We start from the raw sequence: 57671 nt of genomic DNA on the forward strand, positions 1-57671 counted from the left end.
GATAGAGTGCCCGTAATGTGTAGGCTTCTCCTTTAAACTGGTCTTTGTCGGCCTGCAGGCCCGTTGAATTATCCATATACTGAAGCGCAACATTTATGCCCAGCAACAACTTATAGTAAGTGCTCCAGGTATTGAAATTGATGGCATTGCCGGTAGCGGCAGTGGCGGGCTCCATATCTGGTTGCCACTGAAAGATGGGAGCGGCCTGGAATACCACATTTGAGTTGGCCAGGAGCGGTCCTGTATAGCACTGGGTATCATCATCCAGGAATACCATCCAGGGTTGCAGCAGTGTGGAATTGGTAGGGTATCCTTCATAATATAATATTTCTCCGAAATCATGGGTAGATTTAGGTATTACATCTGTTGGAGAATATTCCTGCAGGAACTTCTTACAGGACACTAAACACAAGGCGCCTATGATTACAAGCAACGATTTCTTCATGCTGTATTATTGAAATGAGTTACATTAAAAAGTAGCATTCAGGCTGAAAGCATACTGCCGGGTAAGCGGCAATGCACTGGTGCCAATTCCGTCAATTTCAGGGTCCTGCCCTTTTAGTTTCCTGTTGGCAACCGTAAAAACATTATTTATGGCCGCGCCAACGCTTAAATTCTTAATCCCGCTTCCCCTCAGCTTAGCAGCAGGAATGGTGTAGGTAAGATTCAGGTTGCTGCATCGCAGGTAGTTGTTACTGACTGTTCTCAAATCAGACATATTATAAGCTTGAAACGGATCCAGGGATATCTCTCCGGAGTTTGCAGCAGCACTGTTACTGATCACTTTATAGGGTATCACAAGCCGGTCCTGGTTGGCTAAAAGATCCATCATTACAGGAATATCTGTATGTAATTCGTCACCCGGTTTACGCCAGCGGTTCAAATAATCTTTGCTGAGATTGGTGAATGGCGCCGGCACCCCATTCAGTCCGTTTGTACGCGGGAAAGGATTATTGAGCCGTTTGCTGCTGCCAATACTAACGTAAAACAACATCACCGCTGAAAAGGATTTGTACCGGAACACCGGTTGAATACTTCCGGTGAAAGAAGGTTGAAGTTGCCCGGAATACACCAGGAAATCATCCGGATTGGACGTTTTTTCCTTGAGATCTAAATTCCTGAACGTTGGCAATCCATTATTGTGATTCAGCCCATTGTAGATATAAGAGTAAAAACCACTCACGGGTTTTCCGCGTAAGTGTCCAGTGCCATTAAAAAAGGAATTGTAGTCGTTGGGAATAATTTCATCAGATACCCGGTTACTGTTCCTGCTGGTAGTAAACGTAAAGGAGAGCGATGTGTTCCGCGATCTGATGGCATCTACATTGATCATGGCTTCCCATCCTTTGTTATATAACTCGCTTCCGTTCCTGTACATCATATCCATACCGTATTCGAAAGGGATCTCTATCATGTCCAGTACGTCTGTTGTTTTCTTCGAGTAATAATCAACATTCACCCGCAGGCGGCCATTGAACATGGCTACCTGGGTACCAAAATTCCACTGGTATGTTTTTTCCCAGCGCAACTCCGGGTAAGGCATGGTTTTTATGTGCAGGTAGGGTTTGCCGGTAATGGGATTTGTCTCTCCCACAACCGGGGAGTAAGTGGCCACCAGGTTAGGCCCCACTGCACTCACCACATTTCCCTGTGTGCCATAGGAACCTCTCACCTGCCAGTCGCTGATCAGGGCACTTACGGGAAACCAGCTTTCTGAAGAAGCATTCCAGCGGGCAGCAATACTGTAATTGGGTAAGAACCTGGAGTTGGAATACTGTCCAAACCTGTTGGAGCCATCTGTCCGGATGGTACCGCTTAGAACATAGCGGTTCATCATGCTGTAAGCTGCCGTACTGTAATAAGAAACGGAATTGTCGATGGCTTCGTTGATCGTTTCTGAACTAAATAATTTTCTGCCCATTACCGTTGGAAAGAATGTCTTTCCCCGGTCCGGAAAGTATCCCGGTTCCCTGGATGTAAGGCCATTGGCGGTTTCACTTCTCACTTCATTACCCAACGTAAAATTAAACTGGTCGCGGTCCTTTCTCACACCGGCATTGTAATCTAAACTGTTCCTCATGCCGAGCGACATGCTCTTCTGATTCATCATATAGGCCATGCCACCTGTGGGCAAACCCGTCAACATCATTTCCTGCGTTGGCGTCACTTCCGAACTCCAACCGCGTAACGCAGCAATTTCATAGGTTTGCTCATCAGCCGCGGTTAACCCGTCGGCGCCGCCAATAATCACATTGGAAGAATGGCGAAAGAATAATCCTTTCCTGATCTTATAATCCAACGATAAATTTAAACTGGAAGAATGGGTGCTGCTGTTGTTTTCAGAGTGACTGATTTCATTCTGTATATTATAAACATACGGCCGCCACTTTAACTGCACTGGCTGCCCGGCTATCATGTTACTGGGGGACTTCACCGGGTAAAAATCGTCCGGACTGTAGATGCGGCTTGTTTGCAGCGCATAGGTCAGCGGATTCACCGACTGGTAATACCCCGTGGATTTTATATAATTGCTTTGCATAGACAGGTCGAGGTTCAACCGTTTGCCGATTTGCGTGCGTACGCTTACATTCGCTGAATATGTTTTTTTGCCATCCTGTTTTGCAGCGCCGTTAAAGCCGCCGTAGCTCAGGGAAGCGTAATAGGTGGTTTTGCCGGCGCCGCCACTCATGCTGAGGGCATGCTGCATGCTCATCTGGTTCCTGAACAACTCCTTAAACCAATCGGTGTTCCGCGTTTGAATAGCGCCTACCTGTTCCTGGAATTCCGCTTCGGTGATTTGCCTGGCGTACAACTGCCTTAATAATCCTTCATATGAAAACCGTTCTTCGAACCCACTTGCATTTCCATTAAAAACTACGCCATCTTCTATCAATGATTTTGAGAAAGCTACCCGTTCTTTGGAATTCATCAGGTTTAACTGGTTGTAGGAAGGACGCGCCTGAAAAGATATATTTGAATTGTAGGTTACTTCCACCGGGCCGGCTTTCCCTCTTTTAGTAGTTACCACGATCACACCGTTGGCCGCGCGGGTACCATAAATAGAAGTCGCCGCGGCATCTCTCAAAAAAGTGATGCTTTCAATATCATAGGGGTTCAAACCACTGATGGCGTTTCCCATCAGTTCATAGTTGGATTGGGAAGGGCCAGTGAGCACATTATTCAACAGTGCTGAGGAGATATTAACCGGGTCGGGGCGTATCATACCATCGATCACCCAAAGCGGGGCGGCGTTACCGATTAAGGTGGAAGTGCCCCTGATGCGCATGGTAGGCTTTGCATTCACGCCACCGGAGGTATTGATCACCATGAGCCCCGGTACTTTTCCCTGCAGCATCCTGTCTACCGAAGGCTGACCGGGCTGCAATATATCGGCTGCATTTAGTTTTAATACTGAACCCGTAGCCAGGCGGGGATCAATTTTCTGATACCCGTTCACCACTACCTCCTGGATTTCCCGGGCAATGGTATCCATTCTAAAAGAAATCATTTGTTCATCCGACGGTTTCACTTTGTACAGCAGCGTTTTCATGCCTACCAGGGAAAGACTTACCTGTTCCTGCTCCCGGGCTACCAGCATAAACATGCCATCGGGCTGGGTAATGGTCATTTCTTTGGAGGTAAGTCCTTTAACGCTTACCCCTGCCAGGGGCGATCCCTGCGGATCTGTTACCCTCCCCCTGATGATCACTGCCATACTATTACCCTTATCTGCGGACACTGTTTGTTCGTAGATAATGATCCCTCCCATTTCCACCATAAACTCCAAACCCGTATTCAGCAATACCTGTTTGAGCAGGGATTCCAGGGTAACCCCATTTACTTTAACCGTAACAGGTGGCTGTCGTTTTATCAGCTCGCTGTTATAGGTAAAGCGGATATGCATCTGCGTACGCAGATCTTTCAGTACTTTACTCAGAGAGGATTTATTGGCTTCGTAAGAAATCTTTCTCGATAATATTCCCTGATCCGTATTCTCCTGCGCCAGTGCCCCGGTGCCGGTAAGGACCAGTAAAAGCAGTAACTGGTACGGTAACCGCATGACATAGCGCCGCGCTTCCTTCCAGCGGAAGGACAAGCCCAATAAATTTCTCATTCTGGTTTGGTATTATGGTTTAAGCAGCAACCCGTGGCTGCCTGCAATCTGATTGACTCCGGTTGATATTATTCCCTATTGACGTTTCATGATGTGCACTGTTTTGCCTTCCACCCGGAACCTTAAATTATTCATGCTATGGCTGATCTGGTTTAATACATCCTGTAAAACGGCCGGGCGGCGCATATCTAAAGTAAAACTTATTTTCTCAAGCGTTGGATCTTCAAAAACAAAAACATAATCATAATTACGGGCCAGGTAGCTGGTAATATCCAGCAGCGTGGCATCTTCAAAAAACAGGTCGCCTTCTTTCCAGGCGGTGAATACCCTGGCTTCCACAGTTCTTTTGTTCAGCGATCCGTTCTTATCATTATAAACGGCCTGCTCATCGGGTGCCAGCACGGTACTTTCCTGGCCGGCGGTTACCAGCAGCTTTCCACTGCTTAAGGTGGTTTGTATTTCCGGTCCGTAGGTATTTACGTTGAAGGCTGTGCCCAATACTTTCATGGCTACTTTGCCTGAGTATACCGTGAATGGCCGTTCTATATCGGCAGCCACGTCGAAATAGGCTTCTCCCTGCACATACACGTCCCGTGATGCGCCATTAAAAGCGGCGGGGTAGATCAGCCTGGAACCCGCATTGAGCCATACTTTTGTGCCATCTGCCAGCTGTAGCGTGAACTGTAATCCACGGGGTACTTCCAGTGTATCCATGGCCGTTACCAGGGTACGGCTAGCGCCCGCGCCATAAACAAGTGACGACTGATCTGCTTTGATAGAGGCGATACCGTTGTTTTGAATAACCTGTGTGCTGCCACCGAGCGTTACCTCATGGCCGTCCGATAACTTCAAACGTACTTTCCCTGCGGGCGTTTCATTGGCCAGCTGCGGAGGGTGCTGCCTGTTGAGGAATGTCCACAATCCCGCTCCGATGGCCAATACCAGTACTGCTGCAACGGCCAGCTTCACCAGCGTGAAATGGCGCGCCTGCCTGCGGTTCCTGGCCTGTACAAAATTTTGCCAGCCTTCTTCTTCCGGGAATTTCGCCGCTCCTATCCGCGACTGCATCTCTTTTGCTGCAGCCAGCATTGCCAGTTCCTCCTCATTCAGGGCTTCCCCGGCGCTGTCCCCATCCATCCGGTTCAGCAGCTTCTCCCAGTCTATTTCTTTATCATTTTCATTCATAACTTCGATAATAAAGGCAAACAAGTATGAAAAAAGGGTGAATGCCCGTCAATTATTTTTTAAGAAAAACAGGAAGGCGATGATTATATTCATCCACCGGCATTCTTTCCGTAAAAACTGCAGGGCCAGTTTTATCTGTGTTTTCACCGTATTAACAGAGATCCCCAGCGTTGCTGCGATATCCTTATATTTCAATCCATCCCGGTTACTCAGCAGGAAGATCCGGCGGCGTTGTTCCGGCAGCCGGGCTACAGCGGCCCATAGCGCTGCATTGCGGTCTGCTTCCGCTTCATTATCTTCCAGTGGAAAGTGCTGCGTCATATTTTCAATAACGGCTATTTCCTCCAGCGATGTTTTGCCCGATTTCTTTAAATAATTCAGCGAAGCGTTGCGGATGGCTCGAACGGCATAACTTTTAAAATCGTGGGTAATGCGGATAATATGCCGCTTACTCCAGCAATAAAGAAAGAAATCCTGTACGATATCCCTGGCCGCATCCTCATCTTCAACCACATAGTACGCGGCGGTGCACAGGAAGGTGTAATGAAGTTTAAACTGTTCTTCAAAAGAAACTACTTCACCTGATTTTGGTTGGTACATAAACCACTTTGTAACTTCATTGTTATCCGCACAAAGTATAATAAAATCCGGATTTATTTCCATCATCTGTTGTCCTGCGTTATGCTGTTGCTGTTTTTTGCAGATAACCAAAGGCCGGCTGCCTTATTTAATCACCCCTGTTATCATAGGCAACTGAAAAGCGGAAAAGGGTGAAGGAGGAAGAAAATTTTTTTTATGGAGATGCAATCCCGGCTGCCCTGGTCAGCATGCACCAGGCGGAGCCGCCTGGTGAAGAAGTTTAACTTAACGGGTGCGTCCGCGTCTTGCAGCAAGCAGGCGAACATACCCCATCATGCCGGCAGATAACACCAGGCAGAAAAACGTACACACTACTACTGCCCATACCGGCATATCCGGCCGGAGTCCCATGAAATACTGCACTACTGCGTATCCCATGCCTCCTAACATAAACAGCATGGCTAAAGGTAAAATGAAATACAGCAGTATGATCATCCCGAAATTGAAGTAGGTGGCCATTTGCCAGCCCATTGCATATATGATACCAGCTATCGAAAAATACCCTATCACCAGTAACATTACCGCCGCCCCACTCATTAACAGGTACTTAGTGCCGGAAAATTCCCCGGCCGCCGACATACCCGGTTTGTAGCCCACGGTAACGGTCTCCCCGATCTCCGGCCTGCCGGAGGAGGATATATCTGTTTCCATTTCCACCGGCGTGCCGTCTTCCGTTGTGAACGCAACGGTGGAGCGATACATGATGGTGTTTCTATTTTTGCTGTCTTTCGATACGTAAGAGGAAACGCTGACTACCTTCGCTTTGTACCGCGGCAGCGTAAAAGCATTCACCACAAAGCCACCCAATGCCCCTGCAAGCATGGATGAGAAACTAAGCAGGCAAAACACTATCAGTGAAATATAGCCGATGCCTATGCAACCGGGCTTCCTGCCAGGGTTACTCCGTTTTAATATTTTAACTGCTACCAGTACAGATAATACTACAAATGCAATGGCTGTCCAGCCGTAGCCTGTTATACGCAATAAGATGATCAACATAGATTCCAGGTTCCCGTAAACACCCATTTTTGGGGTATGTAATAATTTTTCAGCTTGTAATATAAGGATTTAAGACAAGCTATTGCAGGTGTTCCAATGCAAATTTGAAAATAGCATCTCTCCCGTTACTCTCATCATCCAGGCTATTGGATATAAAATAATCCGGGGCAACCCCGTCTTCTATGTTCACCCCGGCAACAGAAACAGCCATAGAAGCAGAGTATTTCAGCACCCAGCCATTGGGCAGCTCATAATCAAACGGAGTGCCGCCTCCACCACCTGTCTGATCTCCTGTTACCACTACGTTTGGCAGCTCCGACATATACAGCACAAAGTCATTACAGGAACTGAAACATCGTTTGTTTGTTAGTACCACGATAGGTTTGCCCGCCAAAATATTATTTTTGGGAGAAAGATATTTCGCCTCCGGCGGATAGAAATCATCATGCCCGGGCCCACGCTTATAGATATCATACTTCAGTAACATCTTTTCTGCGATAAGCTTTTCAACGATCCTGTCGACCTTCAAAGAGCCGCCACCACTGTTATCCCTTACATCAATGATCAGCCCCTGAACATTCACCAGCTTCTCAAACACCCTGTCGATATCCGGCAATGTTAATTCTTCACCAAAAGAAGGAATGTGTAAATAGCCCAACTTATCAATAAAAGTATATGCCATTATGCCCTGATAGCTCACATCCGGCAGGTATTTTTCTTTCAACAGGCCGAAACTAAAATTATGAGGATATGAATTGTAGTAACCATTGTAGGTATACTTTTGCTCACCGTTAATAAGGGCCACATGGCCATCCGTCAACTGATCAAGCATATCGCTGCAGATATCAAACAGTTCCTGGGTACTGGTTTTGTCAGATACCATTGGCCGGTATTTCCGGTATACTTCTCTCCAATCTATTTTCTTATAACTGAACAGCGCATACTTTATATCCATCGTACTCCAAAGGCTTTCAAAAACGGCAACGGGGCTTTGCTGCGCTGCTTTTATGACCGCCTTCTCACAGGAAACGATGAAAATCACCGTAATCATTAATATACTAACAACAACGTTTCTCATAGTAAAAAAAAGTAGTTGACGGTTAAACTATGGATAGCTGATTGTACCTCATTGGTTTCTTTGATCCGGTAGTATTCCCATTGATAGTGCAAAGACATCCCGCTGTTTTCGCGCAGCTTTACCTTTACCCCGGTATTCCATTGAAACCTGTTCAGTTCATTCCAGCCCGCCCCTTTCATGCTTTCAGTAGCCGTTTGGAAAGAGGACGAATGTAAACCACCCTGCTGGCCTGACATAGAAAGCGCAGCTGCAACAGGATAAAAAACGCCGGTGTTTACTTCCCAGTTCTTCTCCGTTTGTTGGCCTCGCCACGTAAACGCATACTTAAATTTAAATGCGGGACCAATAGCACTGATAAACTCATAATAATCGGGGTTGTTCACATACTGTAAATGTTCCCTCAGGTTAAGATAATTATCCAGTGCAACGCCCAATTCACAACGCATCCTGTCTGTTTTCTTTACCGCAAACAGCACGCTGTAATCCAACCCGAAAACTTTTGATCGCATAGCGCCGGTGCCATGCTTTCCATGTAACGTCCCAAACGCCCCACGGGCGCCCACTTCATGTGTTACAACAGCGCCGGTACTCATAAAACTGGCGGTAATACCAGGATAGGTTCCCTCGTAAACAAGGGCGGACATTCCCGCGTCTTTTACCGTGTGCCTGGACAAAAACACGCCCATGGCTACCATTTGCTGCGCCGCGCTGCGATGATAGCATACTATCATAAAAAGGAAAAAGCAAAACCTGCTTTTACGATTCAATATGTTTAAATATCTTTTAATTGGCTTAGTATTTAATACTTACAGGATAAAAATTTGTCCAGCTCTGCATCCAGTTTTCTGTTCCGAAAGCCCCTACATATGTTACCTTCTTAAAAAATCCCTGGAAGGGCTCCCCGCTGAAATCCGCGCCAGACAAAGCAGGCGCACCAGTTGCCGGCAATAGTCCAGGAAGCGAAAAATTGAAAGGGCTGGTAAGGTTTATTTCTTCCGGCTTAGCATACATCTTGTTGTGATGATTTACTGCATAGTCAGTAACACCAGCTGCATCTATGGAATAAACGGCGCCGGGATCTACTGTAAAAGCATCTGTTGAAATATTACTGTGTACCAGGTTAGTGGAAAATTCTGTGGTGCCGTCAATCAAACGTTGTGCAGCAATGTCGTCGCTGAGTTTAATCCCGCCTTTTGGCATGCCCATCAGAATAGAATTTCTCAGCACAAAAGCACCGCCATAACTTACATTTAAAGCTGCGTTCCAGGGTAAAGCGCTATTATAGCCAGGGTTGTTATAAGGGCCAACAGCGGTAACATTTGACAACACGGGACGTGTGTCCGGCGCTACCGGGTATCCTTTAATATCATTCAGTACCAGTAACGCATCGCAGGTACTTATAAAAGCGCCCGGGGCAGCAAAGTAAGGGTGTTTGTAACTAACGATAAACTGCTGCATACCGGTATAGCCATTTGAATAAACCAGTCCGGCCACCCTGTTATTAAAGGCCACCAGGTTCTTTGCATTCACCGTTCCGCCAAAGAAGCCAAACCCTGAAGTTTGCGTATAGCTTGCCTGTACATTTTCAATAGTGGTACCGGCCCCAACGCCAATACAGGCCAGTCCGTAGGATTCAGCTGATCCTACTCCGGCAAATTCGATGCGGACATATTTGAGCACACCGGAATTATCCCTGGGGTCAGTTCCGCCACCGGCAGGTAAAAGCGCTCCCAAACCGGTCAGGGTCATTTCTGTTGCTGCGCCGCCGGTATTTTCATCATAGGCGCTAACAGGGGCCTTACCAAAAATATATAGTCCTCCCCAGTCGCCATGCTGCTGGAACCCTGCGGGTGTGCCTGATGTAAATACAATAGGCTTTTCTGCAGTGCCTTCGGCCATAATTTTGGCGCCTCTTTCTATCGCAATGTAACCGGATCTGCCGGTGCCATCTGCTGTACTCTTGCTCTTGATAACTGTGCCCGGCTCAATAGTGAGCACGGCATTGTCCGTTACGTTTACGGATACGCCAAAGGTATAAACGGTATCGCTTTTAAGTGTGCGGTTCGCACTTATTTTCTCTGGTAAGGCCACTACCGGTTTGGTGTTTTCTAACTTCTTATCATCCTTTTTACATGACAACAAACAAATGGATAGAAAGGCGTTGAGCATCGGCAGGCAATAGTTTCTGTTCATCTGGCTTATATTATTTTGACTATAGTATATTACAAAGGTGAGATCGGCAATATATGCCAATCTCACCATCATTAAATGTTATGAAAACTGCTTAGAACCTTGTCCATCCGGTAGTACCTGATCTTACAATCGCCCAGTTTGCACCACCTGCAACAGGGAATGCACCACGGTAAGCAACTGAACTGAATCCGGTAGAGAATTTGCCACCAGTGAAATCAGCACCTGTAGCAGGAGCAGCACCAGAAGTAATAAAGAACTGAGTGGAGTTAACGCTGCTCAGGTTAAACGGATTAACCAGGCCGGCGCCGCTTGCAGCAGCCAGTTCAACATTCGCATTGGTAGCGTTGGTCAGGAAAGTCTTCAAAGTTGCATCTGTGTAGGAAGTAGTTCCTGAAGCAACAGCAAATGCTTTTCCTGCAGTGTTTGAATGAACGAAGTTCTTTCTGAATTCTGATGCACCATTGGTCAGGGAATCAGCAGTAACATTTCCATCAACCAGCAAACCTGCAGCAGGGAAGCCCAGGAAAATGGAGTTACGTACTGACAGACCAGTGTTTCTGCGGAAATGTGCTCCAGCCTGGAATGAGCCGTCAACACCACTTGCAGAAGTTACAGGAAGATCAGGATTAGAATCAGCCACACCGTTATTACCCAGTACTGTTAAGTTGGAGATGATCGGATGCGTACGTGGTACGTTAGTAGCTACACCGGTATTGTCGTTATCACATTCGATACCGTTTGACTTAGACTGGTCATTAATTTCCGGATCGCGTAAAGCAACCAGGAATTGTAATTTACCCTGGTAACCGAAATCAAAGTCAAAATCATCATCAATAGCACGATAAGAGATCAGGTGAGTAGGGTTTACTCTACCACCAAAGAACTCAAATGAATCATCGCCGCTGTAGCTTACCTGTACGTGGTTTACCACGGTACCGGAACCAACGCCGCCAAATGTCAGACCGTTTACTTCGTTGTTATTTCCGAGTGCACCCTGGAAAACACCACCAGCGTACTCAATACGGGTATAAGTGATGCTACCGCTGTTATCAGCAGGAAGTGTACCACCGTACTGAGAGTCTGTAGTATTAGGAATACCTTCTATGAAAGTAGTAACCGGTTTGTTGGTGGGCGCCTGGCCAAGAATAATGATACCACCCCAATCGCCATGCGCAGGTGTAGCTTTAATAGAGGTAAAGATAACCGGGTTATTCAATGTACCGTTGGAATTTAATTTACCGCCTTTAGCTACTAACAGTACGCCTTTCTGACCTGCCACATCAAAACCTTTGATGGTAGTTCCTGCAGGAATATTCAGTATAGCGCCGCTTTTTACAGTTACCAGACCTTTTAAGATATAAGTTTTCGTTGCGACTAAGTTAACAGTACCAACAACATTTCCTTTAATGGTGTCAACACTTGGGTTAGGTCCGGGTACAATGTCACGTTCAATGTTCCCTTCCTTTTTGCACGCTGCAAAAGTTGCTGTCAGGGCTGCGATAGTTAACAGTTTACTGATCGTTTTCATTTTTGTTAAAATTTTTTAATGATAAAGATGGGTTTCATAAAATGGACAGCGTCTTCGCTACGGGTTAAGACAAGACATGCCCATCGGCAACTGTACTATGTAATTGCCGTTGTCAGCAGTACAAAAATCAATTACGGTTTTACCAGGTTGTGCGCGCACCCATCAAAAAACCATTCTCTTTCTTCGTCCTACTTTTTAAAATTGTAAGAAATTGTGAATGTGTAATTACTGAATGATTTCCTTGAAAAAGTTGTTCCGTCAAAAGTGTTTCCTGAATATTTGCCGTTTAAATCGAAATCCTGGTATTGTATGTACCTGTCGTTAAGCAAGTTTGCTGCGTTCAACCTAAGTTCCAGTCGTTGTTTCAATAGCTTTTGCGAAAGTTGTAAATCCAGCTGGTTACGAGGGTTTTCATATATATCAGGATAGGCCCCGATTTCAGACCTGTCTTCAGCGGTGGTTCCAACAACAACAATGCGCCGGCCGGTACGATTAATTGCTGCTGAAAAGCTGAAAGTATTTTTAAATGCGTTCACAAGAAGACCTGCATTGATCAGGTAGGGCGATTGCCCCATTAATGGCCTCTCCCGCAATTTCTGTGTAACCTCTAATCCCGATCCCGCTGTTTCACCCATTATTTTGGAATGTATCCGGGAATAGTTGCCAAAAATGATAATATTGCGGAGCCATTCAGGGCCTGTTCCGAAATACAGGCTTTTACGCAACTCAAACTCCAGTCCCCATACCAATGCCTCATCCACATTCCTATAAGTGCGTACAAACCTGGTGGTGGAGGTTGTTGCTTGTGTGGTTAGCTCAACGGGATCATGCAAATTCTTTTTAAAGATAGACGCCGAAATAATTTCAGCGGCCGAAGGAAACCACTCTACCCTGAAGTCGAGGTTCTGGATGGTTCCCCTGTTAAGTTCCGGGTTCCCGATGGTCATATATCCACTTACAAAATCAAAGTAGTTGTAGGGGCTTATTTCCCTGAACTCTGGCCTGGTCAATGTTTTTGAATAGGCAGCCCGTATGTTCATGGATGTAACCGGGCTGTAAATAATCGTTGCCGAGGGCAATACATCTGTATTATAACGGATATAATCTATCGGCGCCTGATCATCTCCTGTTCCGCCGCTTCCGGGCAACTTACGGTTTAACTCCTTGCTGGTGCTCAGGCTCATGGCATAAAATTCCACCCTTGCCCCATAAATCAGTTTAAGATTATCCAGTAGCTGGCTCTCCACATTCACAAAGGCCGATGCCAGGTTAGCCCCGCCGGTGTACTGGTTTGCAGGCAGCTCATAATTCACCGCCACCAAACCGCCGGGCCTGAAGTTTTCAGGGCTGAGTATTTTATCAATTGGCTGTCCGAAATTAACCGGGGAGTCGCTTGGAAACCCCTGTGAGTCATTGCCGGTGGTTAAGCCTCGCGCTGCATCAAAATACCCGATATTATAAGTGACATACTCTCTTTTCCGGAATTGTGTAAAGGCGCCTGCTTTGATAATCTGCGGCTGTCCTGCCACCTTAAATGGGGTGGAAATGGCAAAATTAATATTGTAAGCATCTTCCTTTAAATCAGAATACAGTTTACTGGAATTTTCAACTGAACCGAATTCGGGTACGAAGTAATTCTGATCTTTATATCTCACGGTATCCGCCCTGTACATATTCACATAACCTAAACGCACCTGGTTAGGCTCATACTTCCTGATTTTGTTGTAAGAAACATTCCAGGTAAAAGTAACAGGCGCTTCTACCCCCAAACGATGCTCCCCCTGGAGCTGTGCGCCCAGTAAGGTTTTCTGGGTAGGGTGCATATCCACCACCCTGCTGTTTACAATATCACCAATCCCCTCGCCCATCGTCTTTTCCCCATTCTTGATGGTGGTTACCGTTTCAAAGTCCTGGTTGAACATGCTCTTAATACCTATTTTGTTCTTTCCAAACTGGTAGGTGATGTTCAGCAAAGCTCCTGTATTCACCAGGTAACGATAGGCTTGTTCATTAAAATAAGACCGCATAAACTGTAGCGTATCTCCGGGGCCGGCAGTGCCCTGGTATTTCTTATACCGTGCAAGATCGTACCGTTCAACCTGATCAATGGTTTGGTCCTTACGGTAGTTTGCCAGCGCCACGATGCCGAACTTCGTATCGTTTTTGAAATTAATGGTCTTGCCATAGCCAATCTGTACCTGCTGTATGGGTTCTGCCTTTCCGCTGCTTACCGGCTCCCAGCCTTTGCTGAGTGCATTGCTGATCCTGAATCTTTCTTCCGGATAAAGCTGCCCCAACTCACTGGCTTTCATTTTAAATTCATCCGGAACTGCACGTTTGCCATCATCAAAGCCTATCCAATCATGCTTTCCATCACGGTCCTTAAAAAATGCTTTCCCTGTTTGCCCGTCATAGAACCCGGTGCCGAGCGACAGTGTAAGAAAATCCTTGTCCGGAAAGTCTTTCGTGTTCACCTGTACCACGCCGCCGGCAAACTCTCCCGGCAGATCTGCCGTGGCTGTTTTTGTTACCACAATGCTTTCCACAGCCAGTGCTGGAATCAGGTCCAGGCTAAAAGTACGCCTGTCCGGTTCCGTACTGGGAAGCAGGCCTCCGTTTAACAGTGTATAATTATAACGATCTGCCAATCCTCTTACCACGGCGTATTTCCCATCAAGAACACTTACCCCGGTCACGCGCTTAATGGCGTCTCCTGCGTTCCTGTCGGGCGTCCGGCGGATCAGCTCCGCAGAGATCCCATCCGTGATAGCCGTGCTTCTTTTCTGCAGGGCATACAACGCGGATTGCGATTCCCGGCGATATGAACTGGTGATCACCACATCTTTCAAACGTTGCGACGCCTGTTGCAAGAGAATATCTAACGAAGTAGTTTCATTTTCCTTCACCAAAACATCTGTGATCACTTTTGTCTGGTACCCCATGTACCTGAACTCCAGCTTATATTGACCAGGTTGAAGTTTCAGCACATAATTCCCCTGAATATCCGTACTGCCGTATGAGGAACCCCCGGAAGCTATAATGGTTACTCCGGGAATTGCTTCACCCGTTTTTCCATCCCTCACCTTACCGGTTACACGGCCCGGGTCTGCCCGCTGATTGCGTTTATTGTTATCTAAGTTGATAAGAATATTATGATTAACAACCTGGTAAGAAAAATCTGTTTTCTCCAGCATCCTGTTCAATATGATATCCAGCGGCGTATCCTTGAATGACATGTCGGGAATACGGGTTTCTTTGAAAAGGTCTTTATTATAAGCAAAATATAAACCTGTTAATGCTTTCAGTTTCTCAATGCCAGTCACTAGTTTTTGGTTCTCAAAATGAACCGTTAGTTTGGTGTCGGAAAGTTTCTGTGCCCTCACATCTGCCGCGCCGACGAGGAAGCCGGCATTAAGGATGTAAAGGAGGCACAGTACCGAAATACGTAAAAATCGCTCTAAAGATGCTACAGTTATTCTCATTCGTTTTAACAGGATTACACCGGGTTTATTAATACATTACGATTGTCTTGTCAATAATCGAAAACTTAGTTTGATTAATGGAGCTCAGGAGTTTCATCACATCTTCAATGCGGTCTGTTTTTTTGATGGTAGCCGAAAAATGAAGATGGCTCAAATCCCGTTTACCAGTTTTCAACACGTAGTTATAGTTATTAAAAAGAATAGCCTTGAGGCTTTCAAAGTCAACATAGTCGAGCATAATAGCGCCCGACCGCCATGAACTCACCGCACTGCCGTCCCTGGTGGTTTTTATCGATTTATTCAACAGCAGCTTATATTGGATCTCTTCATTGGGTGTTAAAAATCCGATCACTTCTTTCCCGTGGTTTACGCCCACTTTACCCGTGGCCACAGATATCTTCACACATTTAGAGAAATTATAAGCGTCGATATTAAAGGAGGTTCCCAGCACCTGTGTGCTCAAACCCTTGCTGTGTACAATAAACGGCCGGTTTGTTTCATGTGCTACATCAAAGAAAGCCTCGCCTTCCAGCAGCGTCACTTCTCTTGTTTTATCTGAAAACTGCTTTGGATAACTAAACTTAGTGGCCGCATTCAACCATATTTTTGTACCATCCGACAGCTCCACCAATTTCATTTTGCCTTCCGCCACTTCAATGGTATTCATTGCAGCCGTGTCTGTAACAGCAGATAATTGTTGCTTACTACCAGACCTGTTAACGAAAAAGGTAAGTCCGGCTGAAATCAAAACAAAACTTACTGCAGCCGCTATTTTTATCTTGTTGCCAATCTTTCTTATCCGTGTTTTTTGCGGCTGCGATTTTAACTGATCATGAATGCCTTTTAAAATAGCACGATGCGCATCTTCTTCTTCCTTCTTTGTAGAAAATGCTGGTGGAGTATGCTGGTTGGTGTCATAGGATGAATACCATGCCTCTACCTGCGCGCTTTCGGCTGGCGACAGTGTACCATCCAAATACTGACCGAGCAGCTCTCTGATTTTTTTTTCGTTTAGATCCACAAGTTTTCCTTTATGCTATATACTTCTCCCTAAACGGGACGAAGTACCATAAGGCATGAGGGAGATAACAATTCCTTAATGTTAGGGAACTAGAGAATATTAGCGTTTTCGAGTGATTCCCTCAATCTCTTTAGAGCCATAGAGATCTGATTCTTAACAGTTTGGGAAGATATGGAGAGTTGTCTGGCAATCTCATCATTGGGGAGATAATGTTTTCTGCTCAGCAGAAAAACCTGTTTCATTTTCACCGGTAAATTATCGATCTCATTATTTAAGAACGCTTCAAGTTCTTTGGCGTGGAGGGGGTCGTAGTTGCCGCTTTCCTTTATAAAATCAATTTCGCTGATATCTGTTAACGATATATGCGAATTGCTTTTGTTCTTATAAATGGCGTCTATCACCTTATACTTTAGTGATTTAAACAGGTATGGCCGGAGTGATAAGTTTTCGTCGATGTTCTCTGCGTTGTTCCAGATGGAGATAAAAATATCCTGGATAATGTCCTGCACATCATCTTTGGAAAGTAATCTTTTATAAGCGGCATCATAAAGCTCTTTACAATAACGAGAATATAACTCATTAAATGCAAGGATATTTTGGTTTTTGAGTAGCGAGATTAGGGTCTTTTCCGAAAACGTTCTCACATTTTTCTATGTTTAGAGGATGTATGCAAACATAATGCGGAGGGGTTATGTTGAAATGAAAGTAATATTAAAATAATGTTAACAATGCTCATATTCCGGGCACAGCATGAGCTTTTATGCGTCCATGAATACTAATAAAACGGGCCTTTTCACCGGGGTTACAGACAGTTACAAATCATTGACCTGGTTAAATTTTTTGAGTGCCTCATCAAGGGCAACCCTTTTTTCGTTTGTTACACCAGACATCTTTAGCTTCTCCTTTGTTAACAACAATACGTTGTCCTGCGCTTTCGCCACCGTATCAGCATTTGTATGGAACATAGCTTCCTGTGCTGCAATTTCCTGCCGGTCAAATAGCTGCAAATCCCTGACGGAGGTATAATAGTTTACGGCGGCTGTTTTCAGCGCCGCTCCTTCGCTGATCCCATCTGCAGGTAACATGGATATTTCCTTAATGATGCTGTCGAATGCCTGCTCTTGTTTATCTACAGCGCGAAGGGCTCCTTTGAAATCTCTCTTTATCAGGCAGGTTAACTTCTCTTCCTCCAGGCCTTCTTTACCCACCAAAATATGGAACGCACTGCTGTCCTTTTGAACAATTGCTTCTCTAAACGCTGTTGCCTTCTTTGATTTACAAGAGAGGAGGCCTACCATCAAAAAGATAACAATAAAAATATTCCGCTTCATTTTTGATTTCTTTTAACTTTGATTAAACCGGTTGCCTCTCATAAATATAAAAAAGTTATCTAACACCGGAAAACTCCAACCAACAAGCTACCACCGGATGTACAATTACGAAATTATTCACCTGTGAGCATACGGGAAAACAAATATGCCGCTTTTGCCGCTTTCTGCCGGATTATGCCGGAAAACGTCTGTTTCGGGGCAATGGATTTCCCGGTTCCAGGGGACCATAGTGTATAGGGAGTGTATGGGGAGTGTATCATGAGTGTATTACGAGTGTATGGGAAGTGTATGGGGACTGTATGGGGAATGTATAGGGACTGTATGGGGAATGTATAGGGAGTACAACACATACACGAGTCCTAAGTATCCGAGAAGTATCGGAGAAGTATGCGGGAAGTAACCTACAGGTAGTCTCAAAAAAAAGAACGCCATATAGGCGTTCCCGGATTTATTGACGTCAACAGCAATGAAAAAACTATTTTGCCTGGTAAGTATAATTTTTATTGTACGACTGACCGGAAGCAGTTGCAACATTCGCCACATTTGTTTCCACGTTACCATCTATTTCGGTCTTATAACTTATAACTACAGGAGTGGGAACCTGGGTATTATTCACAACGCTCACATTTAAATGCCCAAAATTAAACGTCTTAATGGTTTCAAATACGTATGTTTTTGTACCTCCCACAAAATTATCTATATCGAACAATATATGGTCTTCATTTCCCTGCGTAACGCCGTTTATTTTCCAAACAGGGGAGCCATACTGGCTGGCGTCGTGATTCCCTGCTTCTACGCTAACGTCAACCTGATCCCGATTATCAGCGCCTGCTACCGTAACAGTAACTTTCATCGTCATTTTTTTATTTTCAGGTGCGGGATCGTCTTTACCGCCACATCCTGTAAAAACTAAACCTGCCACCAATAGCAGGCCCCAACTAAAAAAAATGTATGATTTCCTTTTCATCTCTATTTGCGTGTATTGGGTTAATTAATAGAGCAAATTTATACCGGCCGGATGCCGGGGACAATACCTGGAAACAAGTATTTTTTCCTACTGATAACGGGGTGTATTTTAAGAGACACCTGCTCTAAAACTATAAATCCATCTTTGTCCTGGATACCCAATCCGGCGCATCTTTCACGCCCTGCCGCAACAATAAATTCAGTTGCGCAGCGTGATGCTGTACATGACGCATATTATAAATTAGTATTTCAAGTATACTGTAATCTTTATACTCACTCACAAAACGCTTCGTCAGAAGCTCTTCAGCGGTCAGCCTTGTCAGCAGATCCCGTAACTTCTCACGCCCAAACCGGAGATACGTCAGCAACTCCGTTTTATCGTATACGCGTTCCGGCATGCCGGTGCCAAATTCAGATAACGTAAATGGCGCCGGTGGCAAAAAATCCTTTTCCATTGGCGTTTCATCAGACAAATAGTAATCCAGGAAAAATAAGGTGTGATACCCGGTATACCAAAAATGAGCGTCTGTATCCCATAGCTCATCCGGGCAAAACGCTAAGGCATTTTCAAGCATATCTATTGCAGCCCCGAACTGTTGCCATAATACTGTTTTCAAAGATGAATCCATAAAAGCTCTCTTTAAAGATTATTATCTGACTTCTCTTACCTTATCCCCTTTAATGGGCGAATAATCTGTTTTTAAACCGCCATTTACTTCCAGTTTCTCAAAATAGCATTTTACACCGGTAGCCTGATTCAGGTTCTCCACATTCTGCAGGTGAAAATGTAAATGGGGCTCAGAGGAATTGCCTGAATTACCGCACAGTCCTATCAGTTGTCCCTGCTTAATTTGATCGCCCTGTTTTACCTTGATTGAATTTTGCTTAAAATGTGCAAAGAAAACATATTCTTTGTTTTGGGTTTTCAGAAGAACCGCATTTCCCGGAACATACATAGGATTTAACTCTCCTGGTACATTGTCCTTAACCCCATCTACTGCCCAAACTACTTCCCCGTCGCAAGGCGCTATTATTGGTTGCCCAAATGCGTAATAGTCTTCATTTGTTTTTCCGCTGGTACGGAAACTTCGTCCTTCCGGGTTGTTAATTACAATATCAAACGCATTCTTCTGGAATTTAACTACTACATGATAATTTAATTCTTTTGTATCACCTCCCCAAAACACGGTCCATTCCCCTTTAAAAGGCAGACGCATGGCGGTGATATTCCGTTGCATCACCGGTAAAGTATCCGGTTCATATGGTTTCGCGTACAACCCGGTGATAGCGCTGTCCTTATTTGCTGATATGCTAAGCGATAACACACCTTTTTCAAATGTTGTTTTATATACCGCAAAGGCAGACTTGTATTCCAGGAATGCCCGCTTCGTAATATTTCCATAATTGCTTTTCAATTTAGTAAGAAATGCGACTGTTTTATCCAGTGGCAAAGCGATTTGGGCTTGTGGAGAAAAGATTGCGTAAATACTATCAAACTGGCCGTCATTGTAGTATTTTTCAAATTTTGCTGATGTATAGCTATTCTCAGCGCTTTCTGTCTGAGAAAAGGCAGTAGTAAAGGTTAAGAACAATAGAATTGTTAGAATGGATTTCAGGTTCATTTTTCAGCGTTTAGACTTATTGGTTGCTGAAAGTATTCAAAATATTACACATTGAACAATAAAAAGAGGGCTGCCGCGGATACCGCAGCAGTCTTCTTTTTATTATTTACTATGTCGTTATGGGAAAGTGAAGCTCACATTTGCGGAGCTGATCCCGGAAGGGAAATTGGTTCCTCCTGCGGTGATGGAGAATATCCATGTTTTACCTTTTGCGATGTCGCCTGTAAAGCTGGTGGATCCCAGTGGAACGGAATAGGGTCTGTCGTTGTAGGGCCTTCCGGTAACTGGATCTTTAGCAAAAAGATTGATAAAGAAGTTCATACCAGGAGGACAGGTAAAGTTGACTGTAAACGAAGTTCCCGGGCCGTTTACAATGCTGGTGATAGCCAATCCTACATCGCAGGTTCCATTGGTATTGGCATTCGACTGTCCCTGCAAATCGATTTCCGTCTGTGCCAGTGCATTTGCTTCCTCCGGCGATCCGGCTGTATATTTTCCTGCAGGAACGGTATAGGGCACCAGCGACCCTTCACCGGAGGTACACTGTTTATAAAAATTCTGTGTAATGGCTACGTTGGAATAGGTGGTGGAATTCTCCTGGCCTAAAGTAGCGGAATAGGCGTAGTTAAAGGTTTTCATCACATAGCCATCCTGATCACGGATCATGGATAGCCTGTTATATGCGTCGTAACTATAAAAAGAAGTATTGCCGGAGGGGGTAATAACGCTACTGATTCCCACCAGTGGCAAATAAGTGTAAGTTGTGATTTCACCGTCCTGCGGATAAATCCGGATATCATCCACTATACCCGACAAAGACTGCCCGGTGTATGGTTGATCAATATGTTCCCAAACAGTTCCATTCTGTTTAAAATAAGAGAGACGGTAAGTTCTGCCCGCTGTGGTGGCTGAAAACTGGCTGGCAAGCGCAATAGACCCGTTGTACCCGCCTTTGCCTGTATGTGCGGTGGTGGTATTGGACACCAGGGAACCATTCCCTTCAAAATCCTCATAATAAAACTGCGAAGGAACCGCATTTTTACATTCGGCTACCGGGTACATTTTATTGTAGCCCCATTTATATCCTATGCTGATATTATTATTCGCTTTGGAATAATTGAGGTTTCCTTTTGCGTCGTAGTCCAGCTGCCCGGCGGGTTTATACTCGGCCGGCAATGTTCCGGAAGGCGCAATAAAGGCCACCGTTGCCGGGGTTAATGTTTCTGCCGCATATACCTCATTTGGGGTTACAATATTATCGTGCAGCGCAAATGTTTTATAGGTTCCTTCCACCAGTTTACCGTTCACCTGTGTAACTGCTTCAATGGGTGTGCTGATCATGTTCCGGGTTTTCAACTCTCCTATCCATCCGGTAGTGGCCGTAAAATCGCCGGGATACCGGTAGTGCTTAACCACCGGTGTGCCATCGCTGCGTGTCAGTTGCTCCGATTGAAGAAAAGCGCGGTCGTTATACTCAAACGTTTTATTGGTAGAAATGCCTGGTGTGTTCACATTATCATATACCGTTTCCGTACTGGTGGCTGTGAGCAGCTTGCCTGTCTGTATAGGATAAAATGATAAATGCAGGTACATATCAAAGTTTGACACATTAATTGTTTGTGACTGCATTTGTTTACGTTGTTTGAATGCCCAATAGGTTTGGGTCTTTTTTACCACAGGCGTGTTGGATACCGATTTCACCAACCTGCTGGTATTATCATAGAAGTTCACCGTTTTCAGGAACCCGTTTTCCAGGCTGGGGATAGGGGGTGTACCGGGAATAAGATCAAGGTTCGACAATTGCGGATATTTATCCGGGATCACGTTGTACAAATATTCTGTTCTGCCCAATGCTTCTCCGGTAAAATTCTCTTTTATTTTCCCATAACCAACATGACTTCCATTGGCAGAAAATGTGTAGGGTTGGCGAGGGTTCGCATAAAGTGTGTGTGTGATATACTCATCTATTACCGTAACTTCTGATCCTGGCAGCACATCGATCTGGCTGTTTTTAAGGCCGCTGTAATAAGTAGGGAAATGCATCATCATGCCCTGTTCGTAAGTATATAATTTCTTTGACGTGATTTTACTTACCGGATCAAATCTGCTGCTGGAGGTTAAACGCAACCCACCTCCTGTTCCCAATGGAGCAACGTTTGTAGTAACAGGAATTTTAAGGGAGATATAAGCCATTTTCTGACCCTGCACTCCCACTTTATTATCGGGGTAGTTGGCCGTTAATTTATATCTGCCGGTGGTAAAGTATTGATTAGTTAATACAAAATTACCGCTTTGATTCCTCACAATATCTTTGGAAAAATCGTATTCCCATTCCGTGGGACTAACAGCGCCGGTGGCCGGGTTTACCCTTTCTATGGTGACCCACATGGCATTTTGCATATTAACAGGGCTGCAGGGCGGGAAGATGCAGGAACAGTCCCAGCCTGTTCCTGTTGGATTTGCATCCGCAGGTTGATTACAGAACAGGTTCACTGTTATATCCACATAACAGTTCGCCGCTATATCCACCGTGGTGGTAGTAACGCCTGTTGTGGTATTTAAGGCACCCACATTGTTATAGTTAACAATTATATCTGCCGGGGCATTATTATACTCATGAAGGCCGTATTCAAACTCCGCCAGTCCTTTGGTAGGATACATGATTTTTTTCAGCATCCCTTCCTGCGCCTGTGGAAATTTCGGGTCCCTGTTGGCGCCTACCCAGCTTCGTAACACGGGTGGAATGGCTGCCAGGAAATTATATCGCTTAAAATCCGGTACCAGTGAGGTGTTTGAAGTCGCTCCATTATAATACCCCCAATAATCCTGTTCAAAGGAACTTTTATAAGGCAGTGTAAATCCGTCGGCACCTTCGTAATAATAACATTTATACACCTCTCCTTTTACCGCTACCCCTTTCAGCTTCAATCTTTTCCGCCGGTAAGACTCATCATAGGGTAGTTTTATTCCTGGCCTTGTGCTCGTGGTAGTATACGATTCGTTCCCAGGCCGGGCGGTGAAATAGTCATAATCGAATCCGGCTGTCATCACAGCGGTACCTGCCTTATTAAAAACGGTGATGCCATTTAGCTTTACACCAAACAAATCTTTCCTGCTATCTGGTATAAACTGCACGGCGCCATTTTCAAAAAAGATACTATCCAGGAAGAGCGTTCTGATGGTAGACGTGCTAAAGGTGCTGTTCAGCCCCCCATTGGTGGGCATCCCGGTTGGCCCCTGCATGGCGATAGCCTGGTATTGGATATACTCCTCCGTAAGGTCGGGCATTTGCGTTACATAATCCACGTTGGTAAATGCACTGGAAATGCCAATATAATCTGCGCTATGACCGGTGCCGGTTGCAGGATAAACGTACTCCCGGAACGTTTTATATTTCAGCGTAAGGATACGATTGGCCGGACTGGTAATTTTTGTGAGATAATAAGCCGTTTTAGTAGGCCCCGCGGCCGTCATCGACATTTCAACCGCCATAAATTCGTACCGGAAACCCTCCGGATCGGTAGCTATAATTCCGTTGCCTGATTTTTCAAACCGGATATTATTGCCGCTGATATCCACCACTTCAGCAGTAGAAAACCCGGTGAATTTGCCTGTATATTTTCCGAAATTGTACACATACAAATCCGGTTCCCCGTCAATTTCCCCGGGGCAAAAGAAAGGACAAAGCTCCTGCCTCGTATAAGCCTGTCCGTTAGCTTTATACAGCAGGTTATTTTGCAGCATAAAATTCCGCGCCTGGGCGCCGGACTGGTATGTATTCCCCAATGCGTCCGGATAGTATTGTTTAAACGTTTCGTTAGACACGAGATCATCATCCGCCCCTTTTATCTGCCGGGAAATAACTCCTCCAACATTTAATGACCACCCGAGGCCCACCCAGCTGGCTTCTTCAGAAACCCTGATTCCTCCTCCGTTGTAGCTCAAACTGATAGGAAACTCCAGATCGCCGGTACGGATGGTATAAATGGGAATAGATACTTCCGGCCTGCCGTTAAAATAGGTAACCGGGAATTCGGCCGCGCGGGTCAGTGATGCCACATCCGGGGAAGTAATCGGAATTTTCCGCATTTCATCAAAAGCGGTATTCTGTGATAGCACGAGGCGCGGATACAGGATGCCGCATATAATAAGTATGTAGCAGGATCTGATTAGGTTAAGAGAGCCAGGCATAAGGAAAATTCTTTTTATAGATATTCAGGATTTGTTGTTATTTAATAATGATGAATGATGCGTTCAGGTTATTCAGACTCAAAACCAAAAGCATATTTAACCAACACTCCTTTATTCAGGGTACATTTAATGTAATACCGGTATTGATTATATCGCTTTACAAAACCCGATTTCTGATCCAGAACATATGCCAGGCCCTCGGTATCACCGGCTGTAGCGGTTTTATAATTATCGCCTAATATTTTCACGATCTCCTCCCTGGTAATACCCAGGCGTATTTTGCGGGAAGTAACAAACAGCTCATCGCTGATCAGTACTGTCTGTTTCGGCATTTTGTAAGTGCTATCGATACATAATATTTCAAATTCGTCCACCGCGTTTTTACTTCCCCCATAGTGAAAAAATAAACGGAGTGCCTGTGTTTTCGACTTATTCACCAACTCAATCCGGGGTAAAGATTTTGCCTGTTCAAACTGTTTGTTCCAGATATTCTTGCCCAACACCTTTTCGGTGGTACTGTAGTCGTTCAGGTGTATGCTGTTAACAGCAGTATCAGGTACAAAGCGCACCCGTTGCTGAGCATTGCTATATTGTATTGATAAAACCAGGACGGCTATTATGAGTATATTTTTCATCTTTTAAATTTTATTCCCTGTTACCAACAACCCTGCGACCACGGCCATTGTTATTGGGATTATTCAGGATATTTATATTCACCCGGATGTTGTCATGTGTTTGCAGATACTGATGCATGGTACTTTTAAACTGAAGCAACCTGGTAGCATTTTCCTGTATTCCTATACATCCCTGCGTACCAACAAACTCACCGCCGTCAGGATGAATCCTTAATAAACTTCTGTTAGTACTGAACAGCGGATTCAAATTCAGGCTAAAGCCAACACCATCGCGTGTCATTCCAGGGTTGGGATTGCCACTTCTGGGTCCCCTGTTTTGCAAATTGTCTGCCGTATATGCACCGTTTTCCGGAGATCCGTTACCCCAGGGGCCTCCAATGGCCTGATAACTCGCCAAGGTGAGATGTCCTCCGTCATCAAACATCTGATTCACATTTAAGTTCCCATTTCCTTCCGCCGGATTAGCAGCATTCGCCTGACCGGTAAACTCCAGTCTTGTTTCTCCGGTAGCGAATGAAATAAGATTCGTTCCTAATTTTGAGTCAACCGTAGAAAGTACATTATTAAATGCTGAAACGAACTGATTAGCATTCTCCTGTTTGGAAAGATCGTATCCTCCGGCCAAAGCCGCTCCCTGGGCTGCAATATACGCCAGCGCATCTACTCTCACGTTCTGCATAGCGCCTGCATTATTTACTGTACCAAGAACAGTACCATTAGATATATTATAGTAAACGGTTGTATCACCCAGAAAATCGGTATTAAAAACAGGTCCGTTCTTCATGGCAGCATAGGGGCTTTCGCCTTCTATCGCCTTAGGGTCTATCTGTCTCCATCTTCCCAATTGAGGATCGTAATTCCGGTAGAATGCATCATACTGGTTCAGATCAAAGTCGTTGGTATGCTCTATCCCGTTAAACTTCAATTTATTTTCCGGATAAGCCGCTCCTTTTATCGCGCCGGTACTTATCCCCGCCATCGTCAGCCCAAACGGATAATAATGTGTTTCCTCTATTAGTGCCCCCTGAATGTGGTTCACTGCCAGGTTATCAAAAAACGCGGCAATATTGCTTTCGTTGCTGGTATAAATATAAACATATCCGCTCTGCAACACAGGAATGGCATTTCCATTCGCATCGAGCCTTGTATAGGTTTTATAGGTGTCGGCGGCGCCCAGCGGTTCTGCTCCGCTGCCGTTGGTACTGCTGTAGGCAAACTGTTCATTGAGAAAAATCCAGTTCAGGTATGCTTTGGGCTTTGTGGTTTGCGCCGGGTTGTTGTTACTCATAAACCCGGTTACAGCCGGGTTGAAAAAGCTGCCATTGGTACCTGTTTGCGGCAGCGTTATTTTGCCGGCTCCCGGTCCGCTTGTAATAGTGGTGGCCAGGATAGATAAAATGTCGGCAAGCGGACTTTGCTGCGTAGCGCCGGTGGCAGATCCCCGCCACCACATATCACAGCGGAGCTCAATTTTATCGCCGGCCATTACCTTCAGCAATATTCCGGGCCCCACTTTCCGGTCGCCGGCCACACTGCTTAGCTTTGTCCAATAGTTATTGGGATTTGTGGTGCCATTGGCAGGAGGATTCGACGTATTTGATTTCAATTCGCGTACAGAAGGCGTTACGGTATAATCCGTGTTGGAATAGTAGGGTATATAGTTATTCGGATCTGCCAGGTTATTTTTATCGGTGACGTTTTCCATACTTGCTATCGGGTAATTGATCCGTTTCACTTCTTCCGTAAGTATCATCCGTACATTTCCCAGGTGATCTTTCAGAAAATAATCATACACCAGGGTGGTTCCTCCTGTTGGAATGGTATTACGGATGCGGCCTTCTTCATGCCCCATGAATTGCAGGACCAGCGGGCCTGTTCCTTTCTGTTCATATACCGCCCCGCCTATGTAATAAGTATTGGTGATGGTGCTGCCTTCCGTTACACTCTTTTTCCATTTATTTCCGGAGGCGTCATAAGTGTAAGCGATCATTCCTTTTCCTGATACCGGTATTGCAGCCGGCAGATTCAGATGATTGTAAGAGATGGCACTGGTAATCCCTTTATTCTTATCGATGGTGAGGTTACCATTACCGTCGTAGGTATAGTCGGTGGTAGTTTTGGTAGACGCATTGTACTTAAAATCGCCCAGGGTGCTCGTATTGTCGTTAAATGCGTCTGTAACGGCCTGTATGCGGTTTGTGTTGGGAATATAGGCATAAGACAGGTCGTCGAGCTGGCTGCTGGCATTTAACTTCAGGCCCCATTGCTGCATCCGGAGAATATTTCCGTTGGCGTCGTAAGCGGTGGCCGGATCAGCACCGGTACTTCCCATTTTAACGGTATAATTAACCAGGCTGTTGTTCCAGGCGCCGTCACTGTTTCGCTGCTCAAATCCAGCTGTCAGCAGGCGGCTGAGCGGATCATAACTGAAATCATATTTCCGGGGAACGCCATCTCCCACCGACCGCCAAACGATTCCGCTGATGTTACCGTTTAATTGTTGTCCCAGGTAATTCCTGGTAGATGCGTTGGCAAGTTTATCGTATCCCAGGTCAAAGCCAAACCAGTTACCTGATCCAGGTGTTGATGGGGCGGACGGATTGGTAAAATCCCTGTTCACACCTAACAGCCATCCCCTGATATTATACGTTGAATTTTGCGTTTCAAGTGGAGTGGAGCCAGCCGGCTTTGTTCCTATCTTTTTACTTTTTATTTGCCCCAGGGCATCATAGGCCACTTCCAAAATAGTTTTGTAAGACGTCATTGCCCCACTGTTCACGGTAGTGTTGCTGATGGCCTTCTCCGCTTTCACTAGCCGGTTCAGGTCATCGTAAGTCAGTTTAGTTAACAGAATGGTGGTTTGCGCACCAGCCCCGGCGATTACCTGCCGTTGTACAGTGATCAGGGGCTGATTGTTAAAAGTATATTGGGTGGTGGTAACATCAAGACCGCCGGTCAGGTTTTTACTTTGCACCTGTATGGTTCTTCCCTGTTTATCATAGTAGGTAGCGGTATACAGCCAGGTAGTGGTTCCAAGTACTTTTACCCTTCCACCTGTAACCATTCCCTGTGTAGCGGTTGTTGAAGTAACAGCCTGCGGGTAGGGCCAGGCGGTATTGCTGGCAGCGGAAAAATAACTGTTATCTCCTGTAAAGAAACCTGCATTCAATCCATGCCCGGAGTAAGCTGTTGCTGTCAGAAAATCATAGTTATCATAAAAAGTGCTGCTCAGTTCTTCGAGTCCGGAGGTACCTGCTGCGGGATAATTACCGGCAGTTCCATTTGGAATGAGCGCTGTGGCGGTAATATGAGCTGCAAAAGTGGTAGCGGTGGTCCATATACCGGTGGCAATGGGCCGGTTCCGGCTATCATACTGGAAGTATTCCCATTTCCCGCTTCCCAGTATAGCGTCCTGTCTGAGTACCAACCTGTCGCGGCTGTCGTATACAAGGTATTGTGCACCGGCGCCGGGGATCTTTTTTATGATCTGTCGTCTCTTTGCATCGTATTCGTACCGGAAACACTGCTCGGCCAATATGGTGGCATCCGTAAGCACCCAATTTGCAGAGATCAGTTCAACGCCTTTGGGTTGTATCACGCAGCGCAGCATTTTAAAATCATCATAAATGTAATAGGTGTTCAGCCAGCCGGTATGCGCGCTTCCCGTTCCTGCGTCGGATGCGGTAAGCTGCACTTTTTTCAGTACTACTTTACCTTCTTTGTCTTTGAACTCAATGACCTGTTTGCCATGCTCATTTATCTGGATCGTTTTGAACAGAGTTCCCGGAGGATAAGTTGTTGTGGTAGCATAAGTACTTAGTCCTCCCACCGCCGCTATGGTTACGGTCCAGTACCTCACGGCATCAGTTGCGGTATTCACCAGGTACCGGCTTGTAATGTTTTTCTTTGTGGTAGATTCTGTGCCTACCCAACTATTGCCGGGGGCATATACTTCCGTGGCGCGGCTCAGGGGAGACAGTTCAAAATTCGTTTTACCATAAAAAAAAGTTTCCCCCGGATACTCTCCCTGGGAGAAGGTGGCTTGTTGTTCAAATGGATTTTTTTTGAAGTTCCCATCCGAAATGGAAGTATTGCCATTTGTATTATTGGCAGCAAAAGGCAAAAAAGAATATACTTCTCTTCCGTATACGTCATATGTTCTGGCAGTTACCAGGTCCACAGCTGCTGTGGAAGATAACGGGCTTGCGGGATCAGTAATGAGAGAAGCTTTCTTCTGCACCAGTTCAAATGGCCGGCCAAGACCATCAATATACTGCGTTGTGACTTTGGCATCTCTCAACGGAAGTGTATTCAGAATGGTGGGATTCGTTTGGGGAGAGGTTGCCGTAACTGTATAAATAGTATTCCCATCCTGTACGGTATAGGGGGCGGGTGCTTGTGCCAGCATTTCTTTTGCGGGGATCATCATTAATAATCCGGTCAGAAAGCCGAGGTATGTTTTGAATAAGTTCATCAATACAACTTTTATTAATTTCAAATCGGTATAGGCGATATAGGAGAATGGAATAGGTTCCCGCTCCTTTGATTTTTTTAGGATTCCGTCAGAAGTTGTATCCCCAACGGAATACAACCGCGCGGTTTCCTGCCGGCTGAAGGAAATCCCATAGCAGCTGCAGTTTGGCCGTTTTCTTCTGGTATTGGATCTTTTTGGATACGCCGATCAAACCTGATGTTTGCCAGGCGAGGTTTCTCAGTTCCGCGATGCTTTCAAAACGGGACCAATAGTTTTGTTCAAGGCCGCCGCTGATCCATATATTTCCCAGGAATGCGCTCTTCCCTTTGCCGGGCGCCGCAAGCTTCCAATCCAGGTAGCTGCGCAGGCCGATCCCATCATGGGTGAAGTTTATTTTGTTCCACGCTTCACCCATACTAAATTTATAGGCCACTCCAATACCCGTTACCAGGCGGTCGTTCAGTCGGTATCCGAGTGAACCCGCGAGGTCATTACTGGCGGGAAACTGATACGCCCTCCGCTTACCGGTTTGCAGATCAAATCCATATTCCAGTCTTTTTAGAAAAGGTTTGGTACGCTGACTATTCTCTTTAAAGGCAGCTTCATCATCAGGCATTCCTGCTGACCTTAATGAGGTTATTTTATTCCTGATGTCCGTGAAACCAGTACCTGGCGCTACTGCCTGGGTGGCCAATTGCTGTTCCAGGTTTTCGGCTGCGGGTCCAAGCCGCTGTTGCAGCAATGTTTGTAAAGTGGCGCGGGTTTGCATACCGTTTACTGCTATCGCCGCCATATCCGGCGCACCATTAGTCTGCATTCCAAACAAAGACGACAACTGGCTGTTTTCCCGCAGGAACTGCTGAAATACCGGCACTTTATTGAGGGCCTTTAACGCTGCGGTTTCCAGGGCTGCGGGCTTATTCAGTTCTTCCTTCCATTGTTGGAGGCGGCTCTTATAATAAAAAAGCTCCTTTGAGTATTTTGCCGCGGCGCCTTTGATGCCCCGTAACTGCGGAAACTGCTCTCTCAAACTATTCAGCATCGTTGCCCTCTCTGCCAGGAAGCTGTTTACACTTTCCCCCTTGAGCCAGTCGCCCTTTAGTCCTTCTATACTTTTCAGGGTCTTACTTAAATTATCTTTCCCGCCGGGTGAGGCGCTTAAAAAACTAACCAGGCACTGAAGAGAATCCAGCCGTGGAATATATGGGGCCTGTCCTTCTCTTTTTTCAGGGTTGAATTTCTCCAGCAGGGTTGCATAGGCATCTTTTGTGCGCTGCAGGTAGTTCATGGCAGCGGTACTGTCCACTTCCTGTAACTGCCGACCAGCTTTGGCTTCCACTAACTGTAGCTTTGCGATCAGCTTCAGCTGTTTACGCCTTAGCGTGGCGGAAAGGGACTGCTGCTCTTCTATCGCCTTAGCTATGCGATGGTGAGTTTTCTCCGGGAGAACGACTGTGGTGTCCATTCTTTGCCCGTAAGCAGGGAATACCCACAATAAAATCAATAACCATTTTATCCGCATCATCATAACGGGAGTTGGTAAAGGGTAAAATCTCGCTTAATCATCTTACAACAATTAAACACTTTGTACAGGGTAATCGATACCTACACAGGGTATAAAATCAGGTATCAGTAAATAATATAACCATTATAAGTGTTTAACTGACGATTAAAAAAATTCCGATAGCTTTTCCATTCTAAATTTCAAGTTTCAAATAAGAGACGAATAAAAACTGTAGAAGGTTTCAGACAAAGGTTCAGGACATTGGTGTTATGATCAGGGCACATCAGGGATAACACTTGCTACGTACAAACTCCCTCATAACACAACAAATGAAACATTAATTTTTCATATTTACAATAGCTTGCCCAAGGATTTCCTGCGATATTTATCAAGATACCGCAGATCAGGGGGAAAACACTTATAGGAGGCCGGGATTACACTAAACTACCGTTTGGGTTTTATATTGATTCCTGTACTCTACCGGCGTAGACCCGGTAATTCTCTTAAATACTGTTCTGAAGGTTTTTAAGTCGTTATACCCTACTCTATATGTAATAGCTGCAATATTCGTTTCACCGGCTTCAAACGCCTTTTTCGCCGCTTCTACTTTTATTCTCTGGATAAACTCTATCGGGCTCAATGATGTAGCGCTTTTAAACCGGCGGATAAAATTCCGTTTGCTCATATTTACCTGCCTGGCGATTTGCTCCACTGAAATATCAGATTCAAACTTCTTCTCGATATAACTTTGCGCCTGATGAATTTCATCATCGTTGTGCTGGCGGCGTCCTGAAAAAACAGTGAAGATACTTTGCGAGGTTCGTCCGTAATCCAGGGCATAGAATTTACTTAACTCTACCGAAATCTCTTTGCCGCAGCTCTTCTCTATAAAATATAACAAGGCATTTAATGATGAAAATCCGCCGCCGCCGGTAATAATTGCTTTTGAATGGGTAACAACATGATCGGCTTTAAACTTTATTAACGGGTACCTTTGCTGCAAATCTTCTATGGCGCCCCAATGGGAGGTAGCCGGCATGCCATCCAGCAAGCCGCATTCTGCCAGGAAATAAGCGCCGGTGCAAAGACTGATGATCTCCGCTTTACTATTATATTTTTCCTTTATCCAGCCAAGCAGTTTTTTGTTTTTGGAGAGCAAAGAATTTATGTCCGTCAGATCCGTACCCATTGGCGGGATGATCACGATATCGGTATCAAATTCGTCTGATATGGTTTTACTGCAATAAAACTGTAGGGGCATATTTAATGCTGCACTCTTCAAACGGGTTCCGATCAGCTCTATCTGAAAAGGAATGGGGTCCCCTTTCTTTGCGGCGGCTTCATTGGCGCTGGTCAACAGGGCTGTGGTGTTGGCTACCGCCGTTGGCAATACATCGTCATATATTATAATGGAAATATGTTTCATAACCAGGGGGCATTACATCATCAAATCTATACAAAAAAATGGCACAAAATACACCTTTCATTGTCACGTTTGCACAGTGACCGTCTTCCGGCTCCGTCCTACTTTTACATCAAAACCAGAAGTTATGAAAACAATATTCGACAACGCAACCAGGGAAGAATTGATCAGCAGGATTAATTTACTTACTAAAAATCATACTGCCCAATGGGGTAAAATGAATGTTTACCAAATGACGAAGCATTGCACGATATGGAACAATTGGGTGTTAGGAAAAAATCAATCCGTTTATACACAGGGGTTATTAGGGTGGATATTTGGCAAAATGGCGCTGAAGGGCCTGGTAGGAAATGAAAAACCAATGAAAAGGAATATGCCCGCCGGATCGGCTTTTCTTACAAAAGAAAAGAACGGAGATGTAGAACTTCAAAAAAAGATCTGGATAGAACAGGTGACGGAATATGGGCACTTCTCAAATCCAGGCTTTATTCACGACTTCTTTGGCAAAATGAAGGTAGATGAAATTGGCATTCTTGCTTATAAACACTTTGACCATCATTTGCGGCAGTTTAATGTGTAGGGGCAGGACTTCAAAATCCACCCCGCTTTATGGCTCAAACCGGACAATACTTTGTAAATTCACTTTTTATTCTGCGTTAGCAGAAACTATATATAAAAACTGTAAAAACAAATGAAAGTCGCCATAAAAACACTATTAATAATTGTATTTTCCGTAACAATCCTGCATTGCTACGCTCAAAAAAACAGCCCGTTTAAACCCAAAGTTGTTTATAAATCTGATGATTTGATTGTAACGCAAATTTCAAAAAACTCGTTCGAACACACTTCATTTTTACAAACGGACGATTTTGGAAACGTTCCTTGTAACGGTCTGATTGTGAGTAATAGTAATGAGGCAATTGTTTTTGACACGCCAACCAACGACAAAAGTTCTGAAGAGCTGATCAAGTGGATAAAAGATACCCTTCATTGCAAAATAAATGCGATTATTCCTACTCATTTTCACGACGATTGCTTAGGTGGGCTAAAAGCATTTGATAACAACAACATTCCTTCCTATGCGTATTTCAAAACAATAGCACTCGCCAAAGAAAATAATTTTGCTGTCCCCAAAAACAGTTTCAGAGATTCCCTGATTCTTAAGGTGGGCAATAAAAATATCATTGCAAAATTTTTCGGGGAAGGTCATACAAAAGATAATGTTGTAGGTTATTTCCCCAGCGAAAATATAATGTTTGGAGGGTGCTTAATAAAAGAACTCGATGCCAGTAAAGGATATTTGGGAGATGCCAATGTTGCAGCCTGGTCAAATACCGTTGAAAAAGTTAAACAGGAATATCCCAATGTAAAAATTGTTATTCCTGGTCATGGAGAATATGGAAACAAAAAATTACTTGATTATACCATTAACCTGTTTAAGACTAAATAATAGCATGAGTGCGGGTCTTGCGATATCCGCCTAACATCTTCAGGTAACCGAGTTGCACAATTCTCACCAGGGCGATCATGATGCCAGATCTTCTCTCTCCCGTCAATTAAGGAGGCTTATAAATCGCTCCAATTAATTATTCACCTTTTGTATGTATAATACAAATGTTTTTACATACATTTACGTAATTAATATCGGAAATGAAAGGTACAAACCTCGGAGAATTCGAAGAACTGGTGCTACTCACCGTTGCAGCGCTAATAAACGAGGCATATAGCGTAGCGATATGTGATGAGCTGTCGGATCATACCGGCCGTTCGGTGAAACTTGGCGTAGTGCATGCGGTACTCAACCGTCTTGAAGAAAAGGGGCTTGTGAAAAGTGAGCTGGGTGAAGCAACGAAGGCCCGTGGCGGCAAACGCAAAAGGTTCTATCAGCTTACTATGCAGGGAAAGGCAGCATTGGTCAATGCCAAATCGATGCGCGATGAGCTGTGGGCAAGGATCCCGGCGCTTGTCTGGAAAAAAATGTAGCATGAAAGAACAACGGGAACACCATCCGCCCTCCTGGGCGCAGCGATTTGTAGAATGGTATTGTAAGCCCGGGCTTGTAGAGGACCTTACGGGGGATCTCCACGAATGCTTTGAGCGGAATGTACAATCCATGGGGCCACGCCGTGCAAAGCTGATCTACATCATTGATGCCTTCAAGTTCTTCAGAAGTTATACGGTACGAAGCTCATTATTTGTCAACCTTTTTACGAACCGGATCATGATTGGAAGCTACGTTAAAACATCGGGGCGCAACATCATGCGCAACAAGCTGTTCTCATTCATTAATATTCTTGGTCTTGCCATCAGTATGTCTGTTGGATTACTGTTGATTGCGTTTGTACTCGACCTGCGTTCGTATGACAGGTTCCACAAAAATGGCGGGAGAATTTATCGCATCACCAATGTATTGACCTCCAAAAGCGAAGATGGCGGCAAGTTTGCATCCACATCCATAAAAACGGGTAGGCTCATCCGCGAGAAGGTAACCGGCATTGAAGAAGTGGCGATTATGCGCAACGACTTTTCGGGTGATGCAAAGGTGGGCGACAATATTCTCCCCATCAAGGGCTTTTGGGCCGAGCCATCGTTTTTCAGGATCTTTACATTTCCGATGGTGGAAGGCAATGCAGCAACCGCGCTGAAAGATCCTTATTCTGTTGTGCTCACGGAAACAGCAGCCAGGAAGCTGTTCGGCAACCAGGCTGCGGTTGGCAAGACAGTCAAAATAGATACACTCGCTTACCAGGTAACCGGTATCATGAAGGACGTTCCCTTCTTTTCGCACATCAGTTTCGAAGCGCTGGTGTCGTTGTCCACGGCTGAACAAATCAATAAAGGCGATAACCGCTTTGCCGCATGGACAAACATGTGGTCCAACTCCGTATACATCCTCCCCTCGGAAAATGCCGACATGGCTGCAATCCGTTCGCAGCTCAATGCGCTGGCAAGAGAGGAAAACCTCGCTGAAGAAAATACGAAGATCCAACTCGAGCTGCTTCCTTTATATAACATTGTGGTTGGGGAGGGCCTGCGTCAATCCGAGGGCGGCCCTGGTTTCACTGGCCCTCACATGCCCCCTGTGGTACTTTGGATACTCGGCGGGCTGGCATTTGTTGTGATATTGTCCGCATGTTTCAATTATACCAATCTTTCGATAGCGCGCGCTATGCGGCGCATTAAAGAAATAGGCCTCCGCAAAGCTATCGGCGCAGGAAAGAGCCAGGTACGGCTACAGTTCCTGGCCGAGGCGGTTATGATTTCCCTGGCAGCCCTTCTTCTCTCCTTTCTCCTGTTCCTCGTATTACGGCCAGTGTTGATCAACATGGCGCCGGAGATGCAGCGCACGGTGAAGCTTAATCTCACGCCATCGATGGTTGCAGCCTTTATCGTTTTTTCGGTCGCCGTAGGTGTTATTGCCGGTTTCCTGCCTGCTATATTCTTTTCAAAAGTGAGCCCCATGAGTGCGTTCGGCAATGTTTCATCGGTAAAAATGTTCAAACACCTGACCCTCAGGCGCTCCCTGGTGGTGATTCAATACACGGTTACACTGATCTTTATTACAACAACCGCCGTCGGCTATGTGCAGTATAAGAACATACTTGCATTCGACCTGGGATTCAAGACTGCAAACATTCTGAACATTAACATGCAGGATAATAAACCCGACGTTTTGATGAAGGAACTCAGTGAGATGCCGGAAGTAACTGCATTGTCGCGGTCCCTGATTACCACCGGCGTGGGAAACGCCTGGGGCGGCAATATGAAGTATAAAGATTCGCGGGATTCTGTCCTGGTCATGACCAATCACATTGACGAAAATTATTTGCCGCTGCATGACTATAAGCTCCTGGCCGGCGGAAATTTTGTAGCCCGGCCCGTCACTGCCCAGGCTGTGGGCGAAGTGATCGTTAACCAACAGGTTTTAAAGCGATTCAACATAGGCGGCAACAACCCGGAGAAAGCAATCGGGGAACAGATTACATTGAATGGGCGCAAAATGACCATTGTTGGCGTGATGCAGGACTTTCACTATGGCAAGGTGGAGAACCTCATCGGGCCGGTGGCATTCACGTTCTGGACACCCGAAGACAGGGCCATCATCAGCGCCAAAATACAGAGTTCCGACATGCCGGCCACAGTAGCCCGCATCGAGTCTATATGGAAGAAGATCGATCGTGTTCATCCGTTTATGGCTGAATTCTATGACAAAGCCATAGAAGATGCATACAGCGAATTTTCCACTATGATCAAAATCATTGGCTTCCTCTCCTTTCTGGCTATTTCCATCGCTTCAATGGGATTGTTTGGAATGGTGGTATTCACCACCGAAACAAGACTAAAGGAGATCGGCATCCGGAAGGTAATGGGCGCCAGCGACGGCAATCTTATATACTTACTGAGCCGCGGTTTTCTATTGCTGCTGTCGGTATCGGCGCTCATTGCCTTACCGGTAACATACTTCTTCTTTAAAATCGTTGTACTCCGCAATTTCCCCTATCATACCCCCGTGCAAATTCCCGAACTGTTCGTTGGCTTACTGACGGTGTTGCTGATCGCGTTCATTATGATCGGGTCACAGACTTTGAAGGCAGCGAGAAGCAATCCGGTAGCGGTTTTGAAGAGTGAATAGGATCACTCTTCGTCAACTCCGGGTAATTTTTCCTGATTCACTTTGAAATACAAAGTACTTTCATTTACTTTACATTTCAAAGTTTTTCTTCATCCTAAAAACAAGGTCATGAAAACTTCAAGAAAAAAATTTGTTCTCCTCTTCCTTCTTGCCGGGTTTGCTTTTCTTTTTCTTTATAACGTAATTTTTCTCTCCGACGTGGGGCTCCTTCCCGCAAGCGGGGCATCTTTCCTCAGCACGGAATCACTAACAGGATGGAAGAGCATTGTAGCCACGATTCTATATCCTGTCAAAATTGTTTTGGCTGGTCCTATGCTTCCTCTTATCAATTTGCCGGATCCGCCGCCGCCATTTTTGGTTATCGGGTTTGCGATTTACTGGACGATACTGGCCCTGGTAATTCATTATTTTATTGGTAAGGTAAAGCGTTCGCAACTAAAGACATGATTTTAGCCGCAACCTAAGTTGTTTATATTTGCAAATCTCAGGACATGTGATATTGCTTCTCTCCTCTTAATAAAATTTAAGTTGAGAGCCCATTAATCCATCTTCACAAATTTAATTGCCAGATTTTTATTGTCGATAGTTTTTAGTATGGCAAAGTAAATTCCATTCCTGAGTTTAAACGTATTAACCGTAACAGTCGACTTTCCGGTTACTATGATTACCGGTAGCTGGAGGTTTCCGTGACTATCCAGTATTTCCAGGGTGGCCCAGTTGTCTGTTAATTTAATCCGATCTATTACCAGTATATCGTTTACGGGGTTCGGCCTGATTACCGGGATCTCCCTGTCAGCCGCCATTACATAATGAATCGGGCCGGAAAGGCTATAGCAGGAACCAAGCGTTGTTTCCACAACATAATATCCGGTTGTCGGCGGCGTATAATGATTAACTGCTCCACTGTTTACAGGAGGATAACTAATCGTGTCCTGGTCTTTATTCCACCACTTGAAGTTGGCGCCTGCCATACTGTTTATCGCTATCAGATCAGGACCGTCTGTTTGTATCACAGGTTTTGTCCATTCATACCAGCGTATGGAAACTGTATCAGATATAAATACTTGCTGACAGCTGCCAACGGGTGGTATAACCTTGCAGAAGTATTGTTGGATGCTATTGCTGAATATCGATTTGGCCGGATATACCACACTGTCACCGTTAAACGGAACACTCGCCCGAAGATAGAATTGCCCGGTTTCATTGGTTTCATAAAATTCCACTTTACTCCCTGTATCAGCTGTAGTGGATGTAAAGATGATTGTTTTAGGATCGGTAGGACAATTCGAATAGGAACGGGACATAATTCTGCCAATGGCAGCAGTCGGGTTTCCTTTCGTCATTACAACTGTGTTACTCCGATAGTCGCGGTCAGTAATACAATCGCCGAAAGCAACAGACAAGGTAGCATAAATACTATCTCCCGCCTGCAAGCCAGATTTAGTGAATACAGGTCCCGTTTCATCCGTAATCCAGGCTCCATTATAATACCACTTATAAGATGGACTATTATAAGATTCAATGTTTAGCGTATTAGCTGTAAATGTATAGATAGCGTCGTTGTCATTGTTACAGGTTACCGATGAACTGGCCGTGAGCTTTACCTGGGGCATTACCGGGTTTATGACAGTATAATCTTCTTTCGTGCTTTCCACAATGGATTTGTCCGGACATACGCCGTTACTGATCATCTTTACTTGTATACTGTGGTTTACGGTAAATGTATCGCATTCAAAATATGTGCCTGTAGAATCGAGGCGCACGCTATCATCCATCCACCATTGAAATACAGGAGCTGCGCCAGCTGAATAAGCCGTTGCCTGGAGTGCAATGGGGGTACCGGGACAGAGGGGTTCGCTGTAGTTTACCCTTTGCAGATTCAGCGTGGGAAAGGTGTTGGCTGTTACCTGGATCCCGGTATATTCGCCGGGGTTATTATCAACCAGGCAACGATAGGTATACCCGTTAATGGAAGTGGTCACATGTTTTAGCTGCAGTGTTTTACCTGTTGCATTTGCATACAATGTATCGTCAGAGATATTAGTAAAATCTGCTCCTGTTTTCAGCACTTGCCATTGGTATTTATTACCACTGATATTACTGGTAATACTTGTGTCTGTACCATTGCAAACAGTGATGTTTACTACTTCATCATATCTGTTTCTGGCTACCCAGGTACCGCAGTCATTATTTCCGAAAAGCACCAGATCCGGTTTGGAGTCACCGTCCAGATCTCCGGCGGCGGCCCAGCCACTACCATCCGCCCCCACACGGGTAGGCACAAATGGCAGAAACCTGATAGAGTCGGTGGTGCTGACATTTTTCAGCAGATTTCCATGTCCTCCGTAAGTGCTATGATTTACCAAAAGATCAGCTAATCCATCGCCATCAAAATCCCCCGCTGCTATCTGGTTTACCCAATGATCTACCGTTTGAGAAGAGTTATAGGTAAATGCTTGCAGATAAGCCGGAGTTGGAGGAGCATAGGTATTTTTATAGAAATATAATGGCATGGTGAGCTGTCCTATATTTTCTCCTTCAACTATTGCCAGATCCGGTTTAATGTCATTGTTCAGGTCATACAATGTGGTAACACCGTTGTTGACAGGTAAGGCTATGCTCAGCTGGTAACCTAGTCTTCCTGCTATACTGGTGTTAAAATATGTGTAATAACCAGCATGAATATCTATTTTGCTATCTTTATCAATATCACTAAAAGTGAGGGTTTTAGCTCTTGGATTAGGATATGTGCGAAGCCAAAAGGGTTCATCAAGCGAGAATGCATTTGCAGTGCCTGTATTTCTGAATGCCGTTATACCATTTTCTGCTGTATGAAGGATATCTGGTTTTCCATCTCCGTCGTAATCATGAATTGAAATAACGGTAGCCCCTGGGGAAGATACAGTATAAGGAGACAGGAATTGAAAACCACCGGCCGTACTATTATTGAGGTAAACATACAACAGATTATTTTCCGGGTTGAAGATAGCAATATCCGCTTTTCCGTCACCATTCAGATCCATTACTGCCGGATTTGACAAAGGTGTTTTCAGTCCGATTTGAATCCCTCCAAAAACGGTATCCCTTAATGGATTGAGTTGTCCGGTCCCTTTTATTGCTACTACAAAAGGTGTATCAAAAAGTATCTTGCCCGGGGTGCTGTTGTTATGGTAGATAATAAGATTGTCATAATCATGGGTTACGATATCCTGTTTGCCATCATTATCCATATCCATTAATACACCGCCATGACGACCATACAGCCTTACATTCATATCGAAAGTAGAAGTAGAAAATCCAGCTTTAGGACCAGGAAATGTCACCTTAAAAAAGTCAGAATACTCACCCAGCCGTCCTTTGGTAGTCACTGTAATAGATCCTGTACTGGTATAGGCCGGCACAATTACTTTAAGGGCAGTTGAACTGGCGCTGATCACTTTAGCAGCCACACCACTGAAATTCACGATATTCTCACCGGCATTAGGACTAAAATATTGGCCTGTAATAGTTACTTCCGTGCCTACCGGGCCCATTGCAGGTGAAATGTGATGGATAACAGGGGCACGGCCAAAACTAAATCCGCTGTAGCTACCGGTTCCTGAAGAATTTGTTACCTGCATATCACCAGTAAAACTATTTCCTACCACAAAAGTGATTGTTGACTCGTCGATCACCTTAAAGGACTCCGCTGGTTGATCCCCCAGCATAAGGGCCGACACCCCGGAAAGGTTAGCTCCTTTTAATGTAATAGTATCTCCTGTGATTCCTAAAACCGGGAGACAATTGTCGATATATGGTTGGGGGGAACAGATGTTCTGATAAAAGAGTAGCTTGTTTGCCACTGTGTCCTGGAGTATAAAATCATTTTTGTTATCTCCATCCAGGTCTGCAATTGTAAAAACCCCTGCAGGATTATTAAGTTTCAAGACGGCTGCGGTGGCAAAATCATTTGCACCTTCTCCCCAGGTGTTATGATAGATATAGAGTTTTTTAACTCCTTTTTGTCCATGCATCAGATCTGCTTTACCATCGCCATCCATATCCTGTAACGCTATCTGGGCTTTCGCTGAAATGTCGGCTACATAAGTTTCATTCAGCTCCTGGTTTCTCGTAGAGGATAATATACTGATTGCAAGACCTTTACTAATGCCTACATCTAATAGCCCGTCTTTATTATAATCCCCGGCTATGAAATCTCCATAAAAATAAGTATCGTAAATATTTTTTATTATAAGGCTATCCGGAAGGCTATAATTATAGCTCATATTGGAAGATTCATCTCCAAGATAAAGTATCAGGGTTGGTAAGGCCCTGCCAAAGAGGGTTGTAGCAGACATGTTCCACCGGGTAGTATCTGCATAATCATACATTTTTGCTGTGTAACTTTCAAATGAAAGGCTACCAGGCTCACTATAGTTGGTTCTGATAACCGCGTCAAATCCGATTCTTTGTATCAGATCCGGCCTTCCGTCCTGGTTAACATCTGCTGCCTCCAGCAATAGTCCGGGAATAGAGGGAGTGGCCCTGAATGAGATATTCCCCGGGGTGGAAGTATTGATATAGATATATGTGCTGAGGTCTGCATTATTTCCAATACAGAAATCTATTTTTCCATCGCTGTTGACATCAACAGGTACAGCTTTAAGCAAACCGTTGGCACTGGGCTCACCCACCGTAATTTTCAGATGATCTGTGAAACTGATTTTACCATTACTGCTGTTATTCCGGGAGATCACTACATAATTTGCACCCCAATCAGGAGTGATCAGATCTGGCTTTCCATCTCCGTCAAAATCAGCCACCGCTGTTTTGCCGGGGTGTATCAGTTTGCCCCCTGCATCGAAACTCAATGGTGAAGAGAAAGAGGTAGGATTAATGCTTCCTCCATCAGGGAAAGTGACACTGAAAGCATAACTGGAAGTGGCTGTAAGCGATCTGGTGCTGACGCTGATATTGGCATATGGCGCGCCTTTCGGCACTTTCACTTTAATATCCGTTGGAGTGGAAGAAATTACATCGCCCCTTATGCCACCGAAGTAAACTACATTACTATCCGGAGTAGCACTGAAACCGGAGCCGGCGATTGTTACCGTTGTACCTGCTGGCCCATCAAGGGGACTAATCCCAGAAATAGCCGGACCACGGTAATAATAAAACAGGTTGGTGTTGATGATTGTATCAGGACTAACCAACTGAATGGCCCCATTAGTGGTATAAGGAATGGAAATCTGAATTTTATTATTATCCAGTACTTTAAATACTTTGGCGGGTACATCTCCAACTTTCACCTGGGTTACACTGGTAAAAGAAGTTCCTTCCAGTGTCAGATGTGTGTTGGTTGTACCGGACTTTGGGAAAAGGTCTGAGAAAGTAGGAATAGCACTGTATCCTTCCAGGGAAACAGTGTTTACAGGTGTATAAACCGTCAGATTTCCCGAAGAGCCTGAGCCAGCAATTACACGCAAGGTGTTTTTATTGATGACCTCCCAGGCGCCCGCCTTTGTACCGCCCAAGGTAACGGAATCTATTACACTAAAATTATCTCCTGTAACAATAATGGTATCTCCTGCCCGTGCTTTTGCGGGAGAAAAGCCGTTGGCGAAACATTCTCTCATAGCAGGACCGCCACCATTGTTGCCCATTTCCAGCATCAGTCTCCGTGCTACCCATACATATTCATTACCAATGGTTTTAAAATCGCCGTAGTAATCCATACCGATGTCTTTAAAAGAAGAAGTTCTGCTAAGCCGCAGCCAGGTGGATCCTCCGTCGGTCGTTTTATATAATTTGCTGCTCACCCCTGATCCGAAGCCCAGGGTATCGTTAATCATGGTAATAGCAAAAATTGAATCGATGGGCTCTCCTTTATTCAGAACCTTGATCCAGGTATATCCGCTGTCTGTTGTAGCATAGAGGTCGCGGTGATATACATTATTGACGGTTCCAAAAGCGAAAGCCCACCCTTTTGATGGAGATATCATGGAAAATTCAGCGTGATTCCATTCCTCAGGAATAGGCATCCTTTTATACGTTGTGCTGTCCATCGTTTTAAAAAGCACAGGTGTTCCTCCTAAGCGATCATTGGCAACAAACATGCAAGTGCCACTAAAAGCAATGAGTCTACCGATACTGTAGCCCTCATCGAAAGCCATGCCCTGTTTCCATGTTTGCCCTCTGTCGGGACTGATAAAAGAGGATCGTCCAACTAACATTACTACTGTATCAGTACCAGGAATGAGATGTATTTGAGATAAACCACTCTTGCTTGCTGTAAATACCGCTTTAAAGGTTTGTCCTTTATTGGAAGAAGATAACAGTACACTTAGATTGCCTATGGAGGTAACCAACAATATTTCACTGTCGCTGAGCGCTGTTATGTCAACGGAATTAATCCTGGCAGTTGTGTCCAGGGCAAAATTGTTCCGGAAGGTATTGGTCCAGGTTAAGGAAACAGGAATAAATGTACGGCCACTATCACTGGTACGGGCTAATGTTTGTTCATCTCCCTTATGAAGCGTGACATATCCTTCGGCAGCAGTTGCGAAGCTATAACTTACAATTTCCTCATAGTTTGCAGTACGGTATAATTCCCGCATCTGCGCATGGATAGAGCTTGTACAGGTAAAAAACAGTAAGATGAATACGGACAGCGATATTTTCAGAGAAATACATTCTGATTTTAAGTACGGCATTATTCCAGGTTTAGGGAGGGAAGGTTTGCTGAGCCAGCCCGGAGGCAAAAATATATAATAGACTTTACATTCAAAGTTGATATTCGTGTTAATTAGTACCCCTGTATATAGTAAGGATGTATTACGGCCGTTCCAAAACCCTTCTTCTGAATATTTGTTTCATCTTATTCACTAGATAAATATATTGTACCGGTTCCCTGATGGCCGGTTTCATTTAGACGGACCTGGCTAAAACATAAAATTCCCTGCTAATCGTGCGATTGCAGGGAATTTTATGTTTTGAACAACTTGTCTTTGTTGCCGGAAAGTTCACTAACGGCTATCAGGTAAATAAAAGCGATAAATTTAATCAACGTTAAATGTAACGCCTGTTAACTCTTCGGTCAATTTCCACAATTGTTTTGCACTGGCTTCATCTAAAGAATACGGTTTTACCCCATTGGGTGTTGACGAATTTATGGCTAATTCAGCTATGTCACCATCCTCGAGGTACACACCGCCTATTTCGTTTAGTAACGGGCTTGTAGCAGCCCATATGGTTGTAGCCGCGCCTTGCGGAATGGTTTTTAGCGACGCAATAACCTCTGGTACAGGATTTCCCTTATCGTTGTAAAAACCAAATTGCTGCAATATTTCCAATGGCGCTTCCCTGGCTAGTTCAGTTCCCCAGATATTGCCGGGATGCAATGAATATGCTCTTACTCCATATGGTTTGGCACGGTTGTCCAATTCAAGTGAAAAGAGATTGACGGCGGTTTTTGATTGTCCATAGGCTTGCAATGTTTCATAGTCACGATGTTCAAAATTCGGATCATCAAAATTGAAAGGTGCAAAATGGTGCCCCAAAGAAGAAACATTGATCACTCTTGCGCCTTTCGCTTTCTTTAGCGCTTCCCATAACCTTACAGTAAGCTGAAATACCGCAAGATAATTGGTTGCGAGTTGCGATTCATTCCCGTTTGCATCACGGCGCAATGGCACGAACATAATTCCTGCATTGTTAATGAGCAAATGTAATGGCCTGCCCGAAGCCAAAAACTTTCCGGCAAAACTGTCAATAGAATTGTTATCTATCAGATCCATTTTCTCAATTTCAACATTGGCAATCCCTTGCAGGTTTTTCTTTGCTTTTTCAACATCTCTTGCAGGTACAATAACTGTTGCCCCTGCTTCAGAAAGGATTTTGACGGTTTCCAAACCAATTCCTGTGTTACCCCCTGTAACGATAGCGATTTTTCCCTTAAGGTCGATTCCTTTAATTACATCACTGGTAGTTGATGTTGCGTTAAACGTTGAACCAATCGGCTTCTGCAACGCTCCTCCAAAGTTATTCTGTGCCATTTTTGATTATTATTTGATTAGGGTAAAGGCTGAGTATATCTACTCATTTTCTTTATTGATTGAATCCTGGCTGTAAAGTTATATCAATAGAATATATTTTAGTAACTTCGTATCAGAAAGTAACTGTAACCTTGAAGTAACAAAGTAACTTATGGAGTGCAAACCCGAATCTCAAATAGATCGCAAAAAAGAAATGATGGCTATCCATGATGCAATGGACGTGCTGAGCGGTAAATGGAAAATCTATATCATCTCTTCTATTTGCCATTACAACAAAAGAAGATTTTCTGACATTTTGAATGATGTAGTTGGTATATCGAACAAAATGTTGAGCAAAGAATTAAAGGAACTGGAAATAAATCAATTGGTTGAGCGTACCGTTTTAGACACACATCCTGTAACTGTTCAGTATGAACTTACGAAACACGGCAAAACGTTACAGACCATCATTAACAACCTGACAGACTGGGGAAAAGAACACCGGAAGAAAATTATTGCAAAAAAATAAGGTGTCCGTTTATTAATTAAATAAAAAAGCCTCCAAAGTCAATGGCTTTGGAGGCTTTTTCGGGTAATCTCTTTATGAGGCTCTTCTTCTATTGTTTCATGCACCAATTCAATAATGCGGGATACAATTCATCTATTTTTTTACGGGGTTGTGCTTTACGCAGCTTTATCAGGCAGTCTGTAAATTCCTTCATTTTTACAAATCCCCGCTGTTTGCTCATCACCTCATTCACATCTGTATAAATTTCTTTCAAGGTGGCAGGATCATTCTTATACACTTCTTCACAATACAAGATAAAAACTCCGAAAGTCATATACTCATTGAATACTTTTACCGGAGTTGGATAATACGCAGTGCCTTCCATAGTAGTATCCACCCACTTACTCCTGTTTTTCAGCGCTTCATTGATCTTTTTTTCGGATTGATCACCTGGCTTCCGCACATAATTGTGGTCTATTTCTGTGAACATGCCCCTGGTGTTAAATGCCTCGGTATATTTTGCAGACCACGCATCATTGTGATCGATAGGTGGCAACACCATCTGTATCATCTCAAAGTCGTTTTTCTTAAACGACAGTGTGTAGTTAAGCCCATTGATCAGTGGCGAGCAAAGGATCTGGTAACTATTGATGTGGGTATTAAAATTAGCTTCCAGCCATTTCCATTGTTTATCGAGGTTGGCGTTTTTCTCATAATCGGACACGATGTCCTGATAATAAGCCGCATGCGCAGCGTAGAATTCACGGAAACCTGATTTTTTCGCAAAATCTTCAATGCTTGTTTTATACGTAGTGATGGGATTTACCGTGATTTTGGTACCAGCTACTTCATCGGCAGGCAACAGAAAAACATTATTGGGCAGCAGCTTATCCTTCTCAAAATCATATGCAATGGCATTCCCGGTTAAAAAAATATAATGCAAAGGGCTTTTCTGAAGCAGGGAATCGAAAGTGGCAATAACCGGTTCCTTTCCATACGGCGCAAATTGTTTCAATACATCCTGGTAATAGGGCCCTTTTAACTGTACCATGTCCTCATTCCCGAGGCCTGTTGGGGTAATGGCTATCATGATGTGAATCAGTTCCTTTACCTCGTTGATTTCAATCCTGGATTTTTTATCATTTTCCTTTTTAAAAGCGGCGGAAAAATTCACGTCTCCGTCCTGTGCAAATAAACAGGCAGGGATAACCGCCAGCAGGGCAGCTAAAATTGTTCTTTTCATATGAGTTGTGTCTGTTCGATTTTCTACTACATAATGGCAGCAGGCATCCCGGACGGCCATGTGGGCCAATACAGCATGCCTTACAGGTAAACGGGATACCGGCAAATTACCGGATTTAAGCTACAGCACCAGGTCAACAAAACACGGTCCGGCAGCCGGCAACAAAATACAAACAAATCCGGAAATTTCATCAAACTCAAAGCCGGCATTATCAGCCCTGGCGCACAATCCTGGAAAGAAAATAGCATGATAGTTCTAAAATCGGGTGTAAACATATCAAGTGACCTAATCATTGTCATTTGGGTTACCTGACACGACGCCCAGGTTGTGTAACAGGATAAACAGAAAGATAAATATTTTGGCGCCCTTGTAGTATAATGCTCAATAATTATTTAAAAGACTTCAGCGTTCCTAGTATCGCTGTTGTTAATCGATATAGGTCAGCGCCTGCCTGGTCGTCTTTTTCGTTAGTAAGCAGGATAACGGCTGCCTGCTCATTTGGATATAGCGAACAAAAACTCCGGAATCCGTTAGTACCTCCATCTATCCTGATATAATAATCCCAATTCCTTGTCCTGCCAATTGCCCATTGGAAGCCAACGGCGTCTTGCTCCACGTTACCATAAATAATCCGGTGGGTCAGTTTTACCGCCGCATCTTTTTCAGCGAGTTGGTAATCAGCATATTTCAGCATATCGTCTATACAGGAATGAAGCCCTCCGGCAGCTGGAAAAGAGGTTGGTACCGGCTGTGCTTTTTCGCCGCTGGCAGTATAACCATTAAGTACCTGTGCGCTTTTTACAGGAATGCGATTTACAAATGTATTTGTCATACGCAGAGGGTCGGTTATATGGCGTTTGATCAAAGTTTCATAGTCCGATTGATAAATATGCTCCAGTGCATATCCCAATAACTGGTACCCGACGTTGGAATAAGCATATTTTAACGTCTTCAAACTATCCAGTTTGATTTGCTGCAGGTGATCCAGAAAATAGGCTTCAGTCATTGGAGCGGATATATCACCGCTTGCAAAACTATTTGGGAACATGGCGGTATGACTAAGCAAATACCCTACGCGTACGGGTTCCCCGGAGGGATAATGAAGTGCGGGGAAATTTCCCGGCAGATACTTCCGGATGTCCGCATCCAGTTTCATTTTGCCTTCGCCTATTGCCTGCGCAACCAGCAGACCTGTGAATGTTTTAGTAATAGATCCTATCTCATATATTGAGCTGGACTGTGTTAGCTTATCTGATTCCGGAGCCGTTTGCCCGTAGTTATAGCGATAATGATGCTGATTATATATAACCCCGATGGAAATACCCACCCGCCCTGTTTTACTTAAATATAATTTTGCCGAACGATCCACGGCAGAATCCAGCTGGGTTTTCAAGGGATTGTCGTTCAACACCTGGGCTGAACAGTTGGCGTATACCGCAAAAAGGACGATGACGATGCCGATTTTTTTCATGTAAGAAAGTTCTTTTCAAACCAGTAAGCCATACTTCTGTAAACAACGTTCTTTTATGAAGATACAAGAATATCCCAGAAACAGAAAGCCGCTTACCCTCCGGGGGTTGAGCGGCTTCCTGTTTCTAAGATATCAAGATAACTCTAACAGAGCATTAAGTGCAACCGAAATTCAACAGTTATTTACTGCGTCAAATTAACCGTAAACACTTTAATATTTTGAAACGGTTGCAGATCAGGTGATTTGCAACCGTTTTTCATTTCTGCGGTAGCGCTGCGTATTTTTTTCTGCCCCTCTCCCATGTGTTAAAACGATAAATGTTTTCCCATCATATAGGCATTGTCCTTTGTGCCAAACCAGAATTTTCAACCGGATTTATCCAAATCTGCGTTTGATTTAGCTAAACCATAAAAAATAAAATCATCCTGAATTGAGTCAGGTTCAACTGGCTGCTAAATATTCCGCATACTATTGCTTACCGGCCCGGATTATATCCAATGTATATTGGATCTCCGGATCTTTTCCCGCGCGGATATATTGCTGAAACCCTTCAAAAGTCAGCTCCTTGTCGGGCTGACAGCCACGTCCGTTATCCTCCTTAGCCTTCATAAAATACACTTCGCTCATGGGAATGGTTAACTTGCTTTTCGTTTTAGGCAGCATATAGGTATTGAACCATGCCGCTGTAGTGGATGCTTCGCCGCTACCCGTTTCGGTGCCTACCAGCACACCACGCTTGTTATTCTTAACCAGCGCAGCAAAGTAGGTGGCCGCACTTACCGTGCCACCGCTGATCAGCACATACACGTTACCTTTAAAGTTATTCTTATCGGGCGGATAGTTGGAAATGGAACCTTCTGTCAGGCGCGCATTGCCATAGTAAAACCCTGCGGCGCTGTCGTAATCGAACCGTTGTTTCAGAAAGTTCTCAGTCTGCTTTACTTCCTCCTCCCCCATTTTGGTTCCGTAACCATTCAACAGGTTTTCGGGATCATGCATCTGTATGTTCTTTGTCCGGTAATTGAAAACATTGTCGAACGGACGTAATGCCACAAAGGAATACAGCAGAGCAGACATATTCGGGTTGCCTCCGCCGTTCGACCGGATATCTATGATAACGTTGCTGATATTGCGCTTCTTTACTTCCGCAAAAAAATCGCTCAGCTCTTTGTACATAGCATTTTCCTGTAGCATAAATGTAAGAACGGTCAGGATAGCGGTAGATTCTTTATCCTGGTATTCCTTCGTTATGTAGGCGCGCCTCAGGAAAGAATTAAAGGGCAGCTCTCCCAGGCTCCGGTTATGGTAACCTGTTTTGGCGTCTACTGCTTTCAGCTGTACCGTAGTGGAATTTTTAGCTCCATACTCTTTATATACTACTTCATAGCTGGTGGCTTCCGGAAAAACGAGGCTGATGAACAAACTAAGGTTTGTTGCGGTGCGATCGGCGCCCGTTTTGATAAAACCATCGCTATAGGTGGCGTAGCCAATTTCACTGAGCAGCTTTGCGGCAGCCATTTTATTAATACTCAGTATCTCTGCACCGAAGGGAATGGTTTCTCCTTTGGCATTAACAATGATCCTGTCTTTAAAAGTAGTGATGGCCAGCGGAAAGTGATTAATACCATAAAATACGTCCACCACACGTTCCTCATCATAATCCAGTTTCAGGTGCACATCATTGAATAACTGTACGGGAGAATACCGTAAAGCGCTTAACAACGACGGATCTTTATCCAGCCGGTTCATCAGGGAATCCATTTTATTGTTAAACGTAGCGGTGTCTGTGAACTTATATGGATTCGGATGTTGTTTCTTCAACAGCTCAACGGCGTATTTAAAATCATCCTTCAAATCCTGCCTGGTAAATCCGGTAAAAGGTTGTACCTGGGCCAGGGCAGATGTGGAGAGCAGGGACATAAGGATCCCTGATGCAAAAATTTGCTTCATGCTGTTTATAATTTTAATAAATAGTCATCAATACGGCATACTGCCGCGATATGATCGGGTGAGCGTTTCGCCCAGGTTACATTTTATTGATCAACTCAATGATTCCCTCGTTTTCTATGATCATCATACCCTGCCGGTCTTCCGTAATACCTTCCTGTAACGTGTAGGTGTACCTGGGTACATTTCCTTCCAGTACAGTAGGCATAAACCGATACTGCACGTTGGGCAGGTCTGTCAGCGCTTCTCCCACTTCGATAATATGGGTGGATACGATAAACAGGCAATTGTTGTATTCGGAGAAACCTTCCGTCACGGCCAGGGTACCGTCAAAAGCATCTTTCACATTGGTGCCCTTAAACAATTCATCGAACATCAGCAGCAGGTGTTCGCCGGTAGCTGCTGCCAGCGCAGCATCCTTCACCCTTACTACTTCCGCATAGAAATGGCTGTATCCCATGGCGATGTTGTCCGCCACATTGATGCTGGAGAAGATGCCTTCGCGTACCGAAAACACCATTTCGGAAGCGGCCACCGGGAAGCCGATATGCGCCATGTACATGCCGATACCAATAGATTTCATCCAGGTAGACTTACCTGCCATATTGGCTCCTGTGAGGAACAGGACATTACTACCCTCCATCATTTGTATGTCGTTGCCCACTGCTTTTGAAATACAGGGGTGCCGGAGACTTCGGGCATGGAACAGGTTTTCTTCTTTCGCCACGGCCGTTGCGTAACAAAAATGCCGTTCGCGGGATACATTACTGACCGCGACGTATACATCTGTTTCCGCAATGAACTGCAGTATGTCCTTCATGGCTTCGTTGTGCCTGTTGCGCAGCAGGAAATCATACTCGGATACCGTTCGGGTGGACATTGACTTGTAGATGTCGCTGTCCAGAATTTTGCGGATATCTTTATGGCCCATGATGGCCAGTAAGGATTCTACACGGTCCTGCAAAGGATTCTTTTCGCGCTTCAGCAACTCCAGCAGTCCAAAACATTTCTTCAGCGTAACGATCGTTGCCTGCAACTGCAGCAGCGTGTTTTTGAAGCGGCCGTCTTTCGTGAGGCCCGCCAGTAACTTTTGCAGTTGCATGTCCACCGCTACCGCCCATTGCGATTTTCCTGCCGTAGTGTCAATATATTCCCGCATCAGGGCAACCTGGTCGGCCTCAAAAGGAAATGCGACACCTTTCTCTTCGAAAAACTCAAAAATCGCTACCCGCCGGTTGATCGCGTTGGCATCATTCAGCGGATGGGAAAACATCTCATCCATCAGTTTCTCCCCGATCCGTGTTCTCACTTTATTGAATAAAAAGTATACGGAGCCCTGGCGGAATTTCCCCATGAGATTCAGTTCTCCTACCGATTGGCGATCTATTTTAAAACTCATAATTGCTTATTTAACCGTTTACCGCCTTTGTTTCCCTGTTTAAGAATGTCCAGTATCCCCTCGTTATTAATAATGATCATGCCATGCTTATCATTGGTAACGCCTTCTTCCAGGGTATACGTGTATTCAGGTACCGCACCTTTCATCACGGTGGGAAGAAAATAAAATGCGGCGCTTTCTTTTTTCCGCAACTCGTCTGCCGCTTCGATGATATGGGAGGAGATGATGAATTTACTGTCTTTCCGGTTGGTAAACGCATTACAAACAGCCAGTGTTCCTTCCAGCGCATCCTTCACATTTGTACCCCGGAACAATTCGTCGAACAATACAAACAGTGATTTTCCTTCACTGAGTTCCTGCCCTATTTTCTTTACCCGCAATACTTCTGCATAGAAATGGCTGGCTCCGATGCCCAGGTTATCGGGCAGGTTGATCGTTGTATATACGCCGTCCATTACAGAAAACTCCATAGCCGCCGCGGCTACCGGAAAGCCCATGTGCGCGATATAAACGGCGGTGCTGAATGAACGCAGGAAGGTAGACTTCCCGGCCATGTTGGCGCCTGTAAGAAAAACCAGGTTACGGGAAGGCCCCATATGAAGACTGTTGGCCACCGCGTTTTTTAAAAGCGGATGGTATACACCATCCACTTTTAAAATACTGGTCCCTTTCGGGTGTACCACCGGGAATACCATGTTATGTTTCCGGGTAACCTGCGCCACGGAAACATATACATCGATATGATAAATAAAATGCAGCAGTTGCAGCACTTTCCTTTTCTCCTTGCTACGGATCAACACATCAAAAGCCGTAACCGCGGCGAATGAAATCCTGGCATTCGGTTTTTCGTTAAACACCGGTGTAAAAGCCGGATCATTCAACACCCCGATAGCAGCCAACCGTTCTTCTTCCAGCTCTTTCACCCCTGCCATGTCCGCCGACTCCAGGTACTGTCTGAGGGCATGGAAAAGATCGATGATGGAAATAATCCCATTCTGTACTTCCTTTTCGCTGAGCGATACTTTTGTTCCGCCATCCGGGTTATCGTCAAAAGAGATGTATTTCTCCGCCTGGTCCAGCATGGCGCCATCGAAAGGAAAGCTGGCCTTCATTCTCACGAAAGCAGTAATGATGTTGATCCGCTTGATGATCGCTTCCCTGTTGTTCAGTGGTTTCCTGAACATCGCTTCCATAATGGTTTGTCCGCCACGGGTAAATGAATGATTATAAATATCGTAAATACCTTGTGTGTCTGCTTTCGAAAACAAGCGCAGATCATCCATCGTCTGCATATCTGTCTGCAAATACATAATTATACTTTTTATGAAACAATTAAAGTATACGCTATTTGCGTTTTCTTCTTATCAGTATGATGATACCTGCCACCAGGATCAGGGAAGGTATAACATATTGAAGCACCATCTTCAATGTTTGCGCCGGCGCCTTTTTGATCGTCAGCCATATATCCGTAGGCACTTTGAAATTATGGTAAACCGGGTATTTGTTATCAACTGTGTAGCTGTAAAACGCATTGCCATAATCCCTTCCATCTCCTCTCGCCGCAGACATCATGTCCGCATCGCTGGAAATAATGATCTTCTGCAATTTGCTGCCGATTTTGCGGGTAAGCTGCAGGCCCACCGGATAAGGCGCTTCCTTCCTGTAATCCCCTTCCGCGACGCTGAACACCGGCGCTGCGGAGTCCACTACCAACAAGCCTCTTTCTACCCAGGTATTTGCATTGTTATGTAAAGTGGTAATCTGTTCTACCTTAAATCCTGTAGTATCAGAATAGCTTAATACACTGGCGCCTACGATGGCGGTATAGCAGGCCTTGATGATACCGTTCCTCAGGTAGAAAAACGGTTGCTCATCCGCCATGTCCGAGCCTTTCTTAGCAATTAATCCTAAAAACTTGTGCGGCATATCCTGCGGGTTCACCTGTACAATAGTGCCTTCATCCGCATTTACCCCCACATGATTCAGAATAGGGTTCATGATAAACTGCTTGCCTGGTTCGGAATAGAACATGGCATTTCCTCCTCTGTCGATATACCGTTTAACGCTGTCGATAATGGCATTATCCAATATTGATTTCGGATCAGAAACCACCAGTACATCATTGGGCTTAAACCTGCCGGGGCCCACCGCCGGGATGGTGTCGAAATTCAACCCCATATTAATCATCGCGCTCCTGGAAGCTTTATTGACAGCATGGTTCCCATATTCCCGTTCGCCGAACTTAAGAGGTGAACGTTCATAGTGCCCGGTAAGAAATTTAAACGTGGGCGTTGTATCATTCACTAAACGCAACAGGCTGCCGGAAACATGCTTCTCATACGGAAATACCTCCGGGTCCGGGTATGTTCTCAGGATCGTCTTTTTCCCTTTATACTCCACCTCCATCAATAAGCCTTTCGCTTCCGATTCCAGGTCGATGAGCTTCCTGATTTCTGCTGGTTTTTTATAGATAGCGAGATCGGTTTTATACATTTCCGCATACTTCTCCGCGATTTCATCCAACGATTTGCCAGGGTATGACTGAAATATCGAACTATCTCCCTTGTTTACATCGTAATAATACACGTATTTAAACTCCATATTATTATAAAAGCGGCGGTACCTGGCCCAGAAGTTCCACAGATAGACATTGCGCGCAGTGGGCAAGCCACTGCCCAGGTTATACCCCAACAGGTTAGTGTATAACGTTACCTTCAGTGGCGATCCGTCCAGCTGTTTCAATACTCCCTGGGTGTTTTCATGCAGTGTATTTATCTTGCCTCTCGTCACATCCCAATAGCCGATCAGTCCGTGCCGGGAGGTAACAACGAGTATAACAACCGTTATCGCAAACGCCGTCAGGTACCTGCCTGCCGATACACTCCACGACTTCGACTCGGTAACAGATTTCGTTTTGATGATGGTGAATATGATAAAAAGGGAAATAATGCTGAAGAAGTAGACAAGGTCCTTCGTGGTAATCAGGCCAGACAGAAAACTCTCTACTCTTCCCGAGCTGGAAAGGAAATAGGTGACATCCCGCACGTAATCCGTTCCCTGGAACAGCATACCCAGCATGGTGAACATGATCAGCACCACAAATGTTCCGATCCCCGCAACAATCGGATAGGAGGTTAAACTGGAGATATACATACCTACCGCCACATACATCGCCGCAAGTAAAAAGAAACCCAGCACCATCGCCATAATGTGCAGGAACTCTACATTCTTAATAGAAAAAGTCAGTATAATCACCTCCGCCAGGAAAATCAGGATCATCAGGCATACAAAACTGTATACACCCAAAAATTTACCCAGGATGATCTGGCGTGTTTTCAAAGGCGATGAATGAAGCAACTTAATGGTTCCGGCAGCATATTCACGGTTAATCACACCCATGGTCAACAACGGAATGAACAAAAAGAAGATCATCATCACCGTATCGAGCCCTTTGCCGATCACCACCCGGGTTAGCGGCAAATTGAGAAAACCACTGAAAGCACTTCCCTGCAACTCAAGCAAGGTGTCCTGCTGCAGCGCAGTATCTGCCAGATTTCCCATGATGATGCCCGCACTGGACATCAGGAATAAAATCAATACAAACCATGCGATCGGCGAAAAGAAGAAATATCGTAATTCCGCCCGCGCTATATTAAAAACTACTCTCATTAGTGTAATGTTGAAGAAGAATTTGATGATAATTGTTTGAATACATTGTCCATACCGGAAGATTCGATGTGAATAGAAGTGAGCCTCCAGTTTTTCTCCGCACTCTTCCTCACAATTCTTTCAGCCAGATCGTCGTTGGGCTGGAAATAGATCCGGCATTTGTTATCCGGCAGCAACTCTACTTTCTGTACATCTTCCATCGCCATCAATTCTTCCGGCGGAGGCATATGGAGCATTCTGACCATCATGGTATTGGGCTGGAGAATGTTGTTGAAAGCATCGAGGGTATCAGAAAACACCACCTGTCCTGATTCGATCATGATGATCTCTCTGGCAAGCAGGTTAATTTCGGACAATACATGCGACGATAATAATACCGCACGGTCCTGCGCAATTTCTTTAATCAGTTTCCTTGCTTCGATGATCTGGTTGGGATCAAGACCATTGGTGGGCTCGTCGAGGATCACCACTTTCGGTTTGTTGATGATGGATTGCGCGATACCTACCCGCTGGCGATAGCCGCCCGACAAATTCTTTATAAGGCGTGACCTCATCTGCGTAATGGACGTTTTCTCCAGTACTTCGTCCACAGCGCTTTTAATCAGGCGCCTATCCATCAACCTCAGCTGCGCGGAATACTCCAGGTACTCCTGCACAGTGAAGTCCAGATACAGAGGTGCCTGCTGTGGTAAAAACCCGATCTGCTTTTTATATTCAATAGGATCATCTTTGATGTTCAATCCATTGATGGAAACATTTCCTTCCGTTTGCAGCAAGGTGCCGCAGATGATATTCATAGTGGTAGACTTGCCTGCTCCGTTTGAACCCAGCAATCCGATAACACCGGTATCATTGATCTCAAAATTTATTTCGCGTATGGCCCAGGAACTGGCATACTTATGCGATAGGTTCTCCACCTTTAATATAGGCTGCATATAATGTTACTTATGATTAAAAACTTGGATTAAAAATGACCGATAGTTTTTGCCCTGGCCGAAAAAACACCAGCTGTGGTCCATGTTCCGGTTACCAGCATTGTACGTGCCTTAAACAACCATAGGGTATTCGGCGTAGGACTACCCGGGGTAATATTTACGTCGGACAAGGTGGTCAGCGTGACGCCTGTTGCATGATCCCGCACTTCAAAACGGAAGCTGTCTACAGATGCAGTAACAGGGACCTTTATAAAACCGGTTAGTTGTTCATAGTCGAGATTGGTGACCATGGTTCCCGGTACCGGTTTCAGCTGCACCACGTCGATCGGCCTGTTATCGAATAGATTAATAATCCGGAGGTTGACCACACTGTCAGTCAGGCTACGGGAAGGAAGTTGTTCCTTCACGGTTTTTTGTTGCACTTTCGCTGGACTACCATACACAAAATGCGTATAGATACCACCAGGATCCAGTTGCAGCGTGGTTTTCAGAAAGGGATTATTGGGCTGGAGCGTATCGTAGTTTCTGAATAGCGTAACCGTTTGGTTCATTTTATCGGTAGCATAATCAAAAGAACTGCCGCTGACAATATAAGACAACCTGCTGTAGTATTTGGGCTGTGAATTTCCAAAATAGGCTAACAGGAAAGAGGTATTGTCGTTAACGCCATTCACAATCGTCAAAGACGCCGGAAATATCTCTTCCCGTGATTCCTTCTTACAGGAAGTACCGGCTATCAGCAGACCTCCGGCTAACAGAACCGCTTTGAAACATTTTTTATAGCTGAATTGAAACATCTTTCTTGATTTATATGGTGATCACTTTTTACTAATAGCCGGTATTCTGGGAGAGATGGTTGTCCAGGAGGATTTCGTCCGGAGGAATGGGGTATAGCAACTGGTGCTGACTCCACGGCTGTTTGTAAAATATCTCCGAAAGCACCTGGGTCGCCTTGTTCGTCCTTTTCAGATCCAGCCAGCGATGTCCCCATTCGGCAAACAACTCTATGCGCCTTTCTTTCGCGATGGCATCTGTTACCTGCTGATCGGTTAAAGTATAAGGAAGACCGTTCAACCCGGCGCGGACCCTGATGGCGTTCAGGTCATCGATCACGGCATTTTTATTGCCCGCGCTCCGCAACATATTCGCTTCCGCCCTGATCAGGTACATTTCCGCGAGCCGCATCACTACATAATATTCGGACCTGTACCCTCCCAATTCGTAGTTGGTGGAATTGATTTTATACTTAGCCGGAGAGAAACCGGCAGGTATAGATGTACCGCCGGCGATAGGCGTCGTCCATGCCGTTTTCCTGTTGTCGCCCGCTTCAAAAGCATTCATCAGCGCAGGCGTGAGGTACCGGCCTGTCATGGAAAGCCCTTCAGGCGTGGCATTGCGCCGCGTCCCCGAAATGTTGGTCTGCTTTAACTGGAAAATAACTTCCCTGCTGGATACACTGAATACGTTAT

General features: G+C 44.9%; 38 protein-coding genes (2 of these 38 cut by a window edge). 6 read left to right on the plus strand and 32 right to left on the minus strand.

Going from position 1 to position 57671, the window contains the following annotated elements:
* From V7S65_RS24755 to V7S65_RS24855, 21 genes are all read right to left on the minus strand, one after another.
* A protein-coding gene (locus V7S65_RS24755; protein ID WP_336388154.1) for a RagB/SusD family nutrient uptake outer membrane protein crosses the window boundary here: on the minus strand, nt 1-445 show its start. 1046 nt of this gene lie to the left of the window's left edge; the window shows 445 of its 1491 coding nt (coding positions 1-445); it begins with the start codon at nt 443-445; its stop codon lies beyond the left edge, outside the window.
* A gap of 24 nt (nt 446-469) precedes the next feature.
* A complete protein-coding gene (locus V7S65_RS24760; protein ID WP_336388155.1) occupies nt 470-4114 on the minus strand; it encodes a SusC/RagA family TonB-linked outer membrane protein in 3645 nt (1214 codons plus the stop codon).
* Between the two features lie 75 nt (nt 4115-4189).
* Nucleotides 4190-5299, minus strand: coding sequence for a FecR family protein (locus V7S65_RS24765; RefSeq protein ID WP_336388156.1), 1110 nt, complete (start codon nt 5297-5299; stop codon nt 4190-4192).
* Nucleotides 5300-5347: 48 nt separating this feature from the next.
* Nucleotides 5348-5899 carry an RNA polymerase sigma-70 factor gene (locus tag V7S65_RS24770; RefSeq protein ID WP_168771446.1) on the minus strand — a complete coding sequence of 184 codons (552 nt, stop codon included), beginning with the start codon at nt 5897-5899 and terminating at the stop codon, nt 5348-5350.
* A 264-nt stretch (nt 5900-6163) separates the two neighbouring features.
* Nucleotides 6164-6937 carry a hypothetical protein gene (locus V7S65_RS24775; protein WP_336388157.1) on the minus strand — a complete coding sequence of 258 codons (774 nt, stop codon included), beginning with the start codon at nt 6935-6937 and terminating at the stop codon, nt 6164-6166.
* Between the two features lie 79 nt (nt 6938-7016).
* A complete protein-coding gene (locus tag V7S65_RS24780) occupies nt 7017-8015 on the minus strand; it encodes a S41 family peptidase (protein WP_336388158.1) in 999 nt (332 codons plus the stop codon).
* Nucleotides 8012-8746, minus strand: coding sequence for a hypothetical protein (locus V7S65_RS24785; protein ID WP_336388159.1), 735 nt, complete (start codon nt 8744-8746; stop codon nt 8012-8014). The genes V7S65_RS24780 and V7S65_RS24785 overlap by 4 nt, the downstream gene beginning before the upstream one ends.
* Before the next feature lie 61 nt (nt 8747-8807).
* Entirely contained in the window at nt 8808-10208 is a 1401-nt protein-coding gene (locus tag V7S65_RS24790; protein WP_336388160.1) for a hypothetical protein, read from the minus strand.
* Nucleotides 10209-10299: 91 nt separating this feature from the next.
* Complete coding sequence (locus tag V7S65_RS24795) at nt 10300-11736, minus strand: hypothetical protein (RefSeq protein WP_336388161.1); 1437 nt, start codon at nt 11734-11736, stop codon at nt 10300-10302.
* A 188-nt stretch (nt 11737-11924) separates the two neighbouring features.
* On the minus strand, nt 11925-15218 hold the full coding sequence (locus V7S65_RS24800) for a TonB-dependent receptor (RefSeq protein ID WP_336388162.1): 3294 nt from the start codon (nt 15216-15218) through the stop codon (nt 11925-11927).
* Nucleotides 15219-15246: 28 nt separating this feature from the next.
* The gene (locus V7S65_RS24805) at nt 15247-16239 is read right to left on the minus strand and encodes a FecR family protein (RefSeq protein WP_336388163.1); all 993 of its coding nucleotides are present in this window, start codon (nt 16237-16239) and stop codon (nt 15247-15249) included.
* Between the two features lie 89 nt (nt 16240-16328).
* On the minus strand, nt 16329-16883 hold the full coding sequence (locus V7S65_RS24810; RefSeq protein ID WP_336388164.1) for an RNA polymerase sigma factor: 555 nt from the start codon (nt 16881-16883) through the stop codon (nt 16329-16331).
* Between the two features lie 168 nt (nt 16884-17051).
* Complete coding sequence (locus tag V7S65_RS24815; protein WP_336388165.1) at nt 17052-17570, minus strand: hypothetical protein; 519 nt, start codon at nt 17568-17570, stop codon at nt 17052-17054.
* Nucleotides 17571-18045: 475 nt separating this feature from the next.
* The gene (locus V7S65_RS24820; RefSeq protein WP_336388166.1) at nt 18046-18423 is read right to left on the minus strand and encodes a hypothetical protein; all 378 of its coding nucleotides are present in this window, start codon (nt 18421-18423) and stop codon (nt 18046-18048) included.
* A 244-nt stretch (nt 18424-18667) separates the two neighbouring features.
* Nucleotides 18668-19165 (minus strand): DinB family protein, encoded by a 498-nt coding sequence (locus tag V7S65_RS24825; RefSeq protein ID WP_079473651.1) that lies wholly within the window; start codon nt 19163-19165, stop codon nt 18668-18670.
* Between the two features lie 21 nt (nt 19166-19186).
* A complete protein-coding gene (locus V7S65_RS24830) occupies nt 19187-20158 on the minus strand; it encodes a peptidoglycan DD-metalloendopeptidase family protein (protein ID WP_336388167.1) in 972 nt (323 codons plus the stop codon).
* A gap of 117 nt (nt 20159-20275) precedes the next feature.
* Nucleotides 20276-24277: a DUF5977 domain-containing protein gene (locus tag V7S65_RS24835; RefSeq protein WP_336388168.1), complete on the minus strand. Its 4002-nt coding sequence runs from the start codon at nt 24275-24277 to the stop codon at nt 20276-20278.
* 140 nt (nt 24278-24417) lie between these two features.
* The gene (locus tag V7S65_RS24840) at nt 24418-24984 is read right to left on the minus strand and encodes a hypothetical protein (protein WP_079473653.1); all 567 of its coding nucleotides are present in this window, start codon (nt 24982-24984) and stop codon (nt 24418-24420) included.
* Between the two features lie 10 nt (nt 24985-24994).
* Nucleotides 24995-29458: a DUF6443 domain-containing protein gene (locus V7S65_RS24845; protein ID WP_336388169.1), complete on the minus strand. Its 4464-nt coding sequence runs from the start codon at nt 29456-29458 to the stop codon at nt 24995-24997.
* A gap of 88 nt (nt 29459-29546) precedes the next feature.
* Nucleotides 29547-30923 carry a hypothetical protein gene (locus tag V7S65_RS24850; RefSeq protein WP_339546572.1) on the minus strand — a complete coding sequence of 459 codons (1377 nt, stop codon included), beginning with the start codon at nt 30921-30923 and terminating at the stop codon, nt 29547-29549.
* A gap of 478 nt (nt 30924-31401) precedes the next feature.
* Nucleotides 31402-32388: a GlxA family transcriptional regulator gene (locus V7S65_RS24855; RefSeq protein ID WP_336388171.1), complete on the minus strand. Its 987-nt coding sequence runs from the start codon at nt 32386-32388 to the stop codon at nt 31402-31404.
* Nucleotides 32389-32512: 124 nt separating this feature from the next.
* Between V7S65_RS24855 and V7S65_RS24860 the strand changes: the two genes are divergently transcribed.
* The 5 genes from V7S65_RS24860 to V7S65_RS24880 all read left to right on the plus strand — a co-directional run bounded on the left by V7S65_RS24860 (nt 32513) and on the right by V7S65_RS24880 (nt 37465).
* Nucleotides 32513-32965, plus strand: coding sequence for a DUF1569 domain-containing protein (locus V7S65_RS24860; protein WP_079473657.1), 453 nt, complete (start codon nt 32513-32515; stop codon nt 32963-32965).
* Between the two features lie 111 nt (nt 32966-33076).
* Nucleotides 33077-33835 carry a subclass B1 metallo-beta-lactamase gene (gene bla / locus V7S65_RS24865; protein WP_336388172.1) on the plus strand — a complete coding sequence of 253 codons (759 nt, stop codon included), beginning with the start codon at nt 33077-33079 and terminating at the stop codon, nt 33833-33835.
* 200 nt (nt 33836-34035) lie between these two features.
* Entirely contained in the window at nt 34036-34368 is a 333-nt protein-coding gene (locus tag V7S65_RS24870) for a PadR family transcriptional regulator (protein WP_079473659.1), read from the plus strand.
* A 1-nt stretch (nt 34369) separates the two neighbouring features.
* On the plus strand, nt 34370-37018 hold the full coding sequence (locus V7S65_RS24875) for an ABC transporter permease (protein ID WP_336388174.1): 2649 nt from the start codon (nt 34370-34372) through the stop codon (nt 37016-37018).
* A gap of 108 nt (nt 37019-37126) precedes the next feature.
* Nucleotides 37127-37465: a hypothetical protein gene (locus V7S65_RS24880; RefSeq protein WP_111579143.1), complete on the plus strand. Its 339-nt coding sequence runs from the start codon at nt 37127-37129 to the stop codon at nt 37463-37465.
* A gap of 92 nt (nt 37466-37557) precedes the next feature.
* Here the strand turns inward: V7S65_RS24880 and V7S65_RS24885 are convergent, their stop codons facing one another.
* Both V7S65_RS24885 and V7S65_RS24890 read right to left on the minus strand, forming a co-directional pair.
* Nucleotides 37558-43710 carry an FG-GAP-like repeat-containing protein gene (locus tag V7S65_RS24885; RefSeq protein WP_111579142.1) on the minus strand — a complete coding sequence of 2051 codons (6153 nt, stop codon included), beginning with the start codon at nt 43708-43710 and terminating at the stop codon, nt 37558-37560.
* 345 nt (nt 43711-44055) lie between these two features.
* Nucleotides 44056-45051, minus strand: coding sequence for an SDR family NAD(P)-dependent oxidoreductase (locus V7S65_RS24890; protein ID WP_336388175.1), 996 nt, complete (start codon nt 45049-45051; stop codon nt 44056-44058).
* Nucleotides 45052-45202: 151 nt separating this feature from the next.
* Between V7S65_RS24890 and V7S65_RS24895 the strand changes: the two genes are divergently transcribed.
* Nucleotides 45203-45559: a winged helix-turn-helix transcriptional regulator gene (locus V7S65_RS24895; RefSeq protein WP_079473662.1), complete on the plus strand. Its 357-nt coding sequence runs from the start codon at nt 45203-45205 to the stop codon at nt 45557-45559.
* Between the two features lie 88 nt (nt 45560-45647).
* Here the strand turns inward: V7S65_RS24895 and V7S65_RS24900 are convergent, their stop codons facing one another.
* The 9 genes from V7S65_RS24900 to V7S65_RS24940 all read right to left on the minus strand — a co-directional run.
* Complete coding sequence (locus V7S65_RS24900; RefSeq protein WP_336388176.1) at nt 45648-46781, minus strand: DUF4932 domain-containing protein; 1134 nt, start codon at nt 46779-46781, stop codon at nt 45648-45650.
* A gap of 388 nt (nt 46782-47169) precedes the next feature.
* A complete protein-coding gene (locus V7S65_RS24905; RefSeq protein WP_336388177.1) occupies nt 47170-48252 on the minus strand; it encodes a serine hydrolase domain-containing protein in 1083 nt (360 codons plus the stop codon).
* Nucleotides 48253-48720: 468 nt separating this feature from the next.
* Complete coding sequence (locus tag V7S65_RS24910) at nt 48721-50202, minus strand: S41 family peptidase (protein WP_336388178.1); 1482 nt, start codon at nt 50200-50202, stop codon at nt 48721-48723.
* Nucleotides 50203-50278: 76 nt separating this feature from the next.
* Nucleotides 50279-51598 (minus strand): MutS-related protein, encoded by a 1320-nt coding sequence (locus tag V7S65_RS24915; protein ID WP_336388179.1) that lies wholly within the window; start codon nt 51596-51598, stop codon nt 50279-50281.
* Nucleotides 51595-52908, minus strand: coding sequence for a MutS-related protein (locus tag V7S65_RS24920; RefSeq protein WP_336388180.1), 1314 nt, complete (start codon nt 52906-52908; stop codon nt 51595-51597). The genes V7S65_RS24915 and V7S65_RS24920 overlap by 4 nt, the downstream gene beginning before the upstream one ends.
* A 34-nt stretch (nt 52909-52942) precedes the next feature.
* Nucleotides 52943-55267, minus strand: a complete 2325-nt coding sequence (locus tag V7S65_RS24925) for an ABC transporter permease subunit (protein WP_336388181.1) — start codon at nt 55265-55267, stop codon at nt 52943-52945.
* Nucleotides 55267-56202: an ABC transporter ATP-binding protein gene (locus V7S65_RS24930; protein ID WP_336388182.1), complete on the minus strand. Its 936-nt coding sequence runs from the start codon at nt 56200-56202 to the stop codon at nt 55267-55269. The genes V7S65_RS24925 and V7S65_RS24930 overlap by 1 nt, the downstream gene beginning before the upstream one ends.
* A gap of 29 nt (nt 56203-56231) precedes the next feature.
* Entirely contained in the window at nt 56232-56999 is a 768-nt protein-coding gene (locus tag V7S65_RS24935) for a hypothetical protein (protein ID WP_336388183.1), read from the minus strand.
* Between the two features lie 31 nt (nt 57000-57030).
* Nucleotides 57031-57671, minus strand: partial view of a RagB/SusD family nutrient uptake outer membrane protein gene (locus V7S65_RS24940; protein ID WP_336388184.1) — the 3' end only. Its footprint extends 817 nt past the window's final position; only the last 641 of its 1458 coding nucleotides appear in the window; its start codon lies beyond the right edge, outside the window — the gene reads right to left on this strand; it ends in the stop codon at nt 57031-57033.

The organism is Chitinophaga sp. CCNWYY40 (assembly GCF_037483205.1).
Lineage (GTDB): Bacteria > Bacteroidota > Bacteroidia > Chitinophagales > Chitinophagaceae > Chitinophaga > Chitinophaga ginsengisegetis.

Coding starts and splice junctions, on each gene's coding strand:
- V7S65_RS24820 (WP_336388166.1), bottom strand. CDS start 18,423: ATGAAAGTTACTGTTACGGTAGCAGGCGCTGATAATCGGGATCAGGTT.
- V7S65_RS24900 (WP_336388176.1), bottom strand. CDS start 46,781: ATGAAAAGAACAATTTTAGCTGCCCTGCTGGCGGTTATCCCTGCCTGT.
- V7S65_RS24845 (WP_336388169.1), bottom strand. CDS start 29,458: ATGAACTTATTCAAAACATACCTCGGCTTTCTGACCGGATTATTAATG.
- V7S65_RS24905 (WP_336388177.1), bottom strand. CDS start 48,252: ATGAAAAAAATCGGCATCGTCATCGTCCTTTTTGCGGTATACGCCAAC.
- V7S65_RS24855 (WP_336388171.1), bottom strand. CDS start 32,388: ATGAAACATATTTCCATTATAATATATGACGATGTATTGCCAACGGCG.
- V7S65_RS24760 (WP_336388155.1), bottom strand. CDS start 4,114: ATGAGAAATTTATTGGGCTTGTCCTTCCGCTGGAAGGAAGCGCGGCGC.
- V7S65_RS24815 (WP_336388165.1), bottom strand. CDS start 17,570: ATGAAGCGGAATATTTTTATTGTTATCTTTTTGATGGTAGGCCTCCTC.
- V7S65_RS24850 (WP_339546572.1), bottom strand. CDS start 30,923: ATGGACACCACAGTCGTTCTCCCGGAGAAAACTCACCATCGCATAGCT.
- V7S65_RS24780 (WP_336388158.1), bottom strand. CDS start 8,015: ATGAGAAACGTTGTTGTTAGTATATTAATGATTACGGTGATTTTCATC.
- V7S65_RS24930 (WP_336388182.1), bottom strand. CDS start 56,202: ATGCAGCCTATATTAAAGGTGGAGAACCTATCGCATAAGTATGCCAGT.
- V7S65_RS24765 (WP_336388156.1), bottom strand. CDS start 5,299: ATGAATGAAAATGATAAAGAAATAGACTGGGAGAAGCTGCTGAACCGG.
- V7S65_RS24910 (WP_336388178.1), bottom strand. CDS start 50,202: ATGAAGCAAATTTTTGCATCAGGGATCCTTATGTCCCTGCTCTCCACA.
- bla (WP_336388172.1), top strand. CDS start 33,077: ATGAAAGTCGCCATAAAAACACTATTAATAATTGTATTTTCCGTAACA.
- V7S65_RS24825 (WP_079473651.1), bottom strand. CDS start 19,165: ATGGATTCATCTTTGAAAACAGTATTATGGCAACAGTTCGGGGCTGCA.
- V7S65_RS24795 (WP_336388161.1), bottom strand. CDS start 11,736: ATGAAAACGATCAGTAAACTGTTAACTATCGCAGCCCTGACAGCAACT.
- V7S65_RS24775 (WP_336388157.1), bottom strand. CDS start 6,937: ATGTTGATCATCTTATTGCGTATAACAGGCTACGGCTGGACAGCCATT.
- V7S65_RS24840 (WP_079473653.1), bottom strand. CDS start 24,984: ATGAAAAATATACTCATAATAGCCGTCCTGGTTTTATCAATACAATAT.
- V7S65_RS24935 (WP_336388183.1), bottom strand. CDS start 56,999: ATGTTTCAATTCAGCTATAAAAAATGTTTCAAAGCGGTTCTGTTAGCC.
- V7S65_RS24915 (WP_336388179.1), bottom strand. CDS start 51,598: ATGAGTTTTAAAATAGATCGCCAATCGGTAGGAGAACTGAATCTCATG.
- V7S65_RS24875 (WP_336388174.1), top strand. CDS start 34,370: ATGAAAGAACAACGGGAACACCATCCGCCCTCCTGGGCGCAGCGATTT.
- V7S65_RS24895 (WP_079473662.1), top strand. CDS start 45,203: ATGGAGTGCAAACCCGAATCTCAAATAGATCGCAAAAAAGAAATGATG.
- V7S65_RS24785 (WP_336388159.1), bottom strand. CDS start 8,746: ATGATAGTATGCTATCATCGCAGCGCGGCGCAGCAAATGGTAGCCATG.
- V7S65_RS24880 (WP_111579143.1), top strand. CDS start 37,127: ATGAAAACTTCAAGAAAAAAATTTGTTCTCCTCTTCCTTCTTGCCGGG.
- V7S65_RS24770 (WP_168771446.1), bottom strand. CDS start 5,899: ATGTACCAACCAAAATCAGGTGAAGTAGTTTCTTTTGAAGAACAGTTT.
- V7S65_RS24790 (WP_336388160.1), bottom strand. CDS start 10,208: ATGAACAGAAACTATTGCCTGCCGATGCTCAACGCCTTTCTATCCATT.
- V7S65_RS24860 (WP_079473657.1), top strand. CDS start 32,513: ATGAAAACAATATTCGACAACGCAACCAGGGAAGAATTGATCAGCAGG.
- V7S65_RS24870 (WP_079473659.1), top strand. CDS start 34,036: ATGAAAGGTACAAACCTCGGAGAATTCGAAGAACTGGTGCTACTCACC.
- V7S65_RS24830 (WP_336388167.1), bottom strand. CDS start 20,158: ATGAACCTGAAATCCATTCTAACAATTCTATTGTTCTTAACCTTTACT.
- V7S65_RS24890 (WP_336388175.1), bottom strand. CDS start 45,051: ATGGCACAGAATAACTTTGGAGGAGCGTTGCAGAAGCCGATTGGTTCA.
- V7S65_RS24920 (WP_336388180.1), bottom strand. CDS start 52,908: ATGTATTTGCAGACAGATATGCAGACGATGGATGATCTGCGCTTGTTT.
- V7S65_RS24925 (WP_336388181.1), bottom strand. CDS start 55,267: ATGAGAGTAGTTTTTAATATAGCGCGGGCGGAATTACGATATTTCTTC.
- V7S65_RS24800 (WP_336388162.1), bottom strand. CDS start 15,218: ATGAGAATAACTGTAGCATCTTTAGAGCGATTTTTACGTATTTCGGTA.
- V7S65_RS24885 (WP_111579142.1), bottom strand. CDS start 43,710: ATGCCGTACTTAAAATCAGAATGTATTTCTCTGAAAATATCGCTGTCC.